Annotated in this window: 56 protein-coding genes and 1 riboswitch (1 of these 57 cut by a window edge); of the genes, 23 read left to right on the top strand and 33 right to left on the bottom strand. The window is 62.0% G+C overall.

Features of this window, described 5'->3' with window-relative positions:
• The 3 genes in view from ACX80C_RS11555 to ACX80C_RS11545 are tightly spaced (each overlapping or abutting the next) and all read right to left on the bottom strand, a layout consistent with a single transcriptional unit that may run on beyond the window.
• Positions 1-607, bottom strand: partial view of a carbohydrate ABC transporter permease gene (locus ACX80C_RS11555; protein ID WP_459326617.1) — the 5' portion only. It extends 317 nt beyond the left edge of the window; the window shows 607 of its 924 coding nt (coding positions 1-607); the start codon lies at positions 605-607; the stop codon falls past the left edge of the window.
• Positions 607-1611, bottom strand: a complete 1005-nt coding sequence (locus ACX80C_RS11550; protein ID WP_459326616.1) for a carbohydrate ABC transporter permease — start codon at positions 1609-1611, stop codon at positions 607-609. Before ACX80C_RS11550 ends, ACX80C_RS11555 begins: the two co-directional genes overlap by 1 nt.
• The gene (locus ACX80C_RS11545) at positions 1608-3026 is read right to left on the bottom strand and encodes an ABC transporter substrate-binding protein (RefSeq protein ID WP_459326615.1); all 1419 of its coding nucleotides are present in this window, start codon (positions 3024-3026) and stop codon (positions 1608-1610) included. The genes ACX80C_RS11550 and ACX80C_RS11545 overlap by 4 nt, the downstream gene beginning before the upstream one ends.
• A 302-nt stretch (positions 3027-3328) precedes the next feature.
• Here ACX80C_RS11545 and ACX80C_RS11540 point away from each other — a divergent pair, with 302 nt between their 5' ends.
• The 3 genes from ACX80C_RS11540 to ACX80C_RS11530 all read left to right on the top strand — a co-directional run bounded on the left by ACX80C_RS11540 (position 3329) and on the right by ACX80C_RS11530 (position 6516).
• Entirely contained in the window at positions 3329-4501 is a 1173-nt protein-coding gene (locus ACX80C_RS11540) for an ROK family protein (RefSeq protein ID WP_459326614.1), read from the top strand.
• Positions 4502-4538: 37 nt separating this feature from the next.
• Entirely contained in the window at positions 4539-4964 is a 426-nt protein-coding gene (locus tag ACX80C_RS11535) for a hypothetical protein (RefSeq protein WP_459326613.1), read from the top strand.
• A gap of 1072 nt (positions 4965-6036) precedes the next feature.
• Positions 6037-6516, top strand: a complete 480-nt coding sequence (locus tag ACX80C_RS11530; RefSeq protein ID WP_459326612.1) for a DUF2975 domain-containing protein — start codon at positions 6037-6039, stop codon at positions 6514-6516.
• A 92-nt stretch (positions 6517-6608) separates the two neighbouring features.
• Here the strand turns inward: ACX80C_RS11530 and ACX80C_RS11525 are convergent, their stop codons facing one another.
• The 3 genes from ACX80C_RS11525 to ACX80C_RS11515 all read right to left on the bottom strand — a co-directional run bounded on the left by ACX80C_RS11525 (position 6609) and on the right by ACX80C_RS11515 (position 9846).
• Positions 6609-6968 carry a hypothetical protein gene (locus ACX80C_RS11525; RefSeq protein WP_459326611.1) on the bottom strand — a complete coding sequence of 120 codons (360 nt, stop codon included), beginning with the start codon at positions 6966-6968 and terminating at the stop codon, positions 6609-6611.
• A 470-nt stretch (positions 6969-7438) separates the two neighbouring features.
• Entirely contained in the window at positions 7439-9124 is a 1686-nt protein-coding gene (locus tag ACX80C_RS11520) for a thiamine pyrophosphate-binding protein (RefSeq protein WP_459326610.1), read from the bottom strand.
• 116 nt (positions 9125-9240) lie between these two features.
• Positions 9241-9846, bottom strand: a complete 606-nt coding sequence (locus tag ACX80C_RS11515; protein WP_459326609.1) for an SGNH/GDSL hydrolase family protein — start codon at positions 9844-9846, stop codon at positions 9241-9243.
• Between the two features lie 50 nt (positions 9847-9896).
• Here ACX80C_RS11515 and ACX80C_RS11510 point away from each other — a divergent pair, with 50 nt between their 5' ends.
• A complete protein-coding gene (locus ACX80C_RS11510) occupies positions 9897-11654 on the top strand; it encodes a class I mannose-6-phosphate isomerase (RefSeq protein ID WP_459326608.1) in 1758 nt (585 codons plus the stop codon).
• 7 nt (positions 11655-11661) lie between these two features.
• On the opposite strand, the gene ACX80C_RS11505 is transcribed toward ACX80C_RS11510, so the two are convergent.
• Positions 11662-12573 (bottom strand): ROK family protein, encoded by a 912-nt coding sequence (locus ACX80C_RS11505; RefSeq protein ID WP_459326607.1) that lies wholly within the window; start codon positions 12571-12573, stop codon positions 11662-11664.
• 92 nt (positions 12574-12665) lie between these two features.
• Here ACX80C_RS11505 and ACX80C_RS11500 point away from each other — a divergent pair, with 92 nt between their 5' ends.
• The gene (locus tag ACX80C_RS11500; protein ID WP_459326606.1) at positions 12666-13673 is read left to right on the top strand and encodes a LacI family DNA-binding transcriptional regulator; all 1008 of its coding nucleotides are present in this window, start codon (positions 12666-12668) and stop codon (positions 13671-13673) included.
• A 149-nt stretch (positions 13674-13822) separates the two neighbouring features.
• Here the strand turns inward: ACX80C_RS11500 and ACX80C_RS11495 are convergent, their stop codons facing one another.
• A complete protein-coding gene (locus ACX80C_RS11495; protein WP_459326605.1) occupies positions 13823-14488 on the bottom strand; it encodes a ThuA domain-containing protein in 666 nt (221 codons plus the stop codon).
• Between the two features lie 150 nt (positions 14489-14638).
• Here ACX80C_RS11495 and ACX80C_RS11490 point away from each other — a divergent pair, with 150 nt between their 5' ends.
• Positions 14639-18361 (top strand): Ig-like domain-containing protein, encoded by a 3723-nt coding sequence (locus ACX80C_RS11490; protein WP_459326604.1) that lies wholly within the window; start codon positions 14639-14641, stop codon positions 18359-18361.
• A gap of 99 nt (positions 18362-18460) precedes the next feature.
• Here the strand turns inward: ACX80C_RS11490 and ACX80C_RS11485 are convergent, their stop codons facing one another.
• The gene (locus ACX80C_RS11485; RefSeq protein ID WP_459326689.1) at positions 18461-18814 is read right to left on the bottom strand and encodes a MerR family transcriptional regulator; all 354 of its coding nucleotides are present in this window, start codon (positions 18812-18814) and stop codon (positions 18461-18463) included.
• A 230-nt stretch (positions 18815-19044) separates the two neighbouring features.
• Between ACX80C_RS11485 and ACX80C_RS11480 the strand changes: the two genes are divergently transcribed.
• Together ACX80C_RS11480 and ACX80C_RS11475 are read left to right on the top strand one after the other, a co-directional pair.
• On the top strand, positions 19045-20568 hold the full coding sequence (locus ACX80C_RS11480) for a SulP family inorganic anion transporter (RefSeq protein WP_459326603.1): 1524 nt from the start codon (positions 19045-19047) through the stop codon (positions 20566-20568).
• 547 nt (positions 20569-21115) lie between these two features.
• Positions 21116-21508, top strand: a complete 393-nt coding sequence (locus ACX80C_RS11475; protein WP_459326602.1) for a hypothetical protein — start codon at positions 21116-21118, stop codon at positions 21506-21508.
• Here ACX80C_RS11475 and ACX80C_RS11470 read toward each other — a convergent pair.
• The 4 genes from ACX80C_RS11470 to ACX80C_RS11455 all read right to left on the bottom strand — a co-directional run bounded on the left by ACX80C_RS11470 (position 21505) and on the right by ACX80C_RS11455 (position 24600).
• Positions 21505-22683: an MFS transporter gene (locus tag ACX80C_RS11470; RefSeq protein ID WP_459326601.1), complete on the bottom strand. Its 1179-nt coding sequence runs from the start codon at positions 22681-22683 to the stop codon at positions 21505-21507. The genes ACX80C_RS11475 and ACX80C_RS11470 overlap by 4 nt on opposite strands.
• A 77-nt stretch (positions 22684-22760) precedes the next feature.
• Positions 22761-23528, bottom strand: a complete 768-nt coding sequence (locus ACX80C_RS11465; protein WP_459326600.1) for a peptidase M56 family protein — start codon at positions 23526-23528, stop codon at positions 22761-22763.
• Positions 23525-24124, bottom strand: a complete 600-nt coding sequence (locus ACX80C_RS11460; RefSeq protein ID WP_459326599.1) for an RNA polymerase sigma factor — start codon at positions 24122-24124, stop codon at positions 23525-23527. The genes ACX80C_RS11465 and ACX80C_RS11460 overlap by 4 nt, the downstream gene beginning before the upstream one ends.
• Before the next feature lie 71 nt (positions 24125-24195).
• A complete protein-coding gene (locus ACX80C_RS11455; RefSeq protein WP_459326598.1) occupies positions 24196-24600 on the bottom strand; it encodes a hypothetical protein in 405 nt (134 codons plus the stop codon).
• 96 nt (positions 24601-24696) lie between these two features.
• On the opposite strand from ACX80C_RS11455, the gene ACX80C_RS11450 reads away from it, so the two are divergent.
• Both ACX80C_RS11450 and ACX80C_RS11445 read left to right on the top strand, forming a co-directional pair.
• Complete coding sequence (locus ACX80C_RS11450) at positions 24697-25335, top strand: RNA polymerase sigma factor (protein WP_459326688.1); 639 nt, start codon at positions 24697-24699, stop codon at positions 25333-25335.
• Complete coding sequence (locus ACX80C_RS11445; RefSeq protein ID WP_459326597.1) at positions 25301-26365, top strand: CU044_5270 family protein; 1065 nt, start codon at positions 25301-25303, stop codon at positions 26363-26365. Before ACX80C_RS11450 ends, ACX80C_RS11445 begins: the two co-directional genes overlap by 35 nt.
• A 22-nt stretch (positions 26366-26387) precedes the next feature.
• On the opposite strand, the gene ACX80C_RS11440 is transcribed toward ACX80C_RS11445, so the two are convergent.
• From ACX80C_RS11440 to ACX80C_RS11425, 4 genes are all read right to left on the bottom strand, one after another.
• Positions 26388-27173, bottom strand: coding sequence for a class I SAM-dependent methyltransferase (locus ACX80C_RS11440; protein ID WP_459326596.1), 786 nt, complete (start codon positions 27171-27173; stop codon positions 26388-26390).
• A 65-nt stretch (positions 27174-27238) separates the two neighbouring features.
• Positions 27239-27421, bottom strand: coding sequence for a hypothetical protein (locus ACX80C_RS11435; RefSeq protein WP_459326595.1), 183 nt, complete (start codon positions 27419-27421; stop codon positions 27239-27241).
• A gap of 15 nt (positions 27422-27436) precedes the next feature.
• Positions 27437-28219: a hypothetical protein gene (locus ACX80C_RS11430; RefSeq protein WP_459326594.1), complete on the bottom strand. Its 783-nt coding sequence runs from the start codon at positions 28217-28219 to the stop codon at positions 27437-27439.
• Positions 28220-28249: 30 nt separating this feature from the next.
• Complete coding sequence (locus tag ACX80C_RS11425) at positions 28250-28561, bottom strand: hypothetical protein (protein WP_459326593.1); 312 nt, start codon at positions 28559-28561, stop codon at positions 28250-28252.
• A gap of 11 nt (positions 28562-28572) precedes the next feature.
• Positions 28573-28693, bottom strand: a riboswitch (SAM riboswitch).
• A gap of 108 nt (positions 28694-28801) precedes the next feature.
• On the opposite strand from ACX80C_RS11425, the gene ACX80C_RS11420 reads away from it, so the two are divergent.
• Positions 28802-29293 carry a DUF2975 domain-containing protein gene (locus ACX80C_RS11420; protein ID WP_459326592.1) on the top strand — a complete coding sequence of 164 codons (492 nt, stop codon included), beginning with the start codon at positions 28802-28804 and terminating at the stop codon, positions 29291-29293.
• On the top strand, positions 29293-29541 hold the full coding sequence (locus tag ACX80C_RS11415; RefSeq protein ID WP_459326591.1) for a helix-turn-helix domain-containing protein: 249 nt from the start codon (positions 29293-29295) through the stop codon (positions 29539-29541). Before ACX80C_RS11420 ends, ACX80C_RS11415 begins: the two co-directional genes overlap by 1 nt.
• A gap of 49 nt (positions 29542-29590) precedes the next feature.
• Here ACX80C_RS11415 and ACX80C_RS11410 read toward each other — a convergent pair whose 3' ends face one another.
• Together ACX80C_RS11410 and ACX80C_RS11405 are read right to left on the bottom strand one after the other, a co-directional pair.
• Positions 29591-30013 carry a GNAT family N-acetyltransferase gene (locus ACX80C_RS11410; protein WP_459326590.1) on the bottom strand — a complete coding sequence of 141 codons (423 nt, stop codon included), beginning with the start codon at positions 30011-30013 and terminating at the stop codon, positions 29591-29593.
• 20 nt (positions 30014-30033) lie between these two features.
• Entirely contained in the window at positions 30034-30738 is a 705-nt protein-coding gene (locus ACX80C_RS11405) for a MerR family transcriptional regulator (protein WP_459326589.1), read from the bottom strand.
• 84 nt (positions 30739-30822) lie between these two features.
• Here ACX80C_RS11405 and ACX80C_RS11400 point away from each other — a divergent pair, with 84 nt between their 5' ends.
• Positions 30823-31278 (top strand): DUF6194 family protein, encoded by a 456-nt coding sequence (locus tag ACX80C_RS11400; protein WP_459326588.1) that lies wholly within the window; start codon positions 30823-30825, stop codon positions 31276-31278.
• A gap of 5 nt (positions 31279-31283) precedes the next feature.
• On the opposite strand, the gene ACX80C_RS11395 is transcribed toward ACX80C_RS11400, so the two are convergent.
• The 4 genes from ACX80C_RS11395 to ACX80C_RS11380 form a co-directional block, all read right to left on the bottom strand.
• The gene (locus ACX80C_RS11395) at positions 31284-31502 is read right to left on the bottom strand and encodes a hypothetical protein (RefSeq protein ID WP_459326587.1); all 219 of its coding nucleotides are present in this window, start codon (positions 31500-31502) and stop codon (positions 31284-31286) included.
• A gap of 9 nt (positions 31503-31511) precedes the next feature.
• Complete coding sequence (locus ACX80C_RS11390) at positions 31512-32192, bottom strand: response regulator (RefSeq protein ID WP_459326586.1); 681 nt, start codon at positions 32190-32192, stop codon at positions 31512-31514.
• A complete protein-coding gene (locus tag ACX80C_RS11385; RefSeq protein WP_459326585.1) occupies positions 32185-33456 on the bottom strand; it encodes a sensor histidine kinase in 1272 nt (423 codons plus the stop codon). The genes ACX80C_RS11390 and ACX80C_RS11385 overlap by 8 nt, the downstream gene beginning before the upstream one ends.
• Before the next feature lie 275 nt (positions 33457-33731).
• On the bottom strand, positions 33732-34997 hold the full coding sequence (locus ACX80C_RS11380; RefSeq protein ID WP_459326584.1) for a glycosyltransferase 87 family protein: 1266 nt from the start codon (positions 34995-34997) through the stop codon (positions 33732-33734).
• Between the two features lie 92 nt (positions 34998-35089).
• Here ACX80C_RS11380 and ACX80C_RS11375 point away from each other — a divergent pair, with 92 nt between their 5' ends.
• The 3 genes from ACX80C_RS11375 (at position 35090) to ACX80C_RS11365 (ending at position 35858) form a co-directional block, all read left to right on the top strand.
• Complete coding sequence (locus ACX80C_RS11375) at positions 35090-35245, top strand: hypothetical protein (RefSeq protein WP_459326583.1); 156 nt, start codon at positions 35090-35092, stop codon at positions 35243-35245.
• 9 nt (positions 35246-35254) lie between these two features.
• Positions 35255-35545, top strand: coding sequence for a hypothetical protein (locus ACX80C_RS11370; protein WP_459326582.1), 291 nt, complete (start codon positions 35255-35257; stop codon positions 35543-35545).
• Between the two features lie 109 nt (positions 35546-35654).
• Positions 35655-35858, top strand: coding sequence for a hypothetical protein (locus ACX80C_RS11365; RefSeq protein WP_459326581.1), 204 nt, complete (start codon positions 35655-35657; stop codon positions 35856-35858).
• A gap of 211 nt (positions 35859-36069) precedes the next feature.
• Here the strand turns inward: ACX80C_RS11365 and ACX80C_RS11360 are convergent, their stop codons facing one another.
• The 3 genes from ACX80C_RS11360 to ACX80C_RS11350 all read right to left on the bottom strand — a co-directional run bounded on the left by ACX80C_RS11360 (position 36070) and on the right by ACX80C_RS11350 (position 38930).
• Positions 36070-36690: a class I SAM-dependent methyltransferase gene (locus ACX80C_RS11360; protein ID WP_459326580.1), complete on the bottom strand. Its 621-nt coding sequence runs from the start codon at positions 36688-36690 to the stop codon at positions 36070-36072.
• 92 nt (positions 36691-36782) lie between these two features.
• Positions 36783-37829, bottom strand: a complete 1047-nt coding sequence (locus ACX80C_RS11355) for a D-2-hydroxyacid dehydrogenase (RefSeq protein WP_459326579.1) — start codon at positions 37827-37829, stop codon at positions 36783-36785.
• Between the two features lie 57 nt (positions 37830-37886).
• Complete coding sequence (locus ACX80C_RS11350) at positions 37887-38930, bottom strand: hypothetical protein (protein ID WP_459326578.1); 1044 nt, start codon at positions 38928-38930, stop codon at positions 37887-37889.
• A 117-nt stretch (positions 38931-39047) separates the two neighbouring features.
• On the opposite strand from ACX80C_RS11350, the gene ACX80C_RS11345 reads away from it, so the two are divergent.
• Genes ACX80C_RS11345 through ACX80C_RS11335 form a run of 3 tightly spaced genes read left to right on the top strand, consistent with a single transcriptional unit; the run spans position 39048 to position 43397 of the window.
• On the top strand, positions 39048-40622 hold the full coding sequence (locus tag ACX80C_RS11345; RefSeq protein WP_459326577.1) for an AbgT family transporter: 1575 nt from the start codon (positions 39048-39050) through the stop codon (positions 40620-40622).
• 34 nt (positions 40623-40656) lie between these two features.
• A complete protein-coding gene (locus tag ACX80C_RS11340) occupies positions 40657-41967 on the top strand; it encodes an amidohydrolase (RefSeq protein ID WP_459326576.1) in 1311 nt (436 codons plus the stop codon).
• A gap of 2 nt (positions 41968-41969) precedes the next feature.
• Positions 41970-43397 carry an aspartate ammonia-lyase gene (locus tag ACX80C_RS11335; protein ID WP_459326575.1) on the top strand — a complete coding sequence of 476 codons (1428 nt, stop codon included), beginning with the start codon at positions 41970-41972 and terminating at the stop codon, positions 43395-43397.
• 5 nt (positions 43398-43402) lie between these two features.
• Here ACX80C_RS11335 and ACX80C_RS11330 read toward each other — a convergent pair whose 3' ends face one another.
• Positions 43403-44842: an aminotransferase-like domain-containing protein gene (locus ACX80C_RS11330; protein ID WP_459326574.1), complete on the bottom strand. Its 1440-nt coding sequence runs from the start codon at positions 44840-44842 to the stop codon at positions 43403-43405.
• On the opposite strand from ACX80C_RS11330, the gene ACX80C_RS11325 reads away from it, so the two are divergent.
• On the top strand, positions 44841-45767 hold the full coding sequence (locus tag ACX80C_RS11325) for a DMT family transporter (RefSeq protein WP_459326573.1): 927 nt from the start codon (positions 44841-44843) through the stop codon (positions 45765-45767). The genes ACX80C_RS11330 and ACX80C_RS11325 overlap by 2 nt on opposite strands.
• On the opposite strand, the gene ACX80C_RS11320 is transcribed toward ACX80C_RS11325, so the two are convergent.
• The 5 genes from ACX80C_RS11320 to ACX80C_RS11300 form a co-directional block, all read right to left on the bottom strand.
• Positions 45685-46305, bottom strand: coding sequence for a GNAT family N-acetyltransferase (locus ACX80C_RS11320; protein ID WP_459326572.1), 621 nt, complete (start codon positions 46303-46305; stop codon positions 45685-45687). The genes ACX80C_RS11325 and ACX80C_RS11320 overlap by 83 nt on opposite strands.
• A 111-nt stretch (positions 46306-46416) precedes the next feature.
• A complete protein-coding gene (locus ACX80C_RS11315; RefSeq protein WP_459326571.1) occupies positions 46417-47127 on the bottom strand; it encodes an ABC transporter ATP-binding protein in 711 nt (236 codons plus the stop codon).
• Entirely contained in the window at positions 47114-49897 is a 2784-nt protein-coding gene (locus ACX80C_RS11310; protein ID WP_459326570.1) for a hypothetical protein, read from the bottom strand. Before ACX80C_RS11310 ends, ACX80C_RS11315 begins: the two co-directional genes overlap by 14 nt.
• A 10-nt stretch (positions 49898-49907) precedes the next feature.
• Complete coding sequence (locus ACX80C_RS11305) at positions 49908-50219, bottom strand: hypothetical protein (protein WP_459326569.1); 312 nt, start codon at positions 50217-50219, stop codon at positions 49908-49910.
• Positions 50220-50362: 143 nt separating this feature from the next.
• Positions 50363-50635 (bottom strand): ATP-binding protein, encoded by a 273-nt coding sequence (locus ACX80C_RS11300; RefSeq protein WP_459326568.1) that lies wholly within the window; start codon positions 50633-50635, stop codon positions 50363-50365.
• A 9-nt stretch (positions 50636-50644) separates the two neighbouring features.
• Here ACX80C_RS11300 and ACX80C_RS11295 point away from each other — a divergent pair, with 9 nt between their 5' ends.
• The 3 genes from ACX80C_RS11295 to ACX80C_RS11285 all read left to right on the top strand — a co-directional run bounded on the left by ACX80C_RS11295 (position 50645) and on the right by ACX80C_RS11285 (position 54348).
• On the top strand, positions 50645-52564 hold the full coding sequence (locus ACX80C_RS11295; protein ID WP_459326567.1) for an HNH endonuclease: 1920 nt from the start codon (positions 50645-50647) through the stop codon (positions 52562-52564).
• A gap of 166 nt (positions 52565-52730) precedes the next feature.
• Entirely contained in the window at positions 52731-53489 is a 759-nt protein-coding gene (locus ACX80C_RS11290; RefSeq protein ID WP_459326566.1) for a class I SAM-dependent methyltransferase, read from the top strand.
• Between the two features lie 7 nt (positions 53490-53496).
• Positions 53497-54348, top strand: coding sequence for a glycosyltransferase family 2 protein (locus ACX80C_RS11285; RefSeq protein WP_459326565.1), 852 nt, complete (start codon positions 53497-53499; stop codon positions 54346-54348).
• Between the two features lie 3 nt (positions 54349-54351).
• On the opposite strand, the gene ACX80C_RS11280 is transcribed toward ACX80C_RS11285, so the two are convergent.
• Positions 54352-54930, bottom strand: coding sequence for a hypothetical protein (locus tag ACX80C_RS11280; RefSeq protein ID WP_459326564.1), 579 nt, complete (start codon positions 54928-54930; stop codon positions 54352-54354).
• Between the last annotated feature and the right edge of the window lie 133 nt (positions 54931-55063).

Raw genomic sequence — 55063 nt, 5'->3', positions numbered from 1 at the left:
CTGCGGCTTCTTCGAGGCTGGTGGGGATGGTCTCGAAGTAGTTCCGCAGCATGTAGATACTGACCGGCACCACCTGCGCCACATAAACCAGCAACAGTCCGAACAGCTCGCCGCGCAACCCGATCCGCGTAAAGAACACGAAGAGCGGGATGGCCAGCAGGATGCTCGGGAACAGGTACACGGCGAGGAACAGGCCGCTGATCTTCCGCCGCCCAAAGAAGTCCAGCCGGCTGATCGCATACGCGCCCGGTACGGCCAGCAGCAGCGTGACGAGGACCGTCCCCAGTGCCACGAGTGCACTGTTGCGCATGAAGCTCAGGAAGCCCTGCCCGCCGTTCGACGGCGATTGCAGCACAGAGGCGTACGTACCGAAGCTGAACTCGCTGAAGGATACCCAAAGGGCTCCCGGGTCCTGCAGCAGGCTCGAGATCGGCCGGACAGAGAGGATGATCATGTAATAGAAGGGGAACAGCGTCGCGATCAGGATCAGCGCAATGACAATCCACCGCAGCCAACCCAGAATGAGTATCTCCACCCGGTCCCGCGACCATGGGCGGCTGGCCGCTACGGCCTTGCGTTCCCTGCGTGATTGAACGTCGGTCGACATCAGCTCACCTCCTCTTTCTTGGCGAAGAACTTCAGGTAGATACCGACAAGGACCGCGAGGATCACCGCGAGAACCAGGGCCTGTGCTGAGGCTGCGCCGATGTCACCGCGTGCGGTCAGGAAGTTGTAGACGCGCACCGCCACGACCTCGGTGCCGGCGCCGCCGCCGGTCAGCAGGTAAATGTCATCGAAGCTGTTGAAGGTCCAGATGAACCGCAGCACCGAGAGCACGGCGATGGTCGGCAGCAACTGCGGGAGCAGGATGTGCCTGAAGCGCTGGGTGGGGGTAGCGCCGTCGACCCTCGCCGCCTCATCCAGGCTCCCCGGAACCGCCTGGAGGCGGGCGGTGAGGAAGAGGAACGCGAAGGGGAACGAGCGCCAGGCTTCAAAGGCAATGACCGTAAGCAGCGCCGTCGGAACCGTGAAGTTTAGTCCGAGGAAGGACACTTCACGCTGCCGTTCGCTCAGGAACGGGATCGCCTGGTCCCACCCCAGGTACTGGGTGCCCCAGTGGTTGACGATGCCGAACTGCGGGTTGAGCATGGTGGTCCACACGAACGTCACGGCGACAATCGGGGCAACATACGGAATGAGGGTAGCTGCCCGTACGAAGGTCCTGCCCTTGAAGGGTTTGCGCAGCGCGAGGGCGGCGATGAGGCCGAAAAGGATCGCCAGGCCGGTGCCCGCTACGGAGTACACCAGCGTTGTGATCAGTGCCTCGATGAACCCGGGTGAGGAGAACACCTCCGTGAAGTTCGAGATGGTGTAGTTTCCCAGCACCCCCGCAGTGCGGAGGTTGAGCAGGCGGATCTGCTGGAAGGCGAGCATGATCGTCCACAGGATCGGCAGAACGATCATGACGATCACGATGATCAGCGTGGGCGAAATCAGCGCGAACCCGGCGCGCTGCTCGGCCTTTGCCATCGACGAACGTTTTCCCCGGGTGCGGGGCACCGGCGCGCTGCTCCGCGCCGGTGCCTCGTCGTTCTTGCGGGTGGTGCTCACTCCAGCGAATCCTGGATGGATTGCAGGGTGGCGGCTGCCTGTTCTGCCGCGGCAGCCGGATCGGCCCCTCCGTTGGCCACATCAGCCACCGCATTGGCTATCGGCAGCTCACCGAGTGCGGCGCCGGCGAGGTCTCCCTGGCCCTGCGGGATGCCCCACAGCAGCAGGTTATCGACGCCGGTCTGCAGGGCCTGAAGCACGTCGTCAGAGTAGAAATCCTGAAGCGGGGCCTTGGTGTCCACACCAACCGGCAGGGTCTGCCAGGCGTCAGCGAACTCGGTGGGGCTCTCGGCAGTTCCGGCGCGTACCGGAACCTTGCCTTCAGGGGCGATAGCCAGCCAGTCAACGTAGCCGTCGCTCATCATGTACTCCACGAACTGCTTTGCAGGTTCGGTGTTGGCGCTCGCGGTAATGGTCCAGTTGGTGATCTGGCCGAACTGGGCGGGATCGCTGCCGTCGGGTCCGACGATGGCGGGAACTACGCCCGTGTTCTCGGCCAGGAAGGCTGGGTTGTCAGCACACTCGGCGCAGGTGGGCAGGGCATCGTTGCGGAGGCCGGCCATCTCATCGAGGACGAAGGTTGACCAGATGAACATGGCTGCTTCACCGGCGAAGTAGTTGGCACGCACTGTGTCCACGTCCTGCGCGCCGGAGACGGAGTAGTTCTCGATCAGGTTGCCGTAGAAGTCAAGTGCTCCGATGCACTCGGGGCTGTTGAAGATGACCTCACCGGCTTCGTTGACCATTTCACAGCCGTTGCCAAGTGCAACGTGCTCGATGGTCTGCTGGGTGAAGGCATCACCCGGGGCCGTTGCGCCGACAAAGCCTGCCATTTCGGGCGAATCCAGGGCTTCGGCAGCGGCAAGGATATCCTCGTAGGTTTCCGGCGCCGCCAGTCCGGCCTCTTCGAACAGGTCCGTGCGGTAGTAGAGCAGCTGCAGCCAGGATTCACTCGGGATGGCCAGCAGCTCCTCGCCGTCGCGGTTGAGCTCAAGCGCCCTTTCGGAGAAGGTCTCCTCGCCGAGGGTTTCGAGGACTTCCTGGACTGCCTGGGTGTTGACGAGGTCGTTGGCGCCGAGCGTCCGGACCTGGGTGAGGCCGATGGAGCCGATGACGTCGGGCAGGTCTCCCGCCGCAGCGCCGGAGGTCAGAACCTGGTTGAACTGGTCCTCAGCGACACCAACCAGCTCCACTTCGATTCCGGTTTCCGCCGTGAAGGCGTCAATGATCTCCTGGGTTGCCGCGACGCGGTCGGGGATGGTGTCGGTGGTCTGGACCACGATGGACTGGCCCTCGCTGTCGGCCTCCCCCTCGTTCCCGCCGCATGACACGAGGGTGGTCGCCGTCAGCGCTGCCAACGCGAGCGCGGCAGCCCTGTTCCGTTGGGGGATTCTCTTTTTCTTCAAGATTGCCATTCGAAGCTCCTATTCGCTGTACATGGAACAACGCTGTCCATGCGCTTCACGGATGGCGGTTTACGCCGCCGTCCCGGTTGAGGCGCCTTTCGCTGTGCGGACGTTCTCGCGTCGAAGTCAGCTCGGGGTCCGCGATCTGCTCCCGGTCACCAAACTTATGCTGAAACATTAGCCGGATGTTAGTTAGCTGTCGAGCAGTAGTGTGCAAATCGTTATTCTTAAGACGAACCGATACCAAGCATTTATGTGTTCACATCGATGTAGTCGGGATACTCTTTAGATCGCCACAGAGGAGTTCAATAATGACGGCTGGACCGGGAGAGGTGTTCGACCTCATTCGTTACGGTCGTGCCCGCACCCGTGGTGATCTCCAGGAGGTCACCGGGTTGTCGCGCATGACCGTCGCCCAGCGGGTGGATGCGCTCCTCGCCGCAGCCCTGATCCGCGAAGCGGGCACTGATCGTCCCTCAGGCGGACGCCGGCCTACCCGGCTCGAGTTCAACATCGAGCACTCGATCGTTGTGGCCGCCACGGTGGACACAACGCACTCGCACATCGCGTTGACGGACCTTGCGGGGCGGATCATCGACGACGACAGCATCGACCTTGCCGTCATTGACGGGCCCGAGAAGGTGCTGCACGGTATCGCCGAATCGATCGAGAGCCTGCTGGAGCGCAGCGATACACCGCCATCGCGGGTTTCCGGTATCGGCATCTCCATTCCCGGGCCGGTGGATCCACGGACCTCGCGTCCGTCCCAGCCGCCCATCATGCCCGGCTGGGACGCGTATCCCATTGCGGAATACCTGCGCGATGCGCTTCCCGTCTCCGTTCCGGTGCTGGTGGAAAACGATGCCAATGCGATGGCGCTGGGCGAACACAGTCTGGGCTTCACGGACTGTTCATCCCTCGCGCTGGTCAAGATCTCAACCGGCATTGGCACGGGCATTGTGATCAATGGCCGTGTTTACCAGGGGATCGACGGGGGTGCCGGGGATATTGGCCACGTCCGCCTGGGTGACCACCCCGACGTCGTCTGCCAGTGTGGTGCCCGCGGTTGCCTTGCAGCCGTGGCGAGTGGGCGCGCTATCGCGCAGAAGCTTACCGAACTCGGTATCGAAGCATCATCTGGCCGTGATGTCGGGGAGCTGCTCGCGAAGGGAAACGTCGAGGCAATGCGGCTGACTCATGAGGCGGGCCGCCGGATCGGCGAAGTGATGGCGACGGTGGTGTGCCTCATCAATCCCGGCGTGCTTCTCATCGGCGGGGCGCTGGCATCTTCATCGTTGCTGAGCGGTGTGCGTGAGACGCTCTACCCCATGTCACTCCCGCGTGCCACGCGCAACCTCGACGTGCGGCTGGCGACCATGGGGGACAAAGCGGGCATCATTGGGATGACACGGATGGTGGTCGACGAGGTGTTCGCGAGCAAAGCGATCAACGCCCGGCTGAATGAACCGGAGCCGGTGGGATAGAAGCTTAAAGCGCATGTACTTGAAGTACATGGTGTACGTGAGCTCAACCTATGAGAACCGCACCTATGGTTTTGCAGATGCGCGTAAGTCCTTGAAGTCGATCCTTGATGCGAGCGACCGGGGTGGATTATCGATCGTTCAGCGAGGAGACAGCTCACCCTCGGTGGTGAACACCTCGCTTCTCAAAGCTTTCCTCATGAAGAACACTCCCGGGAATGTCCAGGTAGTGAATGAAGATGGCGCGTGGGCGATGTTCATTCCTGGCCTACCGCTGGCGGCCGAGGAGTCCACTGTGGATGAAGCAATGCATGATCTGATTGATGCGTTTCGCGAGTACGCCGAGGATTGGGAGGACCACCTCCGGCTGGCTCCCAATCATAAGGACAATTGGGCCGTGGTACAGATTGTTGATTCGTCGACGGATGGCGAACTGGCTGCTTGGCAAAATGGAACTGCGAAGTGAGTCAGAAGAACCCCACGGGCACTCGAGATGAGCACGAGAAGTTCTGTAAGACTGAGCAGTGGCACCCCGTAATGAACGCAAAAGGCCAGAAGGTGCGCCATCATGCCACCTACGAGCTTGTCTTGCACGATGGAACGGTTCTTCGGAGACGCATATCTGATCGTGTCAACTCGAAGGGGGACCACCGTGACGGCTTGAACGGTACCCACCTCTAGCGTGAACAGGTGCTTCTGTGTCGGTCTCATCGATCATCGGCGACCTTGAAGGCACGGTCGTCATTCAGCCGACTCTGACTACGTAAAGGATGAGAAGCGCTTCCATTCACTCGATTAAGGTTGCATTACGTTCTACTTGGCGATCTTCTCGCGGTAACAGTGGTCGCCATAGACTCGTCGGTCTAATCCCCCGTTGGGGCGGGATAGATTGGAGTAGATAGATGAGCAAGCACATCAGGAGGACTGCTGCAACGATGGCGTTTGTAGCTGCCCTCACCGGCATGAGTACGCTTTCGGCATCAGCATCGGAAAATGAGACCCAGTACTGACAACGTAGTCGTAGACGGTCGGACATTCGGTCCCGAGGATGGGATGCGGGTTGTAGAGGAATCGTTTGAGCTCGACGAATCTGCTAACGATGAGCGTGTAGGACGGGTTTGGGAAACCACCCCTTCTGAGGGTGAGATAGGTGCTCAAACATACTGGGGAGCGAGCTACGCATTTTCTGAGCACCCGACGGATTTCACCTACTAGGGCTACGCGCACGCCGCTGGGAACGTCTACAACGGAGAACGAATTATTCAAGTGTGCATGTGGTTCACGCAAGGGACCAGAGCCCAGATGCCAACCTGTTCGTCGGCGACATCCAACGGCAGTTATTGGAGCCCAGGCATCAAGGAGTTTACGGCTTTTGCAGACTCACTCGATCCCAACGCACCAGTAACCATCTTCAATATCCGGACCACTCGGATCGATCCTGGCGTTGTGTGATATGCGCGATACGTTGAGGCCTCGGCTAGCCGCACGAGCACCAGATGCGGCTAGCCGAGATCTCCAGCGATAAGTAGGGGGTACGTATGCAACGTAGGACTGCGCTTGCACTCACTGGCTTAGTTCTGATCTTGCTGCTTACTTCAGTAGTGGTTGAAGTGTATGTTCTCCCTCGAGAAATCCAGGAAGCGGTCGCTAACTTTCCGGAAGTTAGATCTTTGGCAATCCCTGGCCTTGTCTGGGGAGTCAGCGCGATCTCATGTTGGCAAATAATTGCCTTGATGACGTTGCGGTTGATTTCTCTTACTCGCGCACGAGACTTCCGAGAATCCGCCTACAAGTGGGTACTTGCGATCGTTGGTGTCCTGCTCTTCTATGTTGCATTGGTCGTTGTCGCCACGGTGGTATTGCTCTCCATGGGGTACTCGACCCCAGCATTGCTCGTGCCCGTTTGTTTCGGCACTCTGGCCTTCATCGCTGCAATTGCTCTGATTGTATCTCCGGCCACAAATCATGCCCGAATAGTGGGGAGAAGTAGTAGTTCATCTTCTTCACCTAAAGTCTGAACAACGGGCTACTGGCATCAGCGATGCGCCGAACCTTCTTGCCCATGCAAACGAATGGCCCCAGCAAACTGGGGCCATTCGATCACGATAGCTTAGACATTTGGAAGCACCCTTGCTGTCATCGGTGAATCGATGAGACCATCCGGGCCCACAAGAGTGGCCACGCGGCTTCCAAAAACGGTCTCTGCAACGGACATGAAGTCGAGGGTGCCCGCCCGGCAGGGAACCTTCTCGCCATCGATCTCCAATGTGGAATCGCGCAACTTGATGGCTGCAGCGCGGCGTCCGAACTTCTCCAACCGCTCGGGTAGGTCCCGTGCAGTCTTTCCCGAGGGAAGAATTTGACTGTCGCATGCAGTTACTAGGTGCTGGTAGAGAGCCGTCCCAGGGCCAACGATGTGCCGAACAACATCCCCATTCACAAAGGTCTTGATCGAAACCCGTACGCCCATGTCGCTGCGGAAAGAATCGACATAAGAGACCTCAACGGTGGGGTGGGCTCAAGTGAAACTGCGGTTAGTCCACTGGTGAGTCGTCGCGAGAGTGAGGTGGGCTCAAGTCAGGCTGCGAAAGTGGTCTCCAATCAAACTCCCATAATCACATCTCGCGTCCGGTAGATAGAACCACTTACGGATCCTCCCTCTGGGGGGCAATATTGAAGGATCAGCTGAGAGTCACTCCTGATGAATTCTGGATCTGTGTGAACGAAGGGGTCCTGCCGGATCGGGGTGCACCGGCGGTGCCGGCCGAGGCGTTGCCGCTGGAACTCGTCCATCTCCTGACGAAGACGGCCGGTCTTTCCGAAAGCAAGGTTGCCTCGCTGACAAAGGAAGAGGCCGTGAGGATCATGAATGACCACTGGGCTTCCGCTCCACCACAACCAGATCAGCCTTAGCTGAAGTCGCCCGCTATCTGTCAGCGCTCACTTCTTGATCGCCACGGACTCCGCCATGAACTCCGCGACGACCTGCTGGGAGATGGCTACATCGAGGACGAACACGCCGTCGTCGTCGGATGCCAGCCACTCGGAAAGTGCCGTGAGGTCCGCGAGGGTGCGCGCCTTGGTGCCTTTGGCGCCCAGAGCCCGGCCGACGGCGGAGAAGTCCACCTCATCGATGAGCATCGCCTGATTGTGCAAGCCTTTGGCCGCGTACTGGTGCAGTTCCGCGCCGTAGGCAGAGTCGTTCAGCACGATCAGTACGCCTCTGCGGGTAGCGCGGAGAAAGGTTTCGAAGTCAGCCAGACCCATGAGGCCGCCGCCGTCGCCGCTGAACAGCACGGTGGTGCGTTCGGGCCGTGCCACGGACACACCGGACGCGGAGCCGAAGCCGAGACCGATGGACTGGAAAGCTGTTCCGACCAGGATCATGGCGTGGGGATCGGGGACGGAAAGGTACATCGGCGCCCAGCCGATGAAGTGTCCGCCGTCCATGACCACCGAGCGTTCGGTCGGAAGGATGTCCTCAAGGGCAGCGACCACAGCTCGGGGATTCAGGCGCCCGTCAGGGGCGAACTCGACGGGATCCTCGATGGGGTGGGAGGAACGGAATTCCTCGCCGGCGACCTCGGGCACGCTGTTTCGCCAGGTGGTGGTGGCAGGCTCGACGCGCTCCAGCAGTCCTTCGAGGAACGGGCGGATGTCGGAGCGGATGTAGTCGACAACGATGGGGTGCTTCTCATCGGGCTCGTTGTCCACCCGGATGATCCGCGTTTCGGGCGGGAACAGCGTTCCGTAGCGCGTCTGGAAGATGTTCATACTGGCTCCGACCACCAGCACGACGTCGGCCTTCCGCGCCACTTCGAGACGGTGGCGGCGGGTGAATCCGCCGGCCACCCCCAGGTCCCATTCGCTGTCGAATGCGTTGATCGCCATCACGGAGGTCATGAAGAGGGCACCCAGACGGTCGCCGATCTCTCGTAGGGGAGCGGCACTGTCGGCAAGGACGACGCCTCGCCCTGCGATCACTATCGGCCGCTCCGCTGAAGCGAGCACGCTGGCCACGCGGTCCAGGTCTTGCGTTTCGGGAGGCCATACGGCCTTGGCGGGCAGTGGTTCGAGCGGCTCGGAGTCGGTGAGCGGTGCGGTGGCGAGGTCGTAGGGGATGGCGACGATGACGGGCTGCACCGTCTGCAGCGCAAGGTCGAATGCGCGGTGGGTGATCTCGGCCGCGTTGCCCGGTTCGGCAACGAGGGTCTTCACGCTAACGGCTTCGGCAGCTTTTACTTGATCGATGTCGAAGTTTCGTGGTCCACTGGCCGGTGCATCGCCGACGATGAGGACCAGCGGGATTCGCGCGATACGTGCCTCGGCGAGCGTTGTGTAGGCGTTCGTGAACCCGGCACCATACGTGGTGGTTGCTGCGGCGACTCCACCTGTTGCACGGTGGTAGGCGTCCGCCATCGCGACGGTGGCAGATTCATGCCGGGGGGAGGTGAACCCGAACCCGCGCCGCGTAAGCCGGCTGATGAAATGCGCGTTGCCGTTGCCCATGAGCCCGAACAGATGGCCGGCCCGGTCAGCCACTACGTCAGCTACGGCTGCCGAAACGTGACCCTCGTCGGGGAGCCTGGGGGTTTCAGTGGCGGATTCTCCGCGGGCGCTCGTCATAGGTGGTGGCACTCCTTCGTGTTGTTCCGTAGCGCCTGCAGATGGTCGACACGGGTTCTCCATGGTGGCGATTTCCCTTGTGAGCATTTGTGAGTTTCAGGCCGACGCCTATGAGTTTAGGTGAGTTTTGTGAGTTTGATTGACCTCGGTCTACCCTGCACATCCCGCACCACCGCCCGCGCCAGGCTTGCGTGGCCGGCGTCGTTCGGATGCACTGTGTCTACATCGAGCATGGTCTCCGGATCCCAATCGTCTGCTTCCGCCAACGCCACGCGCGAGTACTCCGCCGCTGCACGGCGCAGCACGCCGTTGAACTGGTCGATGAGCTGGTTCGAGCCTCGGTTATGCGGCTCGTAGAGGCTGAAGTCCAAGAGATACGGCTGCATCACGGCGACAACCAGTGCGCTCGGTGAGGCCCATCGGAAGGCCGTGAGGATTCGTCGCACTGAGACTGCGTACGGCTGGGCCGACGACGGCGACTCCCCGCCAAGCCGCACATCGTTCAGCCCGGTCATCAGCACGTACAGCGATGCCGGTGGCGGTGGCGTTGCGGCCATGAGCGCGGCGGTTCCGGTGCTGTTACTGCCTCCGACGCCGCGATTGTCCAGTTCCAGGCCCAACTCAGCTGCAACCCGGGAGGCAAAGCACGACGACGGCGAGGACGCACCGTCGCCATCGACCCACGAGTGCCCGTAGGCCACCATCTTCCTTTTGGAACTCACACTGGTAACGTTATCAAAGAACGTTCCCAAGCAAAGGAAGGCGATTCCGCGTGACCAGCACCTACGAGAAGTTTCCCCGCATTCCCGTGCCCGGCGAGCACACAGTCTGGACCGGGGCAGAAGCCTGGCAGGAAGTTGCGCGCCGAGGACCGGGGGCGATCGTCGTCGACACCTACCCCGGCACGCCGCTGGACGAGCTGGAAGCCTTCCTTGGCGAAACGCTTCCCGGCCACACAGTCCTCAACGTCGAGGAACTCGCCGCGAGGCCCATCGGGGACATTGACCAACTCATCGCCGCGAACCTCACTGACGACCGCGTCTTTGGTGTCCTGAGCCACCACACGCTTACGGATTTCTATGAACCGGAGAAGCTGGCGGAACTCGCAACCCGGGTGTCGTCGTCGGACGTTCCCGTGGTCCTGATCGGCTGGGGTGCGGCACTGGTACCGCTGACCAAAAGGACGCTGGTGCTCGCTGATCTCGCACGCTGGGAGCTTCAGCAGCGGCAGCGTGCGGGCGCACCGAACTGGCGCTGCGACAACGGTAGCGAGGACAACCTTCGCAAGTACAAGCGGAGCTTCTTCGTCGAATGGAGGGTGGCCGACCGGCACAAGCGGGAACTCTTCCCCAGGCTGGACTACGTCCTGGATGCCAACAGCAGTGTCCGCGAGGGCAAACTCATCACCGGCGAAACGTTCCATCAGGGCATGGCCGCGGCGGTGGCAGCGCCGTTCCGGGTGGTCCCGTTTTTCGACCCCGGGGTGTGGGGCGGGCAGTGGATGAAGGAGGTCTGCGGGCTGGATCCCGAAGCCGAGAACTACGCGTGGTGCTTCGACTGCGTGCCGGAGGAGAACAGCATCCTGCTCGATGTCGGAGGTAACGCCGTCGAACTGCCGGCCCTCGACGTTGTACTTTCCCAGCCGCGCGAACTACTCGGCGCCCTTACGCACGCCCGGTTTGGAGCGGAATTCCCCATCCGGTTCGACTTCCTCGACACCATGGGCGGCGGCAACCTCTCACTGCAGGTCCACCCCTTGACGGAGTACATCCAGGACCGCTTCGGCATGCATTACACCCAGGATGAGAGCTACTACCTGCTCGACTGCGACGACGACGCCGTGGTCTACCTCGGCCTCAAGACCGGAACGGACCCGGATGCCATGCTTGCGGCATTGAAAACAGCGTCCGACGGCGGGGCCTCCTTCCCGGCCGAAGAGTACGTCAACGAGTTCCCGGCGAAGAAGCACGACCACTTCTCCATCCCGGCAGGTACAGTGCACTGCTCCGGGGCGAACTCGATGGTGCTGGAAATTTCGGCTACCCCGTACATCTTCACCTTCAAGATGTGGGACTGGGACAGGGTGGGCCTCGACGGTCGTCCGCGTCCCATTCACGTGGATCACGCGAGCCGCAATATTCAGTGGGACCGCAATACCGAGTGGGCGCGTGAGCAGCTGCTGGACCAGGTGGAGGAACTTGCATCCGGGCCGGGTTGGACAGAGGAGCGGACCGGGCTGCACGAGCTGGAGTTCCTGGAGGTCCGGCGGCACTGGTTCACCGACGTCGTTCACCATTCCACCAACGGGACAGTGAACGTCCTGAACCTGGTGGAGGGGGCGGAGGCTGTTGTCGAGAGTCCGAGCGGTGCGTTCGCGCCGTTCGCCGTCCGGTACGCGGAAACGTTCATCATTCCCGCGGCTGTGGGTGCGTACACGATCCGTCCCGCGGGCCGTGGGTCCGGTCAGCGGCTCGGGACCGTGAAGGCGTACGTTCGCGGGACCGAGACGGGGATCGGGGTTGCGTCCTAGCGCTGGCTCACGTGCGGGCCTGCACCAGCGCCCAGCGGGCAGCCCCGACCAGGCAGGCTTCCTCGAAGCGCTCCGACCGTGTTATCGGCAGTTGCCCGAGCTGCGGTTTGGTCTCGGCAAGCCCCTTGCGGACAGGCGGGTACACGATGTCCCATGATCCCGCCATCGATCCGCCGATGATGAGGGACTCAGCACCGAACTCGTGCAGGCTGGGTGCGATCGCGGAGCCGAGTGCCGTGAAGGTGCTCTCGAGTACTCGGGCGGCCACCGCGTCGCCCCGTCGGGATGCGTCGGCGATCTCGTGGACGTCGAGGTGAGGGTTCCCGGACGCTTCCGCGTATTGCCTGCGGATCGCGCGCCTCGAAACGGTTTCCTCGAGCGGCCGGCCGTTCCACGTGAGGAGGTGGCATTCACCGTGCGGAGGAACGCCGGCGCCTGTCGTCACGGGGGAGCCGTCGACGAGGAACGTCGATCCCACGCCGGTGCCAAGGGTGATGCAGACAAGGCGGCTCACTGCAGCGCCGCTCAGGGCATGTTCGCCGATCCCGAACGCGTCGGCGTCGTTCAGGAAAGTGAACCCCGACGCAACAGAGCCAAGCCGCTCGGTCAGGCACGCACGGACATCGATGCCGTTGAGGGTGTCGAATTTGCCCACGTTCTCGTAGCGGGCAACGCCGGTCGCGTAGTCGAACGGCCCCGGCACAGCGACGCCCCACTGTCTGTTGTGTTCGGTGCCGAGGGAGCGCGCGGCGTCGGCAACAATGTCGAGGATGGCTGCGGCAGAGGCATGCGCGTCCAACGGCAACCGACGCACGCTGTCCGCGCGAACCGACCACCCGCCGTCGTACGTTTCCACCAGCGCAGCGGTGACGTGTGTCCCGCCGACCTCCAATACCGGGGTGGTCAGCGCGGGTGTCATACGGCGTCCTTCGTCTTCGTACTCGGCAAACGCGGATCAGCGGGCCGGTTGATAGCGTTCAAGTGCAAGTCCAACCCTGAAAAGAATTCCAGATGATGCCACCACGCACCAATGTGACCGCCACCCCTACGGTTCGCGACGTCGCAGCCCTCGCCGGGGTCAGTCCGATGACGGTGTCGCGAACCATGTCCGGTGGCCAGCATGTGCGTCCCGAGGTGCAGGAGCGGGTTCGGAAAGCCGCGGACCGCCTCGGGTACCGCCCCAACCAGAGCGCCCGGAACACCCGGTTGCGCAGGCCGACTGGGCTCATCGGCGTGGCGGTGACGAATGTCGGGAATCCCTATTACGGGCAGTTCGCACTGGGCATTGAGGACGTTGCGGCGGCTCATGAAAGGCACATCCTGATTGGGAACACCCGCGAGGATCCGCACCGTGAGGCACAACTCCTGGACGATTTCGCGGGCCGTCAGGTCGAGGGACTGATCGTGGTACCGGCCGGAAACGGGGCGGCCACGCTGCCGTCGTCGGCGCCGTTTGTGCTCGCCACCCGAGAAGTCGAGGGCGTGCATGCCGACACAGTGCTGGTCGACGACGTCGGCGGCGCCTCAGCGGGGACGGCGTCGCTGGTCGCGGACGGGCACACCCGCATTGCTTTCCTGGGCGATGTGTCCGGCATTCCAACAGCACGACGCCGGTTCGAGGGCTTCACGCGGACGCTCGACTCGCAGGGGCTTGAGTTCGCCCCGTCGCTTCTCATGCCGGTGCGCGACACTCACTCGGCCTTCGATGCGGTTGCCCGGCTGCTCGGTCAGCACAACCCGCCCACAGCCTTGTTCTCCACCAACAACCGGACAACTGTTGGAGCTCTGCGGGCGATCTGTGATTACCGGCGTCGCTATCCGGCGGGCACTGTGCCAGCGGTCGCCGGGTTCGACGACGTCGAGCTCGCCGATCTGCTCGGCATCCCGCTCACCGTCATGTCCCATGATCCGCGTGCACTCGGTGCTCAGGCAGCCCGGATGCTGTTCGAGCGGCTCAGCGGCGAGGCGCCGGACGAGCCCCGCTCCGCTTCCATGCCCGTGACGGTGCGGCAGTTCTGAGCCGTTCGTCCACTGCCATCCCATTTCGTGCAGGTTTGCGAGCGTCGATCAGGTGAGAGGTCTGTGCTGTAAGGGTCCGCGAGGTACAAAGCTGGGTACACAAGGGGCAGGCCTGCACGGAATCGCGCGGTTCGCCGTCTTTTTCCGGCTCAGGCCAGCAGCCAGTCCAGCGCTCTGCGAAGCAGTTCCCGGTGGTCGGGGGAGGAGTACGACGCCGCGTCATGCCCCAGCGCGTCGTAGAAGCTGCGTGCCACCCCGGTTTCTACAGCCCGCTCCAGCGACCACATCAGCGGATGCAGGTGGTTTTCGTGTTCGTGGCGGGCGTGAACGACGACGTTGGGGGAGGTCCGCAGCCAGCTGTAGCGTTCGTCGTCGACCGTGAAATCGGGCACGCCGACGGGGAAGGAACCCTCCAGCTGAATGTGGGCGGGACCGTACTCAGGGTGCATGGACACATCCCGCACCCACCGTCCGCCGAGCGCTTCCTCCCAGAACTCGGAGTCCGTGAAACTCGTGGAGCTGGAGTGCAGTGCAAGCAGCGGGCGTCCGCCGCTGACCCATGCGTCCAGTCCGGAGGCGGCGTCCGTGCCGGGGGAGGCGCCGCCGTCGCGCGGTAGGCCCACGTTGACCACCAGCAGGTCCGGCCAGGCGGAAGGTTCCTGGAGGCGCGCGAGGGCGGCGTCGACGTCGTCGGCTGTTTTGACCGTGATGCCGTGATCCTCCAGCAGTCCTTTGACGGCGGCGGAGGTTTCGGCGAAGGGGTGCCAGGGGTCGGAGTATCGGCCGGCGCCGCTAAGGAGGAGGGCTGTAGTCATCCGTTGAATCTACCAAGTCCACTATTTTCGCCTTCGAGGGGGCATTTTAGTCACGCACCATTGTCATATCGGGGGTGCAGTGCAAGGGTCAAATAGTAAGCGCGCGTCGGGGCGTGCTTCGAGTCTCATGGGGAACGGGGAGTACAGGACATGATCGGAAAAGTCTCGCACGGTGGAGTGCCGAATGCAGGCCGTCACACTGGGGGTTTTGTAGCGGCATTCACGGCGGTTCTCGCCCTGCTGGGCGGGCTCCTTGCAGGGGTTACCACAGCCGCGCCGGCGTACGCGGCAGATCCCGTCCGCCCGACTACGCTGGTCGTGACCTCCGATCCCAACGTTACGGCGGTGGAGCGGGATGTAGCCGTCGCCAAAGCGCAGTTGGAGTTTGACCGTCTAGCTGCATACTGGGAGGACATCAGCAACGGTGCCGTCCAGTTCGAGCTCGAACGCGAGATCGTATGGGTGCCGGACATCGGCAAGTGCGATTCGACCAGTGCTGAGCGCGGCCAGGTTTACACGGCAGCGCGCGCTGCGACTGGCTATGTGGGTGGCACACAGCGTCACTTCATCGTGAATGTGGGTAACTGCACGGACTTCGGAGGGTGGGGAGGCGGCGGTAGCCTCACCTCCGGAGGAGAACTGTACATTGAGGACCCCAAGTGGCAGGGGGTGTGGACCCACGAAATGGGGCACACCTTGGGGTTTGGTCACGCCAATATGCTGGCCTGCTCTGACGGATCGGTCGACGCAGCCATCGGCTCCGAACCCGGCGCTGACCCGGATTGCCGCAGCATCGGGTACGGAGACACCGTGGACACGATGGCAACAAGTCGACAGACCGTCCTGAAGGGATTCTCAGCGCCGAACGCAATCAGAAGCGGCTTCTATGACACCAGCGAGTACGTTCTCGCCAGCGGCAGCGCTTTCGATCAAACCATTACGATCGACTCCCGTGATACTGAGGACGCGCCGATCGCGGTCCGGATTGTAGATCCGCGCAGTGAACGGATCTACTTCGTCGAAAAGGTAATCAGCGCGGAGTATGACATCGGAGTGTACTCGGGGAACGGCGACCTTGACACCTACGACGGCGTGAACTATCGCAAGAACTACGGCGTACGCGTTATGAGGTTCGACGGCTCCAGCTCAACCCTACTCATTCCCGCGCCGCTGAATGCTTCGGGTGAACGTCCCACGACATGGATTCCAGAGCAGACGTTCACTTCGGCCGGCGGGGGCGTCATCGTCGAGTTCGTTGAGGAGACTGCCAACACCGCGACACTACGCGTGCGGACCGTCGGGCAGCCGGTGCCTGTGCCCGCGGTTGACGCTGCTACCACTGCGGTAAATGAGTCGGTGGAGATCGATGTCCTGGGCAATGACGCACCCGTGTCGGAAGACTCGCTGGATAGGACCAGTGTGGTGTTTCCTGCCGAGGGTCAGCCCGGCGAGGTTTCTGCCGAGGGTCGGACGCTGACTGTTCCCAACGAGGGTGTCTATACTGCCGATCCTGCCAGCGGAGCGGTTACTTTCGTTCCGGTTCATGCGTTCACCGGTCCGGCGAGTCCGGTCTCTTACCAGGTGACGGACGCCAATGGAGAGAGTGCGACGTCGACAATTACGGTGACCGTGGTCCAGGCACTACCGACTGCGGTTGATGATCATGGTTCAACGCAGTTTGAGACCGCCGTAGGTGTTGATGTGCTCGCCAACGACGATCCTCCGACCGAGGGTGCTCTGGATACAACGAGTGTGCTTTTCACTGCTGAGGGTCAGCCGGGCGGCGTAACACCGGCCGAGGGTGGCCGTTCGCTGGAGGTTCCCGGACAGGGCGCCTATGTGATTGATCCGGCGTCCGGGTTGGTTACGTTCACTCCGGCAGCCGACTACTCGGGTAACACGGATGCTGTCACCTATCAGGTCAGTAGTGTGAACGGTGGTCCGGACACGGCGGTGCTTGACGTGGAAGTCGGCGAGGACACTATGGCGCCGGTGGCGGCACCCGATATTCAGACGACGCCGTTCCAGGCGCCTATCGAGATCAATGTTGCTGAGAACGATCATGCCGTGGATCCACGCACCCTGGATCTGGGGAGCGTGGTCTTCCCGGATTCTGCTGAGGTTGATCAGAAGACGTTGGATACCCCCGAGGGCACCTACGCGGTCACCGGTGACGGTTTCGTCACCTTTACGCCTGCTGAAGGATTCTCGGGTCAAGCCCTTGCTACTTATCAGATTTCCGATAGCGCGGGTGTGGTCGCGACCGCTGAGATCCGGGTGACGGTCGGTGTAGCCCCGCAAGCCCCGGAGGCCGCCGATGACACGGACACCACTCCGTTCCGCACCGCAATTCCGGTCGATGTCCTGGCCAATGACGGTCAGGGAAACACCCTTGACCGGACTAGCGTGCTCTTCACTGAAGATGGACAGCCTAACGACGCCATCCCCGGTGGCGACGGACGCAGCCTTGAGGTGCCGGGCCAGGGCACCTATGTGGTCAACCCTGAGACGGGAAAGATCACTTTCACGCCTGCGGAGTTGTTCGTCGGAACGGCGGAACCGGTGACCTACCAGGTCAGTGGCAGCAACGGGCTGACCGACACCGCCACTCTGACCGTGACGGTACCCGAGCCACCCGCACCCGAGGCGATCGAGGACTTCGCGATTACCGTCGTCGATCGGATGGTTGATGTTCACATACTCGAGAACGACACTTCGCCCGTGGCGTTGCTTGGTGAGAGCCTGGTGTTTGCTGACACAGGGCAGCCGACCAACGCGGAGATCAGCGTAGATGGCCTGACGATGACTGTGCCCGGTGAAGGCTTCTACCAAATTCACACCAACGCGGAGGACGGTGGAGTGGACTTCACACCCGCACCGGGATTCATGGAAACCACCACCCCGGTTGCCTATGAAGTGACCGATGAGCTCGGGCGTACCGCGACCGGGCTCATCACCGTGGATGTGCAGCGCGCGCCCGCGGTGGGAGTGAACGATGTCTTCACGTCGATTCAGGGCAGTGAGTTCACCGTCGATCCCTTGGCCAACGACACTCCCTCGACCGGCGCGATCTTCGACCGCGATTCGCTGTCCCTGCTTGTGGACGACGGTCAGGATGACCAGGTGAGCACGCTCGCCCTTCAGCCGGTCACCACGGTCACCGTCCCTGGTCAGGGAACGTGGAGCGTTACTGATGACAGTCTGGTGTCCTTCGTGCCGGAGCCGGAATTCCGCGGCACAACCGACCCGGTCATGTATCAGGCGTTCGACTCTGCCGGTGACGTGGTGGTGGCAGACCTCATTGCAGAGGTTGTGGGGCCGCCGGCCGAGGCGGTCGATGACCAGGCGACTACGTTCGAGGGCGTCGAAGTCAGTGTCGAAGTGCTCGCCAATGACCGGCCGTCTCCAAATGAGGAATGGCAGACTGCATCGTTGGCGTTCGGGGCTGACCAGCCCGAGGGTGCTGAACTCGCTGACGGAGCCCTCACTGTGCCTGGTCAGGGCAGCTACACGATCGATTCCGGCGTCGTGATCTTCACGCCGACGGAGACCTTCATCGGCACGACGGCGCCGGTGGCCTACGAGGTGACCGATACGTTCGGTGAAGTCCGGTCAGCGAATGTCACCGTTGTGGTCAGTGAGCTGCCAGTGGTCAACCCGCCGGATCCGGAGCCCGAGCCCGAGCCCGAGCCTGATCCGGACCCGAGTCCTGACCCAGGTGCGGGTCCTGATCCGGCCCCAGGTCCCGGCGGTCCCGGGGACAGTAACGGGGATGGTTTGCCGGACACCGGGGGGTCCTCGATTTCAATTGCCGGGCTGGCTCTACTGCTTCTGCTGGCTGGTATTGCGCTGATGGTCCGCCGTAGGCACTGACCCGCGGAGCCTTATCCGCGTCGTCGCCCTCCGGAAGGACGACGACGGCGCGGCGTAGGGGTCACCTGCAAGTCTGTACGTTGCCGCGCATGAACGGCACTACTTGCGGCCGAGTTCCTCGATGAACTGATCCGCCTGCTTGAGCTTGAGCGCCAGTTTGTCGCGTTTGATCCGTGCTTCTTCGATGTAGCGATCGAGCTTTGTCCGAAGGTCAGGATTCCCGCCTTCCACTGACAGGCGGTCGACAATGTCGAGTAGCTCCACCATTTCCTCCAGTGTGAAGCCCAGAGGCTTCATTGAACGGATCACCAGGAGTCGTTCCAGATCGGACTGGGTAAAGAGACGGAAGCCGCCATCTGTGCGTGTGGTGTCCGGCAGCAGGCCGAGTTCGTCGTAGTGGCGGATGGTTCGCAGGGACAGCCCAGTGGCGTCGGCCAATTCGCCAATGTGCATTGTCTGCCCAGCGTCCAGCGCCGGCTGTCCTTCGGTCTGCGTTTTGCTCACCGTCTCATTCTCCCCGGTTTGCCCCGATTGCAATTCTACCCTCACGTTAGGTTAGAGTTGCTTCGGGTTCCGGCGCCCACCTTCGTGGCCGGTTTTCCTTCCCGCGCAAAGCTGCGCCTCTTTCGATTTCCAATTGATGAGGGCGCAGTGCGCCTCCCTGACCTGTGAACGGAGCTTGAGTGGCTACGACGACTGATGCGCCGAAACCGACGTTGAGCCCCGAGGAGCGGCAGTCTGTACTGCTGACCCTGAAGTCCCCCCGGCTACTGAAGACGGAAGTCCTGGCAGGCCTGGTGGTCGCGCTGGCGCTGATTCCGGAAGCGATCGCGTTCTCGATCATTGCCGGCGTGGATCCGCGGCTGGGGCTGTTCGCCTCCTTCACCATGGCGGTCTCCATCGCATTCCTCGGCGGCAGGCCTGCGATGATCTCCGCCGCGACGGGGGCCATCGCTCTGGTCATCGCTCCGCTCGTGGCAAGCCATGGTGTTGATTACTTCATCGCGGCGGTCATCCTCGGCGGTATCTTCCAAGTGGTCCTGGCCGTCCTTGGCGTCGCGAAACTGATGCGGTTCATTCCCCGCCAGGTCATGGTCGGTTTCGTGAACGCGCTGGCGATTCTGATCTTTATGTCCCAGGTTCCGGAGTTGCTCGGTGTGTCGTGGTTGGTTTACCCACTTACGACGCTGGGTCTGCTCATAGTCTTCGGCCTGCCGCGGTTCACCAGGGTGGTCCCAGCTCCACTGGTCGCCATAGTGGTGCTGACTCTCATCACAGTTCTGGCCTCTATCACCGTACCTACCGTAGGGGACAAGGGTGAGCTTCCCGACAGCCTGCCGTCGCTGTTCGTTCCGAATGTTCCGCTGAACTTCGAGACACTGCAGGTGATCTTTCCGTATGCGCTGGCGGTGGCGTTGGTCGGTCTGCTGGAGTCGCTGATGACGGCCAAGCTGGTCGACGACATCACTGACACCCATTCTGGAAAGACCCGCGAGAGCTGGGGTCAGGGTGCGGCGAATATCATCACTGGGTTTTTCGGTGGGATGGGTGGTTGCGCCATGATCGGCCAGACCATGATCAACGTGAAGGCATCGGGAGCGCGGACCCGTATCTCAACGTTCCTGGCTGGAACGTTCCTGTTGATTCTCGTGGTTGCCCTGGGTGACGTGGTTGCCGTCATTCCGATGGCGGCGCTGGTTGCCGTGATGATCTTCGTGTCCATCGCTACGTTCGACTGGCACAGCATCAAACCGTCCACACTCAGGATGATGCCCAAGAGCGAAACCATCGTGATGGTGGCTACGGTTGTTGCGACCGTGACCACCCACAACCTTGCAATCGGAGTGGGAGTCGGCGTGCTGGCGGCGATGGTGCTCTTCGCGCGCAGGGTTGCGCACTTCGTCACTGTGAAACGGACGCTTGCTGAACTGGACGGTGAGGAAGTTGCGACTTACGTGGTCGATGGTGAGCTGTTCTTTGCGTCGTCGAATGACCTTTACACTCAGTTCGAGTACGCACACGATCCGCAGAGGGTGACCATCGACATGCATGCCTCGCATGTGTGGGATGCATCGACGATCGCGGCCCTCGATGCGGTTACGGAGAAGTATCACCACCACGGCAAGGAGGTCGAGATCATCGGCCTGAATGATGCGAGCGTCACCATGCGCGAACGAATGGCGGGGAAGCTCGGCGCGGGGCACTAAGCTCGTCAGCGCGTTTCACCTGCGAGCTCGATTGCGTTTTCCGCGGCGGCTTGTAGTATCCCCTTAGCGGGTATCGCACCAATCGATTCAACCCGATCACTGCGTCGACGACGGCGATAGCGGCACAAGTCCGGCCGCCAGTAGGGCACCCAATCGATGTCCCCAGGGCGGTCCACAGTTCGTTCGTCGAGTCTGTTGCGGTTCCCCATTCCTGGGCAAGAATAGCCATGTGCCACCGATACCTGATGCCCATCATGCAGCGTTCGAAAAGTTGGTCCTTCGAGCACGCCAACTTTTCGGCTCTGCCGTCGAGGAGAAGCCAATCGCTCCAAACGACCTTCGGCTTCCCTCCTTCCGAACTAGGCAACTATCGATGATCGCCGAGCAATGGCTGATTGTCGATATTTGCAGGCCAGACGCTCCACACCGCCGTGAACGATGGGAACTTGACTGGGACTCCGGCCCGGATGAAGCAATGGGGCTGCTCGAGTGATATTTTGCGGGACAGTTGCTGGCCCCCACCGAAGGCGACGCGCTGGTTGCTCGAGTGATCGCGTTAGTGGGCGACGACGGCGAAGTGACGGTCTCGACGTATGAGGCCGAGTTCGACCGGGTCATCACGGTGGTGCCGCATCGTCACGGCGCGATGCCCTTTGCGGTTCGCATCACCGACGGCTTCGTCGTCGTCATTGATGGGCCGGACCTGGGTTGGTGGACTTTGGGTGGCGACAAAATTGGAAACGACGGCGTGGGGGAGGCGTGGGAAATACTTCAGCACCTGATCGGAAAGGGTGGAATCATCCGCAGTGGACGACGCTCGTGTGAATTCCTCAGCTTCGACGGTGGATGGGTCAGTGGCCCACACCGGGACGGGGTGCGTACGCGCCGGACCAAGGACCGGCACTTCAAGCCCTTCCGCGAGCCGGTCCGGCACCCCTAGTCCTCTATGAAAGCTCGTTCCCAGTCTTGCAACGCCGGCCAGGCAATCAGCGTACAGATAGCGAAAACGATTCCACCCGCGACAAACGGTGCCTCCAGTCCGACAGTGCTCCCAAGAATCCCACCAAGTCCCGCACCGATTGCCAGGCCCGCGAGCGCGAATAGTTTCGACACCGCGTTCACCCTGCCGCGGAGGCCCTCGGGTACCAGCCGTTGCCGTATGGACGCCACGCAGACGCTGTACAGAACGGCGTGCAGGATGTACGCCGCCAACGCGGGTCCTGCTATCCAGGGCGTGTTCGACCAAGCGATGACGAACAGGGTGAGCGAGCCGAGCGCCAGACTCCCCGCTGCCGTAGCGGCATACCCGATCCGACGGCGCAGCGGCACCGCGATAGCCGACCCGGCAAGCCCGCCAAGCGCCGACACCGACAGAAGAACGCCGTAACCTGTCGAATTCAGCCCGAGAATGTCCCGGGCGAATAGAACAAGGATGGAGAAAGGCATCATGTAGGCGATGCTTGCCAGCCCAGAGACGATGGCAAGCGTCCAGAGCAAACGGTGACGCACCAGCCACGAAGCGCCCTCCCTGACCTCCCGGCGCAGTGACGGTGGGTGGTCCCTGAACGGTTTCGGGCGGAACGTGCCGGTGAGTCCGACGAAGAAGAAGGCGGCTGCCGCGTAGGCTCCGCCCGTCACCGCCACCGGTAGCGCAATTGCCGCGGCGAACATCAGTCCACCAATCGGCGGACCGACAAATTCGTCGGCAACCAGTTGTGTTGCCGCTATCTGGCTGTTGGCCTTGTCCAGGTCTTTGGTGCCCACGATAGAGGGAAGGATGGACAGCGCGGCGTTGTCGGTAGCAGTTTCGAGCAAACCGATAAGCGTGAAGACGATGTACAGGGCAAGTATCGACCCGGCCCCGCTGGCGACCAGCAGACCGAGCACTGCCAACAGAACGCCCCTGGCCAGATTGCCGACCCAGAGAATCCATCTTCGGTCCAAACGGTCAACAAACGCGCCGACAGGCAGGACCACAAGGAACCTGGCTCCGGAGTAGACCATCGATAGACCAGCGATCAACAGCGGATCCGAGGTCAGGGCCGTCGCGAGCAGCGGAATGGCAATGAAACTGACGCCGTCACCGAAGTTGGATGCTGCATTACCAGCCCACAACTTCCTATACTCGCGCCCCAACGCCATGGTGCAAGAGCCTACCGAAAAAGTCGGTGTGGTCCGTCAGTGCAAGCAGTTCACCAGGACCCGGCGACGAACTCGCCGATGACCGTTTCGCCGTCGGACTTGTACACGGGCACCGTAGCGGTCTTGCCTTTCATCGACTCCTGCCACGCGAGCGCCTCCTCTGGGCTCGTGAAGTTTCCGCCGCCTGACGCCTCATTGAGTTCGTCGCGGTAGACGTAACCCATCTGACCGTTGGTGGCGAAGACGGACAGGAGGTCGGGCTCACCCTGGTCGTTCGGGCCGCCGTATGTGTGCCCGTTTTCGTTGACCGCCCATTCGGTGGGGGTCTCGTTCACGTACGTCGCCCTGGCGCGGAACTTGACCTCCGGACCGCTGGTTCTGACCTTTGTGGAATGTTGCCCGGGCTGCAACGGCATCGTATAGCCGCCCCATGAGGGTGGGTCAGCTGCGCTGCAGATCGAGGACGCGCCGTCCTCCCAGTACAGGGTGCCGGCGGAGAGGCAGGTGAGCTCGACGAAGATGTGCGTTGCATCCTCGGGAGCCGGTCCGAGCTCGATGCTCGTCGTGCCGGTGTAAACATCTTCGGTGGGCTCGGAGACCTGGGTGACGATATCGGAACCTGGAATGTGGAAGAAGCCCGCCGTCGCAGCACCTGCGCCACCCGCAAGTCCCACAGCCGCGATAACTCCTGCCCCAAACTGCCAACGACGACGACGACGGCGGCCCGCCGGGTGGGACTTCCGGCTCGCCTCGACCCGGCTCACCAGAGTTTCGCGCAGACCGCGGCTGAAGGTTTCGTCAATTCGGAAGCGGTTCATGGCTGTCCTTCCTGGATGGGGTGAAGCACAGCATTGCCGTTCGAGGCCTCAAGGTCTTGCCTGACCCGACGTTTGGCTCGGTGCAGCCGGGCTTTTGCCGCCTCAGGGCTGAGTCGAAGCAAGGGCGCTGCCGCGGATACCGTGTACCCCTCCAGCACCACGAGGGTGACCAACTGGAGATCGAGCGGGTTCAGAGAGCGCAACGCTTCGGACAGTTGCGTACTGACTCCGTCCAGGAGGTTTTGTTCAGCGAAGGTGTCTGCCGCGTCGGGTGCGTGTGGTGTGCGTGGCAGTTTCGCGAGCAGGCGTCGATACCGGTGGATGGACCGCCGGGCGTTGCTGGCGCAGTGAGTGGTTGTCACGAGAAGCCAGGGCAGAACCGACTGGTTGATGAGCGTTACTTTCGTCCGGCGTCGCCATAATTCGAGGAAGGCCGCAGCGGTGACGTCCTCGGCATCGGTCCGGTTGTCGGTGAGGCGGCAGGCATGCCGGTAGACCCGGTCCCTATGCCTGTCGAAGAGCGCTCCGAAGGCCTCGCCATCGCCTTTCCGGCTGCTCTGCCACAGGACCGAATCGTCCTGACCTGGTGTCCCCATACCCTGTAGTGTCCGCGCAACTGCGAAAAGTTGCACGCAATTGGGAATTCAGCGGCGTTGAAGTTACCGCGTCAGGTTGTCGATTCGGCTGCCCGGCTGCGGAGTGCTCCGTGCATCGCCAGCAGAAGCACGCTAGTGGCAAGCCCTGCGACAAGAAGGAGAGGACCGGCGTCGATCAGGTTGAGCATGATTCCCGCGAACCAGTAGCTACTTACCGGTTCAAAAAGTCCTGTATTCGGATCGACGCTCACCTGGTTCGCATAGGCGCCTGCTGCAACTCCCCGCTCGTAACCAAACAGCCACAACGCGCCGAGGATCAGCATCATCGACGTGAGTGACCAGGCAGCCACGAAGTATGGGTTGAAACGCCGCCGTGCGGGCGGTGGCATTTCAGTTGAGGCAGTCGGCACATGGTTTTCTGCGCCGACGTCATAGATGACAATCTGCTCCGGCTCCGACGTCTGGTTAGTCCCCATAACGTGCCACTTTATCCCGTATATCCGGGCTGTGGCCTTCAGCGCTCAGGGTCACGGGTACGCTTCGATGAATCCATCATTGAGCGCCAGAAGGGCATGCTCCGTGAACCCTTCTGCGGCCAGCGGGCAATACATAGTGTGAGCACAGACAACGACATCATCAGGCGGTCCCGCGACAGCCCCGCAGCTTTTGGGAAGTTGTACGACAGACACGCATCAGTCATCTATAGATACGCAGCCAGAAGGGCCGGTGACTTCGCCGCTGACGACGTGACGTCTGAAACTTTCTTGGTCGCGTGGGAACAGTTAGGAACGTACGACCTCAGCCGGGAGGATGCCCGGCCCTGGTTGTTCGGTATCGCCACCAATCTGCTTCGGCGACACCACCGGGCTGAGGCCAAGGTGCTCAAAGCTGCGGCGAAAGCGGCCTCGGATGAGGCCGTGGCCGATGACTCCGACCGCATTGCTGACCGGGTGGACGCCAAGGTGGCCACCGGACGCCTTGCCCGGACCCTCAAGGGTATGACCGCAGTTGATCGGGAAACGTTGCTGCTCTATGCCTGGGCTGACCTGACCTATGAAGGGATCGCCCTGGCAATGCAGGTTCCGGTGGGAACCGTTCGGTCCCGCTTGAACCGCGCACGCAGGGCTATGCGAACCCAACTCAACCTTGAACAACTTGATGAAACGGAGAACGACCATGGACGATTTGCAGCTGCTCCGCGAAATGCGTGACGACATCGGCTCTGTTCCGCCGGCCACTCTGACTCGTGGCCGCAAGAAGGTCATGGCCAAGGTGAGCCCGAATTCGGCCTCGACAACGACCGACACACATACGAAAGGCACTGTCAGCCCGATCCGCTTCCGGCGTCGTGCGCTGATCGTTTCTGCAGCGGCGGCACTGCTTGTGGGCGGCATCGTTGGCGCGGAAGTCATCAGGCCCACCCCCGGGGCAACTGCTGAAGCCGCCGAGGCGCTGCACAACGCTGCAGCAGCAACCAGCCAGACCTCAGACCCGGTGGTGAAGCCCGGCCAATACCTGAAAATCGATACCACGGCCGTGTACTCGATGGGGGTCCTATTGGGCGAGAAGGAGGGAGAACGCCGCACGGTGAGCTGGTTGGATAAGTCCTCCGATCATCTCTACGTCCCGGCTGACCGGACGGACGAATGGATTTGGGACCGCGAAGCCCGGATCCCAACGACATTCTTCAGCGAGGAAGCCGAGGCCGTAGCGGCCAAATACCAGGCAGCGCAGGTGGACGCCGGTGACACAATCAGGACGGGGGAACTATTGCGGGCACCTGCAGGGAACTTCTACGGAGAACCGAGTTCCCTCTTTGCCGATACGCCACTACTGGAAGGCATCAAGAGTCTTCCCCGGGACCCTCAAGCCCTCTTGGACACGATTCGCGAGCGATCCAACCCGGGCAGGTCGGGACGCCAAACGTTAGAAAGCATAGCGGCCGCTTTGAAAACGGGCCCCGTCCCGGCCGACCTTCGAGCTGCACTGTACAAAGCGGCGGCACTCATTCCCGGAGTCACCGTCGTCGACAGGCAAACGAACCTTGACGGCGAGGTAGGGATAGCAATCGGCATTGAGGATCCGGACAAGAGAACCCGGATGGACATCATTATTGAACCTGCGACCGGCCTATTCATCGGAGAACGGGTGGTCACGCTCACAGATGGCGAAACCTTCCCCGCTGGAACCGCGACCGGGTGGACCTCCGTGCGGACTTCCGTGGTGGCTTCGGCGCCTTAGCGGGCTGCAGAAAGCTTGTCGCTCAGAATCGAACGATGCCAGGACGGTCGGTCGCCAGTGTGGTCACCGGCCGTCCAGCTTCGCTGTACACGCTCAAATAGACCGTGAACTCGCCGTCTACAAGAGGATCTGCCCGGATTACTTCGAGACCGGCAGCGTGAGCGAGGTCCGCGAATCCTGTGGGTGTGTGCCAGTGAATTATCCAGTCTCGTCGCACGCGCTCAACCTGCTGTCCGTGGCGGAGTTCGTACACCGTGCGGGTGGTTCGGGTTCGGCGGGTTTCGTCGTAATCCTCAGACTCAACGGTGTAGCGGGCGATACTGCCGGCATAAGTCGTGGCTTGACGGGTCTGGTTAAACTCCTGCTCCGGCGTCCGGTTCGGAATCCAGAGGGGCACCATTGCAACGCCGCCGGGCGCGAGATGACCGGCGATACCCTTGAGTGCCCGGTATGCGGCGTCATCGTCAGGGAGCAGGTTGAACGTCGGCCCCGCCAGATAGATGGCTCGATACGTTCGAGGAAGAGCCAGATCTTCCATGGCCTGGCAGTAGGTAACAATGTGCAGGTTCTGTGCCTCAGCTCGAGCATTGCAGCGGTTGAGCATGTCCTGCGATGAATCGACGCCCTCGATATCGATGCTTTGCCGGACCAACTCAAGGAAGGGCCCATCGTCACCGCACCCAAGCTCGAGCGCTGGCTGGCCGGTTTGCCTGACGAACTCGAGGTAGCGGCCGGCGTCGAAAGTGGTCCCGCGCAAGGCGCTATAGACGTCGGGAACAATACCGGTATAGAAATCGGAGGCACTCACGCCAGCGATCCTTTCACGGCGAGCGCCGCAGATACGATGCCGGCAGGTGCAGTGTTCCGCCGGCTTTAGCCCGATTGTGAGGTTCCATCCGCGACCACCATCTCCAGCGCAAGCGAAATCCTGCGCGACGACGGCACTTCCGGCATACTAGCCGGGCGTGTTTTCAACCCGGCCGACGGCGGTCCGAGCGTCGTCGCAATCGGGGGTGACGCCGTCGTCGTCGATTTGTCCCGGACGTTCCCGACCATGCGGGCGCTGTGCCGTCAGTCAACCGGCCGATTGACGGCGTCGGCGTCCCACGTGAGGTCTGCACCCTCGCGGATGATGAGGGCTTCGATCTTCGGGTTCCGGCACAGCGCGGATACGAGTTGGAGGCTGCCGGCGACGATCGTGGAGTCGAAGTCGATTTCGGTTACCAGCACCCAAGCGTGGTCGTCGGGCCAGATGATGCTGGGAGATTGTGGGTCCCAGGTGTGGCTTATCCAGGGTGCCTTCGAGGGCCAGTCGGGGGTTGCGAATTCTGTTGCTCCGGCGTCGAACAGAAGGTATTCCCGCTGCGGCAGTTCAAGTTCTGCGTTTCCCGCTCCAATAGTCAGCCCGCCCCAGCCACCCCAGACGGCGGCCGCGCCGTCGTCTGGTGTACTTGTGTGCTCCGCGAGGTGCGCAGCGGCTAACGCGAGGATTTCGGCGTCGAGATTTCCCATCGTCGGGCGGGAAAAGCGCCAACCGGTGGGGTCGATCTCTTCCGAGTAGTAGAGGTCCTCTGCTCGGTTCAGTCTGTGGAACTGCGCCACTGCGTGCATCTCGGTGCCGAAAGCGTCAGCCGTTTGTTGCCACGTCACGGTTTCCGTTTCGAGGTCCATCAAGTTTTCGGGTTTGTAGCCGTGCCAGGTCTTCGTCTCGGCAGGGCGGTACCGCGAGGCCGGGTGGAAGATGCGGGCGTAGGCCTGGAATCCGCGCGGGACCACGGCGTGCATGTCATTCGAAGACCAGTCCACACGCTCTTTGAGCCATGCTCCGCGCTCGCCGTCCGGGATCCATTCCATCCGCTCAGCCTAAACTCTTGTGCCGCGTGCTCACGCCGGCTCCAGGTCGCGAACCTCTCGCAGTTCCTCCGTAGCCACTGCAGGACAGGCAGCCAACAGCGGCACCTCTACCCGCAGCCCATCGCGCCGCCCGAGCGAAGCAATCCGCACTACGAGCATCTCCGCGAAAGAATCCCATTCCGGCCGGCACACGCTCCGCCGCAGCACCGCGTCCAACGAATGGATGTCCGCAACCCAGCGGCGCTCCCACTGGCCGTCAACGCGAAACTCGATGGCGCCGTCGTACACGTCAAGAATGGGGAAAACTGCAGGCAGACAGTCGTCTGAAGGGGTGGGGCTCACGGCGCGTCCTTCGGTTGCTCTTGCCTGCGCCGGAGCCCATCAGGGCGGCGAAGGCCACTTCCTCATCCGAACCACCCGTGAACATGGGGTTGGTGTGCGGCCAGTCGGAGCTTGGCACCGCAACTCTTGAAGCTGAACCGATTATAACGACGGCAACGGCCTCAGCACGAGAATGTTGCGCTTGCTGACGCCTATCGTTTAACGATAGATTCTTAACGTAAGTCAATCGAAGGAGTTCCGATGGGAAAGCTGACCATCCTCGCATCACGGATCGTGATTGCGATGGTGCTGGCCGGTTCGCTGTTTGTGCAGTTGTGGATGGTGCCGCTGATTTCAACGGATCTGGAAGAAGCCGGCGTGCCGACCGGACTGCGGATCACGTTCAACGCGATTATCGTGTTTGGCATCGTCACGGTTCAGATCACGGCGCTGTGTGTATGGAAATTGCTCACGATGGTCCGCCACAACACCGTCTTCTCGAAGGCCGCATTCCGATACGTCGACATCATCTTCTGGGCGATTGCGGCTGCCGCGGTCCTCATGTTCGGGCTTGCTGTTCTGCTGGCGCTTGGTGAAATTGCGCCAGGGATCGTGCTGCTGATCTGCGGTGCATCTCTGATGATCGGCGGGGTGGCGCTGATCGTTCTGGTGATGCGGACCCTGCTTGCACAGGCCGTTGCCCGCGATGCTGAAGCGAAGCACCTGCGGACCGAACTCGATGAGGTGATCTAGTGCCCATCATCGTCGATATCGACGTCATGTTGGCCAAACGGAGGATGCCCGTCGGTGCCCTTGCCGACCGGATCGGCATCACGCCAGCCAACCTGGCGGTACTGAAGAACGGCCGCGCCAAGGCCGTCCGGTTCACTACACTCGAAGCGCTGTGCGAGGTGCTCGACTGCCAGCCCGGCGACATTCTGCGCTGGGAGCCTGGACTAGCCAACGACGACGGCGCCCGGCTTGAGCAGGAAAACGCCTAGTCTCGCGCGCCCCTTAGGGTGACTGCTTCCCGGAAGCGGACGCCGAACCTCAGTCAAAACGAACGAACGCCCGAAGCGCGCCACCATTGAAGTCGCCGGTTTCCGCATATCCAAGGGATTCGTAGAACGCCTTCTGCTTCGGCTCGTCATCGGTAAGCAGCACTTTCTGCCGGACGTGCGGATACTGTTCGAGGGCAGCGGTTACCAGGTTCTTCCCAATGCCGAGCCTCTGATGGGAAGGACAAACGAGGACGTCCTGCAGGTAGCAGATCGACGCGTTATCCGAGATCGCCCTGGCCAGCCCAACCAACTCGGAGCCTTGCGTAGCTGCCACCAGTAGGGAAGACCCAAGCAGGGCCGCACGCAGCTTCTCGGGTTCTTCGGTGTACGCCCGCCAGCCCACAGATTCGTAGAGCGCCAGCACTCTTTCAAACTCAAAATCCGATGCGTTAGCGATCGCGATGGTGGCCATGGTCCATCCAAACACGACGCTCAGTCCCGGACAGCGCCAACAAGGGTAAGCAGTGCGTCCAACTCAGACGATGCTGCCAGCATTGCCCGGGACCGGAAGTCGATATCGGCTTCGCGCCGCGCCAGGATCGCTGCAAGGTCGTCCAACCTTTTCCCTTCACGGATGTGCGGCATGAGCTCCTGCAAAGTGTCGATCCGGTATCCGGCGCTGCGCAGCTGATGAACAATCCGCGCATCCCGGATTACCGACGGCGTATATTGGCGAGCACCCCGCGGGGGTAGCCGGACAGGAGTGATGAGGTACTCCGCCTCCCAGTGCCGCAACGTTGAGGTTCGGATTCCAAGTGCGCCCGCGAGTTCTGCGACGGTCATCGAATCGCGGTGGACGCCGTCGTCGATATGTTCTCCCGAGATGGCTGCCACGGCTGCCCTCGTTGCGCGGCACCCAACCCGCTCCCCGAGAATCCGGCTATGCGCCACATCGAGTAGCTCAAGCACTTCGTGTACCGGGCCAAAATGGACCGTGCGCATAAGCCGCTTGCCTTCAACCGGGCCCACAGCGGCCGCCAAGGCACGGTACGCCAGCGCCGATTTCAGGTGGACCTCCGTGTACTGCCGATAACCCGCCCGCGTTCTGGTGCTGGACGGCAATACCCCATCCCGTTCAAGGTTGCGGATGAGCTGAACCGAGCAGCCCACGCGGCGGGCGACGTCGATAGTTCGCATACTACAAATGTAGACTTTCACCCCCTGATATCAGGCACAGCGCAGGAGAACCCTCCATAAGCACTTCAATGACAGGCTTGATGGATGGACATCGATGAAGTGATCACACTGGTCAAATCGTTCGACGGTGCGGCAGCCTTCACCGTCTCCGAAGGCGACGGATCGCCGGAACTCGCCTGGGGCGACACCTTCTTCTACTACGCGCCCAACGGGAAGATGCCGCAGGCAACACAGCCCTTCGCCACGATAGTGACGAAGAACTATCCCGAGGACGCGGCGTCGCGCCTGGACCGGCCGGGAATCTTCAGGGTGAATATCGCTGCAGGCAGATCAGCGTTCGAGAGTTACACAGCGGCACAGGCATCTGAAACGAACGACGACGCCGGCCGCCTGGACGTCCTCATGGCTCACCCCGTCTACGGTTCGCTGGGCTGGCTGTGTGTGCTCAATCCGGGTACGCGGACCAGCGGCGCAACAAGTGAGCTCCTTCGTGAGGCTTACGGCCTGGCGCGGAAACGCTACGAGCGCCGCAACGGCTGACCTGCCTAACGGGGATGCTGCCGGGCATCCGTCTCAAGGATTTGCCGGGCCAGTTCGCGGGCAACCGCCAACTGGTCCGGCGTGCGGCAGCGGCTCACGACGTCGGACTCGGGCGGACGCTCCTCAAAACCATTGGCCTGGCGTTTCTTCACCGTGCGTCTCACCAGCAGGGCTGCGATAACGACGGCGACAATCGCCAGGGCGATGTAAAGAACTTCCCCCATGGCCGCCACCTAACCCAACAGCCTGTGCTCGTGCGCGAACGCGATTAGTTGCACGCGGGTGCGTAGGTCGAGCTTGTCCAGCACGTTGCGCAGGTGAGTTTTGATGGTGGCCTCAGAGACGAACAGGCTTTCGGCCATCTCGCTGTTGCTGAGTCCCTTCGCCGCCAGGAGGAAGACTTCGCCTTCGCGTCCGGATAGGGAATCAAGCACCGACAAGTCCGGGCCCGCGGCGGGGATGGTCCGTGCGGCATGTTCGAAGAGGGAGTGGATGGAGCCCGGCGCAATGACTGAATAGCCGGAGTGCACGGTTCGGATGGCGGCGAGCAGGAACTCGGGTTCCGCGCTCTTGAGCAGGTAGCCGCTGGCGCCGGCGTGCACGGCGTCGACTACTGCCTGGTCGCGGTTGAACGTGGTGAGCGCGATGATCTTCGGCAGCTCTGTCCCGGCAGATTTGGCACGGTCGACGATCTGCCGGGTCGCCGTAACCCCATCGAGTACGGGCATCCGCAGGTCCATGAGCAGGACATCCGGTGTGTTCTCGGCCGCCAGGACAACCGCTTCCTCCCCGTTGATCGCTTCGCCGACAAAGAACATGTCTTGCTGGCTTTCGATGAGCATGCGGATGCCTGCGCGGAACAGGTCCTGGTCATCAACCAGGGCAACGGAGATACGGGATCCGTGGTCAGTCATTGTCACGGCTCGCCCCGTCGTTCACGCTTCGCTCCTGCTTCGGGTAGGGGATGTAGGCGGTGACCCGGAAGTGCTCACCATCGGGACCGGCAGTCACCCAACCACCGGCGAGGTGAGCCCGTTCCCGCATCCCGGGCAGGCCACGCCCAACGCGATCCTCCTCTTCGTCCGGCTCGGCCGCGGCGTCAGCTTCCACGATGGTCGAAGCGACGTGCACGGTGAGGCCTGGCCCGCTCCAGTCTAGGTGCAGCCTCACATCCGTATCCCGTCCACCGTGTTTGAGCGCGTTCGTCAGGGACTCCTGCACTATCCGGTAGATGGCGACCTGCTGACCGTCGGTGAGATCCTGGCGTGCACCGGATTCGCCGAACTCAATCTTGAGTCCGCCGGTCCGCATTTCCTCGACGAGCGCTTCCAGGTCGTTCAGTTGCGGCTGGGGGTGGGCATCGTCGTCGTTCTCGCCGCCCTCGATGACGCGCTGGGCGTCCAGAAGCGCGCTGCGGGCCGAGCGCGCGATGCTCTCCAAAGCTTCGGTGACCGACCCCGGGAGACCCTTGTTGAGGTAACGGATACCGTCCGCCTGTGCGGAAATAACGGTCAGTGAGTGAGCGAGAACGTCATGAAGATCCCTCGAAATCCTCGACCGTTCCTGCTCGACCACCAGATTGACCTCAGCTTCTTGAAGCCCGCGCTGGGCGGTGGCGCGAGCCTGAAAGAGGGAATCTCTTTCCAGGAACAGCGCCAGCAAGAGCCCGACGGCGGCACACCCGCCGGCGATCAGGAGCAGGAGGGCGAAGAGTTGCCACCCGAATTGGCTGAACGTAACGGAATCACCGTAACCGAGATCGGGGAACCAGCCGACGCCGCCGCCGTAGCGCCACGACAACATGAGCACGGTCATCAGCGCAGCGAAGACCACGTTCAGCCCCACGGCGATCATCCGGGTCCTCCTGTTGGCGACCCACAGGGTGAATCCCAGCGCGATGAACGCACCGACGTAGATGGCCCAGTGGTTCGAGTAAGGAGCGGGAATCAGGTGGAACAGCTGGCCGAGAAGCAACGCCGCCGTGATCGCCAGGGAAGCGTAGGGAACCCAAACCGACAGCGCTATCGCGAAGGTCATCAGGACCAGCGGCAATGCTCCCGACCAGAGTGTGAACGCGCCATTCATCCGGCCTGCTTCGGCGATGCACCAGAGGATGAAGAAAACTACTGCCACGCCTGGTGCGCCCCAGCGGCGAAAATGATTCAGAGACCGTTCCATGCTTGTCACGATAGCTACGCTCAGCTCCGTGAAAGGGCGGTTCCGTGCAAGCTCCACCCTGAAGCTTGCAGATTTCATCTTTCGGGTTGAGGGATCGATGCGTCGTGCAGGCTCGCGGTGTGCGACATTGAGTGCATGATCACGCTTCTGCGAAGAGCTGCGCCGGGTTTGGCTGCCTTGCTTTTCGCCACTTTGGCCTGGGCGGTTTGGTTTCTTGCGGGAACCGGCGCCGTCGGACGCTCCAGTGAGGTGCGCTTCGCTGACCAGCGGTAAAGCTACGGGCGGAATGTAACCGGCGTTCTCGCCCCAACGCTGGGGGTCGCCACGCTACGAGGCATTGCAGCCCAGTAAGCGAGGGCAACAAGAGACTGAATGAGCCCGGTTCCCGAAATCACCTCAAGATGCATGGGTCCCTGTCCACTGGTACTTCCGTTCAGGAGCAGTGTGAGAGTCATTGAGGACATCATGAATGTAGGCAACATGATGACGGCAAGTCCAAGTCCGACGGCGCGTGCCCAGCCCGTGCGGCGACGTGCTGTGACGTACAGTGCGGGAATGATGAGGGCAATCCAGACCCAGTGGTGAAACCACGAGATGGGTGAGATCGCGAGCATAACGATGGCGTTGGCACTGATCGCGGCTATCACGTCTCCGTAGGAGTCCGCTTTTCGGATGGCGATGAATCCGACCGCGATGAGTGCCGCACACAGCAGAAGCCAGATCACCCGATGCAGGTCTTCGGGAGTGTGCAGGTGCGCAAGCAGCGAGTTGATCGACACGTTATACATGTCGTCTGTGTCTCCGACGCGTTCAGGGTTCAGGAGCGCATCGAGCCAGAATGCGCCGCTGCCAACGGGAAGCACAAGCCAGCCAATTGCAATGGTGCCCGCGAAGGTCGCGCCCATGGTGAGGATTGACCGCCAGTCCCCGCGGGCCAGGAAGATCAACCCGAATGCCAGAGGCGTGAGTTTGATACCGGCAGCCAAACCGATGAGGGCGCCGCGAGGAATCCGCGATGGTGGCCGGACCAGGTCGACAACGATCAGGAGCATGATGATCGAGTTGATCTGCCCGAATCCGAGGCCTTCGCGCCATGGCCCTGTTATTCCGATCAGGAGCGTTGCCAGTGCAACAGCCAGCAGCTTGCCCGAGGTTCCCGCTAGTGATCCCATCGAACCGCTCTTACCGAGGTAGTTGACCACAATGAATGAGATCGCGACGAGGCATGCGCAGGAAATGAGTGTCATCAACGTCAGTCCTGCTGAACCCGGTATCAGCGCCAGGGGTGTGAAGAGGAGCGCTGCAAACGGAGGATAGGTGAACGGCAGCCCCTTGCTGGCGGTATCAACCGCGACCGGGTCATATAGCTGGGTGCCGCCGGCTTCCAGCAAAGTCACTGCACCCTGGCGATAAACATGGAAGTCGAGGCCGTGGATTTTTGCGATCATAATGACCGCGATCAGCCCAAGAACTACTGCTGCGAGGGAGCCGATGATTGAAAGACGACGCAGACCACGAGCACGCAACAGTTGATCCCCCATGTAGCCAGCCTATGGTGATCGGCCGCCAGCGCTTAATCCAGCGGCGTGTCACTGGCATCCCGGAAAACCGGCGAACAAAGTACGGTTGAAGCATGGACGTCTCCGCATTGAACTCGATCGTCATGCTGGTCTTGATCGCCGCCGTGTTCTTTTACGTTCTACACGGCGTCATCCGCTCAGCGGTTCGCGATGGAATCAAGATGGCACGCGAGGAAGAGCAGCCCGAATCCAAACGGGCTGAACTTTAGGACGTTCGAATGGATGTTGCTGGCCAGATCGCGGGTGTGCTCTCGCTGTTGTTCGTGGCGGCGATAGTGGTTGCAGTTCTTGTCCGCGTGATTCGGGCCGTCCATCAGCGGAAAGCGGGACGCCTTCGCGAGGAGCTTGGAGGGCCGCTGATGGGTGCGGTCGCTGTCGAGTCCAGGGCTTCCGGATTTCACCCGAGCACTCCTTCCGCAACTGAGCATCCGACACGTCCGGATAGCCAATCTACGTATCCAACCGACGACGACGGCGTCTCCCCGCCAAGTGGGCCTCCTCGGCACTAGGGTCGTTGGTCTATCCGTCTTTGTGGGTGGTCGACGGGACCCGAACGGCACCAACGATTGACCGATAGCGCTCCCGCCTTTTGAAGTCGTCGTAAGTCCAAATCGCAGGATGGCCGACTTCGGCGCAGAGGTGCAGAAGCTGGCCGCCCTTGAGGTAGATTGCGACATGAGCGCCCCAGGCATCGTGAGTCTTGTTGAACAGGACAAGGTCGAGAGCCAACAACTCCTCGAGCAACGGGTGTTCCAACGTTCGATCCGCCCAGAGCTCATCCGATCGATGTGGGAACACGGGCCGTCCAAAGTGCGCCAGTAGCGCATAGGCGTATCGCTGGCAGTTTGCGCCGTCGGATATATCGCGCGGGGAGGCGGCTTGTGGGTGTTGTTCGGCGTTGTAAGGAACAGTCCAAAGCCATGCGGGCCCCCCGTCGTCGGCGGTGTTCAAGAGTTCCAGCGCGTCTCGGTCCATGGAAGCCAAACTGTCACGCCTTCAACGGAGTCGTAGAGGTTCTGCGCACAGCACGTCGTTAGGCGAGGATGAAGATGCCGTCGGGCCCAGCAGACGCACTTCGAACGCCTGCCTTCGCGAAGACGCTGACTGACCAGGGCGAGTCAGCGCTGTAGGGTGCGAGGTGCCAATCGCCGAAACGATTTTGAAGGCTGAGCTCGCCGCCTGCAGCGAGCGCGTCCTGATCGGCGGGACCGCCCCGTGCTCCCGCCGTCGTGCCCATGACGAAGGAGCCACCGGGCTTCAACAAGTCGGCAACAACAGCGAAAGCGTCCCGCAATTCTACAGCTGTAAGGAATGCGGGCACGTTGCCCGCCATCAGTACGACATCAAAGGAGCCGGGCCTGCCCAGCTGGTCCGGGGGAAGTGCCTCCAACGACATGCACCGAAACCAGGTCGAGTCGTAGAGATCATTCGCTACGTTCAGAACGGCCGTGGTCGGATCTATCCCATACGCTTCATGCCCGCGATGACGCAGCGCGTTGACGGCGGAACCGACGCCGCAACCAACATCGAGGATCCGAGCGTTTCGTGGGCTCAGCATGTCAACGAAACGCGCATCGACGGACAGGTCTGCATCTGCCTCGATCAGATGGCGCATCTTCGTCGCGTAGGCATCGTAATTTGGGCTCTGGCGCATGGGATAAGCCTAAGCATCAGCGCGTGTGAGAAACGCCCGTAGTCCCATAGCCAGACAAGTGGCTGTAACGGCTCTGCTTCTCGCCCGCGAACTCAGTAGAACTCGACCGTGTTGACGACGTTCAGCAGCGGCTTCCCGTCCAGGAGGCGACCAGCGTTCTCCGCGAACAGTTCCGCGATCTTGCGCTCCTCCTCAAGGTAGGTTCCGGCGTTGTGGGGGCTTACGACGACGTTCGGCAGGTCCCACAGCGGACTGACGGCCGGAAGCGGCTCGTTCTCGAACACGTCAAGCGCCGCGAAGCCCACTCTTCCGTCCGAGAGGGCCTCGATCAGTGCCTCCTCATCAATGGTGGAGCCGCGGCCCACATTCACTACGGTGATTCCCGGTTTCACGTACCGAAGAGCGTCGCGGCTGAGCATATGACGGGTCTGTTCGGTCGCGGGTAGACAGAGCACGACGGCGTCCGCTTCCGAAAGGACCTCCGCCAGACGCTCGGGCGGTTCGACGGTGGCGACTCCAGGCGCCCTAACGTTGCGCCGGTGCACCCCGACGACGTCAGCTCCCAGGGCGCCGAGCTTTTTCGCCAGCGCGCGACCTATCCCGCCGAGTCCGACGACGGCGACACGCTGGGCCGAAACTAACGGCACCGCACGCCGTGCTCCCCATGTGTGCTTGCGCTGATCTGCCATCAGACGTGGCAGTTCCTTCGCACCGGCAAAGACGCCAAACACCGCAAATTCTGCCAGGGGCTCACCGTGAATGCCGCCGGAGGTGGTGAATACGATGCGCGACAGTTCGTCTTCGGTTAGTTGGGCAGCTTTGACTTGCCCTCCTCCGCCGGCCGGTGTGGTGTGTACCCAACGCAGTCTCGGGTTCGCCCGCACTGCTCTTCGAAGTTGTCTTCCGGATTGTCCTGGCACGCCGTATAGCGCGTCCGCGCCGTCGATGAGTTGCTCATATTTAGCCTGCTGCGCGTGCGTGCGCTGAAAGTCAGGATCTCCCTGATGGTCGCCGGGGTAGAGCTGCGGAGGCAACAGCGTCTGATCCCGGATCATCGTGACACGCGGTTCAAGTTCCTCGACCAGCTTGCACAGCGACTCGGGTAGGGGAGTCGGCACAAAGACGCGCAACTCGCTCACGGGGCTCCCGTCGTCGCCATAATTTCCATTGTGAGCCTTCGCCGGTCCGTGGCGGGTTCAGGGCCTGGCCGTGCGGCGGCCGGCGGTGAGGGGGAACCCCATTCGCTTAGCGGTCGAAAAAACAACGGAGCGGTCCTGGATATCCAGGGACGGCAGCCACAACGCGAGGCGCGTCTCCAGCTCCGGGAGTGCTTCAAGAGTGTGTAACCAGACAGTGACATGGAGGTTCACCGGTCCGGCCAGGACCAGCATGGAGCGCATCTCAGGCAGGAGTCGACGGCCTGTTGCCGCCGATGCGGAGCGTTCGGTCCACAGCTTGGCGGCTTCCGCGCTGGAGATACGGGCCCAGAGCATCACTACCGCTTGCCACCCAAGGTCCTGTGCGCTGATGTCACACCTGATCCGCAGGTCGGGGAGGTTCAGCAGCCGGGTCAACTTTCGTCCCACTGTGCTGGTACTTGCCGCAATCCCGTGGCGCTCGCTGAGCCTGCGGGCCAACTCTGCGGTGCTCATCCGTCCGTCCATCGCCAATTCCTTCAGCAGGGCGCCAGCCACCGGATCCCTGCGCACCCAGGCTGTATCCATTCCGGGATCGGCTTGTCCCTGGTCCAGCCGCGCGAGGGATCGACGCTGGGCCGGGCTGAGCGCGGCGGTACGCCAGTGGGCGGCACTGGTGACGACTCCGACTGCGGGAAAGACCTGCATCCGGTCTATCCCATGGAGGGATTCCAGGGTTTCGCCGATGAATCCTTCGGTTTCCCGGGGTCCGTCGGTGGAGACGAGCAGGACGATGCTGTTCATTCCGCTAACGCAGTGGACGGTCCGTACCAGCGGATCGGGCACGAGTTTCTCCAGAACTTCTGATCGCCGGCCACTTCGGGTCTGCAGCAGCACAAACGTGGTTGCCTGGCCGCTGACATCTTGTTGGTCCACCAGCGAGACCCATGCCAGCCCGGCGGAAGAGATTCGACGCCAGCGTTCCGCGAGCGTATCTTCGCCCATCTCAAGGATGTGAGCCAGATCGGACCAGTTTGCCCGCGGTGCGTCCTGAAGTGCACTGATGAGTTGCAGGTCACTTTCATCGGCGAATGGGCGATTCATGGGATGGATTCTTCCCCACTGCGGATTTCCCGGCAATTTTCCGGACCGTTAACGTCCCGTTCGTAATCTGGATCGACTACATCCTCCACCCTTCATTCTTTCCTCTAGGAGTGTTCCATGGCTGCAACCACTCTGCTGGTACGCCCGTTCAATCGGGCGATCAGAGGGATCGAGGTCGTCGGCAACAAGCTGCCGCACCCCATGTATCTGTTTATCTACCTGTTCGCGGCGATCGCCGTGATTTCCACTATCCTCGCGGCTGTGGGAGCATCCGTGACCATCCCCGGCTCGGGCGAGCAGGTGGCGGTTCGGGGCTTCTTCACGCAGGAAGGCACCCTGTGGTTCCTGGAGAACTTCGTCAAGAACGTCGTTTCCTTTCCACCGCTGATCACGGTCATTCTCATGGTCATGGCGGTGGGAGTCGCTGAGAGGACCGGTCTGATCAATGCGGCGATTGTCGCGGTGTTCGCCCGGGCACCGCGTGCATTGGTTCCCTACGCGGTGGCGATCATCGCGTGCCAGGCGCATGTGCTGAGCGACGTCGCGATGATCGTTGTTCCGGCGTTGGCGGCGCTGGTCTTCCTCAAGGCCGGGCGCAATCCTATTGCAGGCCTGATCGGATCCGTATCCTGCGTCGCCGCGGGCTACTCCGGTGGAATGCTGCTGGGCGCACTGGACACGCTGCTGGTAGGCATCACGGACCAGGCCGTGACCATTCTGCCCGGATACGAGGTTCACACCTCGCTGCTGATGAACTGGTTCTACACGACCGCGTCCGGACTGATTTTGGGCGTGCTGGGTGGATTCCTGATCGACCGGGTCTTGGAGCCGCGTTGTCCCGCCCCTTCTGTTGACGGCCTGGCCTCCAAACTTTCCGTCCCGGAGCAGATGGCAGATCCGGGCGAGGGGCCGCAGGATATGACGCTTACGGCTCTGCAGCGCCGCGGACTGTGGGCTGCGGTCGTCGCCCTGGTGGTGTTCCTCGGCGGCTTGGTTACGGTCTGGCTTCTGCCCGGCAGCCCACTGCAGGGTGAAGGCGGAACGCTGGTTCCCTCGCCGCTACTTTCGGCAATGATCCTCGTGACCTTCACCAGTTTCATCCTCGCCGCGGTGGTCTATGGTGTGGCTGCGCGGACGCTGACCAGTAAGGACCAGATTCCCGAAATGATGAGCAAGGCGGTCACTTCGGTGGCTCCCTACGTGGTGTTCGTCTTCGTGATCGCCCAGGCACTGTCGCTCTTTACCTGGTCCAACGTCGGCACCCTCCTGGCCGTGAACATGGCAGCGGGCTTCCAGTCCATCGGGCTGACCGGTTTCGGTGCCCTGCTGGTCTTCGTTGTGCTCGCCTGTGTGCTGAACCTGCTCATCACCAGCGGTTCGGCGCTGTGGTCCTTGCTGGCCCCGGTATTCGTACCCGGGTTCATGCTGTTGGGGTTGTCCCCAGCCGCCACCCAGGCCGCCTTCCGCATTGGCGACTCCGTCTCGCAGCCGCTCAGCCCAATGAACGCGATGCTCATAGTGGTCCTGACCATGCTCCAGCAGTACGAACCCAACGCGAAACTGGGCACACTGATTGCTCGCAGCGCGATCTTCGCGATCCCCTTCTTCGTTGTCTGGACCGCTATCCTTGCCGTCTTCTACTTCCTTGACCTGCCGCTCGGCCCCGGCGCATCCTTCCACCTGCCTCGATAAGAGACCTGAACACGAAACGGAGCTTTACACCGACATGCATACCACTGAAATTTCTGCCCTGCGCCGCCAACTTCATCATCATGCGGAGCCCGGCTTCCTGGAATACCGCACGGCGGGTGTCGTTGTGCAGACCCTCCGCGATCTCAACATCCCGCATCTCACCGGCAAGCAGGCCATGGACATGGCCACGGTGCCAGTGCCTCCAACCAGTGAAGAGCAGGAGGAGTGGGCACGCCTGGCGGTTGACGCCGGAGTGGATGCTGAGCTGGTGCGCGCGTTCAGAGCTGATGGCACTGCCGTTGTCGCGATCATGGAGGGAAACCGTCCGGGACCGGCATGGGGGCTGCGCGTCGATATGGACGCGTTGCCGATTATCGAGTCCACCGACGCCGGTCACTTTCCTGCCGCTCACGGATTCGGTTCCAACACCACATACATGCACGCCTGTGCCCACGACAGTCACACCGCCATCGGGCTTGCCCTGGCCTCCCGGCTGGCCGACGGGAACTTTCCTGGGACGGTACGCATCCTGTTCCAGCCGGCGGAAGAAGGGGTGCGTGGTGCGCTGCCGATGATCCGTGCCGGCGTCGTCGAGGGTATTGATCGTATGCTGGCCGTCCACCTCGGCGGTGACCTGCCCACGGGCACCGTGGTGGGTGGGTGCGATGGCGCCATGGCAACCACCAAATGGACTGCCAGGTTCACTGGAGAGGCTGCGCATGCGGCGGCGTCGCCGGAAAGTGGTCGTAACGCGCTGGCAGCGGCAGCCCACGCGACGTTGGCCATTCTGGGAACGTCCCGCTTCGCTGCGGCTGACACCCGGGTAAATGTCGGTACTTTCCATGCGGGCGGCGGCGCCAACATCATTCCCGCCGATGCGACCATCACCTATGAAACGCGATCTTCCGCCAATGAGGTGCTTGAGGAGATGAATCGCAGGGTGGAGGACATCGTGAGGGGCTCGGCTCAGATGTATAACGTCGAGGCGGATACACGTATCTACGGCGCCGCTGCCAGCTCCATTGCAGACGCTGCACGGTTGGAGGAACTCGCGGCGGCTGCCGCAGCCATACCTGCGATCACGCAGTTCATTGACCGGGACACCGCCGTCGGTGGCAGCGATGATGCGCATCTGATGATCCGCGAAGTCCAGAAGGCCGGCGGTACCGGAGCGTACATCATGGTGGGGGCGAGCAATCCCGCACCGCACCACAACCCGCGATTCGATGTTGACGAGGCCGCCCTGGAAATCGCCGTCAGCCTGCTCGAGCGTGTATTCCGTGCAGCGTCGGCTGACAATGAGGCGGAGCAGCTCTCCCAGGCCGGAGCGGGTGTTCGGTCCTGACGATGACCACTACCCGAATCGAACACGATCTGCTGGGCGACTTGCCCGTGCCGCTGCACGCCTACTACGGGGTGCACACAGTGCGGGCGCAACAGAATTTTCAGGTTACCGGCAACTCGCTGTCCCAGTTCCCGGAATTGGTTGGGTCCTTGGCGGCGGTCAAGCAGGCCGCTGCCAGGGCGAACATGGACCTGGGCATACTTCCCGTCCAGCAGGGCGAAGTGATCGTTGCTGCCTGCGACGAGATTCGTGGCGGGGCATTGCTGGACCAATTTGTGCTGGATCCGATCCAGGGCGGTGCGGGAACATCCACGAACATGAACGCCAACGAGGTCATCGCTAACCGGGGGTTGGAACTGCTGGGTCATGAGCGGGGTGAGTACCAATTTCTCCATCCGCTTGAGCACGTTAACCGCGGTCAGAGCACCAATGACGTTTACCCTACGGCCCTTAGAATTGCAGGAATCCTTGCCGGGCAGGAACTGCTAGCGAGCATGAGGCATCTTCGAGCCAGCTTTGATGTGAAGGCACAGGAGTTCGCTCCGGTGGTGAAGATGGGGCGGACTCAGCTCCAGGATGCGGTGCCCATGACACTGGGTCAGGAATTCTCATCCTATTCAGTGATGCTCGAAGAGGACGAGCAGCGTCTTTCCGAGTCGCTGCTCATGTTGCACGAGATCAACCTTGGAGCGACGGCGATCGGCACGGGTATCACGGCTGCTCCCGGCTACGCTGAGCAAGCGCGGGCGCATCTGGCGCAGATCACCGGTCTGCCGTTGGTTACTTCGCCGAATCTGGTTGAGGCAACCCAGGACTGCGGTTCATTCGTATTGTTCTCCGGAGTGCTGAAGCGCATTGCCGTCAAGCTGTCGAAGATCTGCAACGATCTGCGACTGCTCTCCTCCGGCCCCCGGGCCGGGCTGGCGGAGATCAACCTGCCGGCCCGCCAGGCGGGCTCCTCGATCATGCCGGGAAAGGTGAACCCGGTGATTCCGGAACTGGTCAATCAGGTCGCCTTCGAGGTCATCGGCAATGACGTGACCGTAACTATGGCAGCGGAGGCAGGTCAGCTGCAGTTGAATGCCTTTGAGCCGATCATCGGCTACTCCCTGCTCAAGAGCTGCCGCCACCTCGCAGCCGCCACGCGGACGCTCGCAAACCTGTGCGTTGACGGAATCACAGCCAACAAGGAGTTCCTACGCGCGCAGGTTGAGAACAGTATCGGCACTGTCACTGTACTCAACCCGCACATCGGCTACGCAGCTGCAACAGCTATAGCCCAGGAGGCCTTGGCCAGCGGGCGAACCATCACGGATCTCGTACTGGAGAAGGCCCTCCTTTCGCCCGAGGACCTGGAGGCGTTGCTGTCTCCTGAATCCCTTGCCACGCCTCCACAAGCAGTCGATCAGCGCGTGCCAAGCATCAGCTAGGACACCTATAACGATGACGGCGCTGGGCATTGTCGACTGGTTGTCCGTTCGAGCGACCGGCCGAGGATGCGGGCGCCGTCGGGAAACGCCCCGGGATTCGCTCCGGCGTAGTTGAGCCGGATGAACGGCCCGGTGGGTTCGGCGGGGAACCACTCATTGCCCGGGGTGACAATGGCTCCGCCCAACTCGCAGTCGCGGATGAATTGTTCCAGATCGGTGCCGTCAGGCAACTGCGCCCAGAGGTTCAGACCGCCTTTTGGGACGAGCGGCACATGGATTTGTGGGGCATGTTGCACGAGGCTGGTGAGCAGTAAGTCGCGGCGCGATCGAAGTTGTTGGGGCAAACTGCGAAGGTGGGTCTGCCAGGCGGGTTGGGTGAGGATGTCGAGCGCAGCTGCCTGCAGGATTCCGCTGACATACATCGACTCGCTTGCCCTGTCCGCCAGAATGCGTTCGCGTGCGGGTCCCCTGGCGATCACCCCGGCAACGCGGATTGAAGGGGAGACGCTCTTGGTCAGCGAACGAAGGTAGATCACGTGGCCGGAATCGTCCCTGGCTGCGACGGGCACGGCCGTGGTCTCAATTCCAAAGTCATGCGCCCAGTCATCCTCGATAAGGAACGCAGCGTTCTCTTGCACGATTCTGAGCACCTCCTGCGTGCGCGCGGGCGTCCATTGGGCACCGGTTGGGTTGGCGAAGTTTGGTTGTGCATAGAACAACCGTGCCCCGGTCTCCTCGAATGCGCGGCCAAGCTCTTCCGGATCCGGCCCATCAGGTCCGCTGGGTACCGGAACGACTTCGACGCCGGTGTGGAGCGCAGCAAGGATGGCTCCCCAGTAGGTGGGCGATTCCATGAGAATCGGTTGGCCGCTGCCGACCAGCGAACGGAAGATTGAGCTCAATGCGCTTTGGCTACCCGGCACAACTATGACGTCGTTCGGTGTGGGTGGAGCGATTCCGGACAGGGTTGCGGTTCGTAACTCCTGAGCAAACCAGGATTGAAGTTCCGGTAGCCCCGCGGCAGCAGGTCTGGAGAGGGCGGCAGCGCCTCTGGTTGCCCGGGTGAGTGCTGAGCGGATCAACCTCTCCGGCAACAGTTCCCGGTCCGGGTATCCGGAATGGAAGGCTACGACGTCATCTGCTGTACTCCGCATTGCGCTGGGCAGTGGGCGCGACGGAAATCGTGGGGACCGCAGGGCTGCGGTTTGCCAGCCGTAGTCGGATGGCCGGGCCTGGCTGGCAGCGCGGACGAAAGTCCCGGCGCCCGGTCGACTTTCGATCAGTCCATCAGCGGCAAGGATTCGCAGGGCCTTCTGTACGGTGACGGGGCTGGCGCTGTAATCGGCTACCAGCGTGCGGGTTGAGGGCAGCCGGGCTCCCGGTGGGGCGTTTGCCATCCAATCTCTGAGCTGCAGCACAATACGGCTACTGCTATCGTTGTTCATGGGAAACAACAGTAGCGCTACTCAAAGTTCGAGGCAACCGCTATCGCGGAATCCCTTATCAGGAGTCGGCTGGGGGCTCATCGGGGTTGCTGCGTTCTCTTTTACCGTGCCCTTCACCCGAGTGGCAGTCGAAGGTATGTCCCCATTGTTTGTGGGCTCCGGGCGGGCCGTCGTTGCGGCCGTTCTCGCCGGCGTCGTTCTGTGCATTTCCAGGCAGGCACGCCCGCGAGGTGCGCAGTGGAAGCGGCTTGCCGTCGTCGTCGGCGGCATTGTTGTTGGCTTTCCGCTACTGACGTCTTTCGCCCTGACGACGGCGGACGCGAGCCACAGTGCGGTGGTCATCGCGTTGCTTCCGGCAGCCACGGCTGTGGTGGCCGTCCTTCGTGTGGGGGAGCGCCCTGGGTCCGCATTCTGGGCCGCAACCTGCGCCGGGGTGATTGCTGCGCTGGGTTTCGCACTGATCCAGTCGGGCAAGTTCGGCGAGATTGCCTGGGCGGATCTGCTCCTCATAGGTGCGGTGATCGCCGCTGCAGTGGGTTACGCCGAGGGTGGTCTGTTGGCGCGTGAACTTGGGGCGTGGCAAACCGTTTCGTGGGCATTGATGCTGGCTTCACCGGTCATGTTGATCCTGACTGTTCTCGCCCTGGTTCAGGATCCGGTGTCGGCAACTCCACTGCAGTGGGCGGCATTTTCCTATCTTGGGGTGGTGAGCATGTTCCTCGGATTCTTCGCCTGGTATCGCGGTCTTGCTGCCGGGCCGATGACGCAGGTCAGCCAGATTCAGCTCGTGCAGCCTGTGCTGACCATCGGTTGGGCGGCCCTCTTGCTGGGCGAGGACCTTACTATAGCGACCGTGATTGGGGGAGTGGCGGTAGTACTTTGTGCCGGCTTAGCTGTTCGGACGCGGGTGAAGGGACGGCATTGAGCTGGCTTGTCGCAGTGCTCTCGTATGGTGAGCCGCGGCCGGTGGGGGAGTTCCGCCATTCGGCCGAGGTGATAGCGAACTGGCGGTAGAAGGTCTTTGTTCCGAGGTAGGTTTCATCTGTACCTCGTCCTGGTTCGCGCATGCCGAGGCGTTGGAGAATGCGGACGGACGGTTCGTTGGCCGCGAGTGCTTCTGCCCAGACTTCCGCGAGCTGCAGCCTGTCGAAAGCGTGATGAAGACCGGCCAGCGCTGCACTTGTTCCTAGTCCTTGGCCCCAGGACGATCGCTGGCCGATTAGGTAGCCGAGTTCACGTCGTTCAGATTCGGTCCCGTGCAGGTCCACGTAACCGAGCAGGATCTCCTTATCTCTGTTCGCGTCATCCGTGCCGTCGTCGCCCACCACCCCCAGCCTGATGAGGTCGGCAGGCGGGTTCTCGATCAGCTTCCGCCAGAACGCATACCGTTCCGGCGCCGCTACGTCAGCGGCCCAGTCTGCCTCCGCACAGAATTGTGAGTCATCGCCCCAGTGAGCAATCACCGCCGCGTCCGCGAGGTGACTATGTCAAGGATATTTGGCCCCGGTAGGACGGTTATTTCTGGCCCCACTTTGGGCGCGACGGAAACCGACGGGCTTTCGGTTGGTTGAGTGTTAGGTGAGTCGTGTGGAGGTGTTAGCTGCTGCGAGGACTTCGGGGTCGTGGCTGGCTACGAGGATGGTTCGGCCGCTGTCTCGGATCTCTGTCATGAGTTCGATGACGGTGTCGGCGGTGCTGCGGTCGAGGCTGGCGGTGGGTTCGTCGAGGATGATTGCCTGGGGTCCGAGGAGCATCGCGCGGGCGATCGCGACGCGTTGACGTTCACCGCCGGAGAGTTTAGCGACGTCGCGTCCGGCCAGGTCGTGGAGCCGGAGTTGTTCCATCAGTTCGAGTGCTTCGTCGCGTTTGGCTGTTGCGGTGCGGTCGGCGACGGCGCTGAGCAGGACGTTCTCCAGCGCTGTGAGTCCTTGGACGAGGGCGCCGCCTTGGTCGACGTAGCTGACGAGGGACCGCCGGTGCTGGGCGAGGAGCTTCTCGTCCATTCCTGCGGTGTCTCCCCCTGCCCAACGGACTGTGCCGGTGGTGGGGCGGACCATCCCGGCTGCCACCCGGAGGACGCTGGTCTTGCCTGAGCCGCTGCGCCCCGCGATGCAGTGCATACTCTGGGCAGGCAGCGCCAGGGTCAGGGAATCCACGATGTGCAGTTCGGTGTCGTTGATCCGGGGGTACAGGATGGACACCTGATCGAGTTCGATCACTGCTTCGCCCCCGGTCGGGGCAGCGGGTTCAGTGACGGTCACTGTGTCAGTTTCAGGCTGCGGCACGAGATGTCCTTCCAGTTAGGGCAGCCAAGGCCGCCCAGGCAAATGGGATCAGCACCGCGGTGACCGTAGCGACCATCAGGTTTCCGTAGCCCGTGAAGTAAACGATAACGGCAGCGACGACGCCGGCTGGTAACGCCGATATGGCGGCGAGGAGCAGGTATTCGCTGTTGCGTGCGGTGGCGATCATCGCTGGTGTCCATCCCGCCATCTTCAGACAGGACCATTGTCCTGCCCTCGTGCGTTGATGCACGCGGGTGAGCAGCAGGATCAGGATCATCGCCGACAGTGTGCCGGTCAGCATAAGGGCGAGGTTAGGTGTCCGCAACCGGTCCGCAGCAAGCTCGCCGAGCCCAGTGCCGCCCACGTTGCCGAGCATGCTCACCGACAAACCCGCTAGGACTCCGGCCGTCACCCCGAGCACCAGGCCGGAGATCAGCAGCAATCCGGTAGTCGAGCGGTCCATGGCCAGGTGCCGGACCGCCAGTAAGCTCGGCGTGAGCGCGCTGACTCGCGGTGATTTATTCTTCCGTGCTGTCGTAGTGGGTGGCTGGGAGCCGGACGGTGTACGTCCTGCGGCTCCTGCCGCCGGGTGAGGCAGTGCTGTCGGGGTAGCTGAGGTGACAGCGACGATTAGTGCGCCGGCGAACGCGACCGCGAGGACGATCCCGGTTCCAGCGGTCACGAGAGTGGGTTGAAAGATCGAACACACCACGGCGGTGAGGACGACGACGCCGGCGGGAAGGCTGACCTGCTTCAGGAGCCAACCGCTGATCTGCCGGTTGGTCCAGCCGGCCTGCTGCAGCGTGACTCCATCGGATCTGCGAGAACGGGCAAACAGGGCGGCGCAAACACCGGCCAGGACCAAACCCGCCAGGGCGGTGATGGCCAAGGAGACCCAGGAGCTGAGGTCTACCTGCGCGTTGATCGCTTGTACGGCGCCGAGCTGAGACCAATTCTGCTCCACCGTGCCCAACGGTTCCGTCCCGGTCTCTGTGTGGAAGTAGTCCGGGACCGTGAACGAGACGGGAATCAGGGAGGCTCCGGCGACCACATCGACCCGGTAACCCATCCCGGAAATGGTCCCGGCCGCGTCGAGGATCCGGTTCAACTGGGACTGCCAGGAACCTGTTCCCGCATCAACACGGACCCGGATCGCATCAATTACTGGGGCGCTCTGATCAGCACCACGCATATGTAACAGACCCCGGATGTCGGTGATCGCTGACGGTGGAGTGCCGGTCAAACCCGTCGACTGCACCGACGACGCAAGCACATCATCCGTTGGGTTCCCTGCAGCGTCCTGAATCCTGGTCATCGGCTGCTGATCATACCCACCCAACGGAACATAATTGACCCCTACCAGGCCTTGGATCTCCTCGGGGTCGAATACGTCCACGGTAAAGGGGATGACCCCGGCATCGGTTCCCAGTGCCGATGCTTGTTCTCTGTAAACGGTGGCTTCCACCGGAAGCCGTTGGGAGTTATCAGCCAAGATGTCGAGGACGGCAGGAATGTCTTCTGGCAATCGGTTCAGATCTACCGAGTCCTGAGGAGTAACGGAGAGTGAACCGCCCTGGGAATCTCCTTCGAACCGCAGTGGGCTGTGTACTTCCGCCTGTCCAGGCAGAGAATAGTAGGGGCACCGGTTGGAGAAGCTATCAGCTTCTCCGGTGACTTCAAGGACAGGAGCAAGAGCGGTGGCGGAGACTGAACCGACGGCGAACGATGCCTGTTCGGTGATTTCCTTCGAACCGGAGGGTGAGGAAACGGTGACTTCAACGGTGAAGTTTTGCGACGGTGAAAGCGGAACGACTACCGGTACGATCTCGGAACTGGCTTTGGCTTCCGTGCTTAGTTCCTGCCAGTAGCTAAGCCCGAAGTTGTAATCATCCAAGGACGTGGGGTAACCCTTCACCCGGGACGTCATTTCGCCCGCAGCGTTAGGTACATGCAGGCTCTCAAACGGTGTGGCTCTACTCGCCTCAAGATACTGGTTGTAGCCTCGGTTCGGTGCCTCCGTTTCCACGGCCAAGGTATCCAGGAACCCGCCGCGCTCTCCAAGTAGCCGCTGCTCACTCACCGGGTCGACGGCCAGTATGCTCGGCGACGTTACCGGCGGAGGCGGCAGGCACACCGAGAAAGTTTCACCACTGGACTGAGTTCTAGCGGGCGCCGGAAAGTAAGGCAGTTGAAGATTGCGGGTACCAGGAGATTGAGCCTCTATCTCCTTGAGGCTGGCGTTGGGTCCGTCGGTTTCGAAAGATTCATCCCATGCTGCTTGCCCGGCAGAATTTGTTGCGGGGATGAGTCCCGCAGCTACGTCGTCGACGAAAACCCGTTCGTGGACCCCATCATCATGGGTAAGAACAGCTTGGATTTCGACAGGATCGCCGATCTGTGCCCCGAGAGCTGCGGCCAATTCCTCCGGAGTAAATCTGAGTTCCGGACCATTGACGAAGGAAGGTACGGACCCGGCGACCGCTATCGGAGCAGCAATATCAATGCTCGCGACACCCTGGACTTGCTGCCAGTCATTCCATGAAAGCCCGCCGCCACCGTCGACGAAGGACGAATCCGCGAAGCCTACGGGGATGCCGTCAGTGGCCGTGTCCTCTGCTTGGACCAGAAGATCGTAGAGGCCCCGCGAATTCTCGTCCAACGTTTCAGCGAGAACCGCGCGGCTCTGCGCGGAAATAGTTGTTGACAGTGCGATTGTGGCGGCCAAGATAACGGCCGCCACAATCAGCACCGTGCTAAATCGATGCTTCATCTATGAGATGCTAGAAGATGCAGCTGCCACCCGTCGGGGACATGGAGCTGAGCTTGCTCCAGTTGTAGTCATCGAACCCCTGCTTGCGGGAGTTCTGAATCGGCGCGAAGAAGTACTTGGTTCCGCTCCACTCGCCGGCGTAGGTGTTCGAGACTGAGGTTCTGTACTCGGTGACTCTCGTACCGGAATATGGGCAGGCAGCGGCGGCCGCGTTGGCGGATTCCGTTGCCGGCACCGAGGTAGCCTGTGCGGCACCTCCGGTGAAGGCAGAAGCGCATAAGACGAGCGCTGCTGCAGCAGTGATGGACTGTATTTTCTTCATGGTTCCCCTTGTCCCCGCGACTCATTGTGTGAGTCATTGTGAGTGGCATCACGTCGATGCCACTTTTCACGCTAACAGCCCACCTCAGGTGTGAATAGACTCCGGAACAAGATTAGTTGTGTTTGTCAAATGGTCCGTAATATTCAGCTCGCCGATCGCTGTGCTCTGGTGTGGGCGAGGCGGTAGGAGTCGGTGCCGGTTTCGATGATGGTGCCGTTGAAGGTGAGTCGGTCGACGATGGCTGCGCAGAGCCTGGGGTCGGTGAAGGTTTTGGTCCAACCACTGAAGGATTCGTTGGAGGCGATCGCGATGGAGTTCTTCTCTTCTCGTTCGGTGAGGACCTGGAAGAGCAGTTCCGCACCGCGGCGGTCCAATTCCATGGCGAGTACCTTTGGGATGATTTCCTGACGGAACATGACTTCCGGGTGGAGGACCTTGAGGAATACCACCTCGGGGTGGAACTTTCGGATGATCCGTCGCCCGAAGTGCTGGATCTCGTCTACCCCGCGTTCTTTGAAGAGCACCCGCACAATGCGGGAAGGGGAGCTCCCTCGGATGCGTCATCCAGCCGTGAGCCGATCGTGAGCCAGCTCGTTTGGGAGCTCAGCGGTCCTCCATCCGCGGCTGCGGGCACCGTTTCTACGTACGACTCAGAGCGTCAGTCCGCTACGAATATGGAGCCTGGTAGAGAACCGACGGCGAACGACGACGCCGGGGATGCGGCATCCGTCGGCACCTCCGGCTGTGCCGCAGATTCAGCTTCACGAGGAGACCTATCCGGGCGGGTGGCGCTCCAGGGATTGGAGGATCTCGATCTTGGCGCACTTGCGGGGGTGTTGAGTGACCTTGCAGGGTTACGGTCTTGGGTGGATGCTGTTGAAGCGCGGGTGGTATCCCGGATCGCTGATCGCACCCGTGAGTGGGTGGAGCCGAGGCAGCACCCTGGGAGCCTCCGATCGGACATGGTCAGGTCGGCCACTGCCTCAGAGATCGCTATGGCCTACAACGTCCCGGAACGTTCCGCGTACGGGCTTGTCGAAGAATCAATCCAGCTCACTGAGCGCCATCCGGCCACACTGGACGCGCTCACCGAGGGGCGGATTTCGCGGAGGCATGCGGTGTTGATTGCTCAGGAATCCCTCGGCCTCCCGGACCAAGCGGTCCGTGGCTTCGAGAAGGAACTTCTCGCGCTGGCGGAGAGTCTGACAGTCGCGAAGTTGGCTCGGCGGGGCCGCCGGTTGCGTGAGGAGCACCACCCCGAAACCCTGCCGGTGCGTAAGGCCAGAGCCGTCACCGAGCGCCATATTGAGTACAGGCCCGACGACGACGGCATGGCCTGGTTCCACGCTTACCTCCCCGCCGAGCAGGCCTGCGGGATTTACAACCGACTCACCGCCGCCGCCTGTCGATTGAACACCCCAGATGAGTCCCGCACACTGACCCAGCTCCGGGCCGACGTGTTCACCGATCTCCTCACCCACATGTGCCCTCCCGAGAACGAGGGCAGCAAATCGAATGTTTCTGGAAACGAGCCCGCGGGTCGAGGCGCGGACGTACTGGACAGGGATGGGCGGGGCAGGGGTGGGTGGAGTAGGAGCGGACGCGGCGAGGGCAAGAGCCGCAGTAGACAGGATTCAGGGGGCGATCGCGCCGGGTGGATGGGTATCGCGGCGTCCGTGAACATCACTGTGCCAGTGCTTGCGCTCCTGGATGTCCTGAACCCGGACACAGCTGGACAGAGTTCCGACACGCATACGAATGCCAGTACCGGTGCTGAAGCCGACAGGAACACCACTGCGAACCACACAGCGAGCACCGAGACCAACACTCGAACCGGCGATGCCAACACCCAAACCGGTGCCGATACCCACGCGCGAACAGCGGATACGGCGCATGCTGGCGCAGGTTCGTGTGGTCCGGGATTGAACCAGTTCGCCGAGCTCGAAGGTTACGGGCCGATCGATGCGGAAACGGCGGCGCGGCTCGCCGGGCACGCGACGTCGTTCACCCGGATCCTTACCCACCCGGTCAGCGGATCAGTGCTTGATGTCGGCAGGGAAACCTACCGGCCGCCCAAACACCTCCAGGAGTGGATTCGGGCGAGGGACCGAACCTGCCGACATCCCGGCTGTAGCCGTGCGGCGATGGCCTGCGAAATCGACCACACCGTTCCCTGGTCCCACGGGGGCGCCACCTGCCAGTGCAATCTGGCCTGCCTGTGTAAAAAACACCACATGTACAAGAGCGAAGGAATTTGCCAATACGGTCAACCAACACCCGGCGTCATCACCGTCCGGACCAAGGCAGGAACCACCCGCACTACCAGTCCCGACCCGCCCTTCTAAGCTGGACATGCGATCCGACATGGCGCCAAACCCTCGAGAGCCCGCGATACCTCACGCCCCAAGCCAACCAACGCCCAAGCCGAACAACGCCCGAGCCAGAACGTCCAAGCCAACCAACGCCCAAGCCGGACAACGCCCAAACCAGCCACCGTGGGAAGATCGTGCAATGACGGCATCGTTCGAACAACTCCTCGCGCAAGGCTCCAGCGCCGACGTCCAAGGCTGGGACTTCTCCTGGCTGGAGGGCAGAGCAACAGAAGAGCGTCCGCCATGGGGCTACGCCAGCCTTATGGGGGAGCGAATGGCGCACGTGCAGTCGTCGCTCGATATCCAGACCGGCGGCGGCGAAGTGCTCGCGATGGCACCACAGATACCAAAACTCGCTGTCGCCACGGAGTCCTTCCCGCCGAACGTCGCCAAAGCCACCGCGCTGCTGCACCCGCGTGGGATCGTCGTCGTTGCCGACCCTGATGAACCGCCGCTTCCGTTCGCCAACGCAGCATTCGACCTCGTCACCAGCCGCAACCCCGCGACCATCTGGTGGGATGAGATTGCCCGAGTACTGAAGCCCGGCGGGAGCTACCTCGCCCAGCACGTCGGACCGGCGAGTGCCCTCGAACTCATCGAATTTTTCATGGGACCCCAGCCGCAGGCGCGCCGCGGGCGGCACCCCGATGACGAGGCAGAAGCCGCTCGTACGGCGGGACTCGATGTAGTCGACCTGCGTGAGGCGCGCCTGCGCATAGAAATTTTCGATGTAGCAGCCGTCATCTATCTTCTTCGCAAGGTCATCTGGTGGGTTCCAAGCTTCACCGTGGAGAAGTACCAGCAGCAGTTGCGCACGCTCCATGACCTCATCCAGAGCGAAGGGCCCTTTATCGCGCATTCCACGCGTCACCTGATCGAAGCCCGCCGGCCCGAGTAGGAGCATCATGAACAACCGCCTCGGCGTCGTGGTAACCAGCTTCAACCAGGGGACGATGATCGAAGAAGCCGTCACCTCTGTGCTGAACCAGACACGCAAACCGGACGCCGTCGTCGTCGTTGATGACGGGTCCACCGACCCAGTTTCCGTGGGCGTGCTCGCGGAACTGGAGCACAGCGGCGTACCGATCATTCGCCAGGAGAATCGAGGCGTAAGCGCTGCCCGGAACACTGGGATAGTGTCGCTCGGTACTGAATTGGTGGCAGTGCTCGACGGCGATGACCGCTTCCTGCCTGAGTTTCTTGCCAAGACCACCCCAAAGTTCGACGACGACGGCGTGGTCGCCGCATCGTCATGGTTAGCGATGTTCGGTGTCGCGACCGGCGTTGTTCGCCCAACTGGAGGCCGAGCCGTGGATTTCCTCGCACGGAACGCATGCCCTGCCGCAGCCGTGGTCAGGTTCTCGGAGTGGGAACGGGCGGGTGGTTATGCCGAGGACATGCGCGAAGGGTTCGAGGACTGGGATTTCTTCCTTCGCATCCTCACACCAGGCGGTAGGATCGCCATCGCTCCGGAAGCGCTGATCGAATACCGCACGCAACCCGGCTCAGCCAACGTTCGGAGCATGACCCGCAGGCTCCGGTTGTACTCGGAACTTATCGACCGACATACCGGCGTCTTCGGGAACAACTTCAAGGCAGCACTCCTCGCTCAGGAGCAGACGTCCATGATGCGCCTGGCGCGGTGGGAAGACCTCGTCGGCGCAGATGCCTCGCTTGATTTCGGAGATGCGTCCTACGGTGACGGCGGCATGGCTGCTCACGTCCGCATCGCAGCCAACCGCAGCGCACAAACGTAAGTGCTACTCGAGAGTCCTCACATCAGTCGATTCAATCTTGCCCATCGGCGAAGAGAAAGTGTCCTCCGCGACCTCCTCGAACAGCCCGGCGTCCCCACCGACAATCCCGGCCGGATGGTCGCCAACTTGATCCAGATACAACAGGTACGACCTACCGGACTCCACTTCGGTGACGCCAGGCTCCACGAACTGCTCGCCGCCCATTTCCCCGCCCATCTGGTGTACCTCGACAACTCCGCCCGGCGTGGCCGAACCCTCATGAACCTTGGTCACCAACACTGAGTACACCGTGACAGGAATTCCCATCTCCCGGAGTTCTTCGTCGCTCGGCTCATTCCCGGTCCCGGCGTATGGGTTCAGCGTCGGGTCGTCGCCGCTGAAAGGCAGCGGGTACATCACGTCACCCCTGGAGCCCTGCACCTCACCTTCGATGATGAGATTTGCGGCGTCGACCAGCTCCTCTGCTGTCTTGTAGGCAGGATAATCAGCAGTCATTTCATTCACACCGCCGGCGAACTCACCGCCGGCCACCCTCGAGGTTCCGCAACCCGCAATCAGGAGCGCGACCGACAAAAATCCCACGCCGACAACAGGGTTCCTGCTGCTAACCTCGATTTTTCATCGGGCGTTTGATCGGGCTTTTTGAGGGACGCGGCGGTCTGCTGTTGGGGTGCGTTGGTTTCGGGTCGCGTTGAGTGGCCCCGTTGGGTCCCGT

This window comes from Arthrobacter tecti (assembly GCF_054511355.1).
The sequence above is the reverse complement of the archived record's forward strand: the minus strand, read 5'-3'. Positions and strand labels throughout refer to the sequence as shown.

What these genes read in the sequence shown, in the direction of transcription:
- ACX80C_RS11495 (WP_459326605.1), bottom strand. Translation starts at nt 14,488, where the DNA reads ATGACTACAGCCCTCCTCCTTAGCGGCGCCGGCCGATACTCCGACCCC.
- ACX80C_RS11385 (WP_459326585.1), bottom strand. Translation starts at nt 33,456, where the DNA reads ATGGAACGGTCTCTGAATCATTTTCGCCGCTGGGGCGCACCAGGCGTG.
- ACX80C_RS11520 (WP_459326610.1), bottom strand. Translation starts at nt 9,124, where the DNA reads ATGACGAGCGCCCGCGGAGAATCCGCCACTGAAACCCCCAGGCTCCCC.
- ACX80C_RS11290 (WP_459326566.1), top strand. Translation starts at nt 52,731, where the DNA reads ATGACGGCATCGTTCGAACAACTCCTCGCGCAAGGCTCCAGCGCCGAC.
- ACX80C_RS11525 (WP_459326611.1), bottom strand. Translation starts at nt 6,968, where the DNA reads ATGGGCGTACGGGTTTCGATCAAGACCTTTGTGAATGGGGATGTTGTT.
- ACX80C_RS11350 (WP_459326578.1), bottom strand. Translation starts at nt 38,930, where the DNA reads ATGAATCGCCCATTCGCCGATGAAAGTGACCTGCAACTCATCAGTGCA.
- ACX80C_RS11435 (WP_459326595.1), bottom strand. Translation starts at nt 27,421, where the DNA reads ATGGTCGGGAACGTCCGGGACAAATCGACGACGACGGCGTCACCCCCG.
- ACX80C_RS11390 (WP_459326586.1), bottom strand. Translation starts at nt 32,192, where the DNA reads ATGACTGACCACGGATCCCGTATCTCCGTTGCCCTGGTTGATGACCAG.
- ACX80C_RS11300 (WP_459326568.1), bottom strand. Translation starts at nt 50,635, where the DNA reads ATGTTCCGTCAGGAAATCATCCCAAAGGTACTCGCCATGGAATTGGAC.
- ACX80C_RS11485 (WP_459326689.1), bottom strand. Translation starts at nt 18,814, where the DNA reads ATGCACATTGGCGAATTGGCCGACGCCACTGGGCTGTCCCTGCGAACC.
- ACX80C_RS11455 (WP_459326598.1), bottom strand. Translation starts at nt 24,600, where the DNA reads ATGGGGACTAACCAGACGTCGGAGCCGGAGCAGATTGTCATCTATGAC.
- ACX80C_RS11325 (WP_459326573.1), top strand. Translation starts at nt 44,841, where the DNA reads ATGGGAAACAACAGTAGCGCTACTCAAAGTTCGAGGCAACCGCTATCG.
- ACX80C_RS11365 (WP_459326581.1), top strand. Translation starts at nt 35,655, where the DNA reads ATGGCCGACTTCGGCGCAGAGGTGCAGAAGCTGGCCGCCCTTGAGGTA.
- ACX80C_RS11340 (WP_459326576.1), top strand. Translation starts at nt 40,657, where the DNA reads ATGCATACCACTGAAATTTCTGCCCTGCGCCGCCAACTTCATCATCAT.
- ACX80C_RS11500 (WP_459326606.1), top strand. Translation starts at nt 12,666, where the DNA reads ATGATGCCACCACGCACCAATGTGACCGCCACCCCTACGGTTCGCGAC.
- ACX80C_RS11345 (WP_459326577.1), top strand. Translation starts at nt 39,048, where the DNA reads ATGGCTGCAACCACTCTGCTGGTACGCCCGTTCAATCGGGCGATCAGA.
- ACX80C_RS11395 (WP_459326587.1), bottom strand. Translation starts at nt 31,502, where the DNA reads ATGGGGGAAGTTCTTTACATCGCCCTGGCGATTGTCGCCGTCGTTATC.
- ACX80C_RS11400 (WP_459326588.1), top strand. Translation starts at nt 30,823, where the DNA reads ATGGACATCGATGAAGTGATCACACTGGTCAAATCGTTCGACGGTGCG.
- ACX80C_RS11335 (WP_459326575.1), top strand. Translation starts at nt 41,970, where the DNA reads ATGACCACTACCCGAATCGAACACGATCTGCTGGGCGACTTGCCCGTG.
- ACX80C_RS11430 (WP_459326594.1), bottom strand. Translation starts at nt 28,219, where the DNA reads ATGGAATGGATCCCGGACGGCGAGCGCGGAGCATGGCTCAAAGAGCGT.
- ACX80C_RS11380 (WP_459326584.1), bottom strand. Translation starts at nt 34,997, where the DNA reads ATGGGGGATCAACTGTTGCGTGCTCGTGGTCTGCGTCGTCTTTCAATC.
- ACX80C_RS11305 (WP_459326569.1), bottom strand. Translation starts at nt 50,219, where the DNA reads ATGAAGAAAATACAGTCCATCACTGCTGCAGCAGCGCTCGTCTTATGC.
- ACX80C_RS11460 (WP_459326599.1), bottom strand. Translation starts at nt 24,124, where the DNA reads ATGGGGACACCAGGTCAGGACGATTCGGTCCTGTGGCAGAGCAGCCGG.
- ACX80C_RS11420 (WP_459326592.1), top strand. Translation starts at nt 28,802, where the DNA reads ATGGGAAAGCTGACCATCCTCGCATCACGGATCGTGATTGCGATGGTG.
- ACX80C_RS11310 (WP_459326570.1), bottom strand. Translation starts at nt 49,897, where the DNA reads ATGAAGCATCGATTTAGCACGGTGCTGATTGTGGCGGCCGTTATCTTG.
- ACX80C_RS11285 (WP_459326565.1), top strand. Translation starts at nt 53,497, where the DNA reads ATGAACAACCGCCTCGGCGTCGTGGTAACCAGCTTCAACCAGGGGACG.
- ACX80C_RS11330 (WP_459326574.1), bottom strand. Translation starts at nt 44,842, where the DNA reads ATGAACAACGATAGCAGTAGCCGTATTGTGCTGCAGCTCAGAGATTGG.
- ACX80C_RS11450 (WP_459326688.1), top strand. Translation starts at nt 24,697, where the DNA reads ATGCTCCGTGAACCCTTCTGCGGCCAGCGGGCAATACATAGTGTGAGC.
- ACX80C_RS11445 (WP_459326597.1), top strand. Translation starts at nt 25,301, where the DNA reads ATGGACGATTTGCAGCTGCTCCGCGAAATGCGTGACGACATCGGCTCT.
- ACX80C_RS11490 (WP_459326604.1), top strand. Translation starts at nt 14,639, where the DNA reads ATGATCGGAAAAGTCTCGCACGGTGGAGTGCCGAATGCAGGCCGTCAC.
- ACX80C_RS11505 (WP_459326607.1), bottom strand. Translation starts at nt 12,573, where the DNA reads ATGACACCCGCGCTGACCACCCCGGTATTGGAGGTCGGCGGGACACAC.
- ACX80C_RS11545 (WP_459326615.1), bottom strand. Translation starts at nt 3,026, where the DNA reads ATGGCAATCTTGAAGAAAAAGAGAATCCCCCAACGGAACAGGGCTGCC.
- ACX80C_RS11375 (WP_459326583.1), top strand. Translation starts at nt 35,090, where the DNA reads ATGGACGTCTCCGCATTGAACTCGATCGTCATGCTGGTCTTGATCGCC.
- ACX80C_RS11530 (WP_459326612.1), top strand. Translation starts at nt 6,037, where the DNA reads ATGCAACGTAGGACTGCGCTTGCACTCACTGGCTTAGTTCTGATCTTG.
- ACX80C_RS11410 (WP_459326590.1), bottom strand. Translation starts at nt 30,013, where the DNA reads ATGGCCACCATCGCGATCGCTAACGCATCGGATTTTGAGTTTGAAAGA.
- ACX80C_RS11465 (WP_459326600.1), bottom strand. Translation starts at nt 23,528, where the DNA reads ATGAACCGCTTCCGAATTGACGAAACCTTCAGCCGCGGTCTGCGCGAA.
- ACX80C_RS11405 (WP_459326589.1), bottom strand. Translation starts at nt 30,738, where the DNA reads ATGCGAACTATCGACGTCGCCCGCCGCGTGGGCTGCTCGGTTCAGCTC.
- ACX80C_RS11540 (WP_459326614.1), top strand. Translation starts at nt 3,329, where the DNA reads ATGACGGCTGGACCGGGAGAGGTGTTCGACCTCATTCGTTACGGTCGT.
- ACX80C_RS11370 (WP_459326582.1), top strand. Translation starts at nt 35,255, where the DNA reads ATGGATGTTGCTGGCCAGATCGCGGGTGTGCTCTCGCTGTTGTTCGTG.
- ACX80C_RS11360 (WP_459326580.1), bottom strand. Translation starts at nt 36,690, where the DNA reads ATGCGCCAGAGCCCAAATTACGATGCCTACGCGACGAAGATGCGCCAT.